The sequence below is a fragment of the Staphylococcus pragensis genome, assembly GCF_004785665.1.
In the GTDB taxonomy this organism is placed as follows: Bacteria; Bacillota; Bacilli; order Staphylococcales; family Staphylococcaceae; genus Staphylococcus; species Staphylococcus pragensis.
This window is the reverse complement of sequence record NZ_SRPJ01000001.1, coordinates 1,095,758-1,146,875: the sequence shown is the minus strand read 5'-3', so window position 1 is coordinate 1,146,875 and position 51,118 is coordinate 1,095,758. Positions and strand designations below refer to the sequence as shown.

General features: G+C 33.0%; 48 protein-coding genes, 34 tRNA genes, 1 rRNA gene and 2 riboswitches (1 of these 85 only partly in view). Of the genes, 71 read left to right on the top strand and 12 right to left on the bottom strand.

Translation table 11 applies throughout. The features are described from left to right. The first annotated feature begins 22 nt into the window (after positions 1-22). The 36 genes from rrf to fumC all read left to right on the top strand — a co-directional run bounded on the left by rrf (position 23) and on the right by fumC (position 11,157). A 5S ribosomal RNA gene (rrf, locus tag E2558_RS05770) occupies positions 23-137 on the top strand. Between the two features lie 10 nt (positions 138-147). After that, a tRNA-Val gene (locus tag E2558_RS05765) sits at positions 148-223 on the top strand. A gap of 13 nt (positions 224-236) precedes the next feature. Continuing rightward, positions 237-312 (top strand) — tRNA-Thr (locus E2558_RS05760). A 5-nt stretch (positions 313-317) separates the two neighbouring features. Further along, positions 318-390 (top strand) — tRNA-Lys (locus E2558_RS05755). A gap of 9 nt (positions 391-399) precedes the next feature. After that, positions 400-481 (top strand) — tRNA-Leu (locus E2558_RS05750). 3 nt (positions 482-484) lie between these two features. Continuing rightward, positions 485-559, top strand: a tRNA-Gly gene (locus tag E2558_RS05745). Positions 560-572: 13 nt separating this feature from the next. After that, positions 573-661, top strand: a tRNA-Leu gene (locus E2558_RS05740). Between the two features lie 10 nt (positions 662-671). After that, positions 672-745, top strand: a tRNA-Arg gene (locus tag E2558_RS05735). A gap of 8 nt (positions 746-753) precedes the next feature. Beyond that, positions 754-827: transfer RNA gene (locus tag E2558_RS05730), tRNA-Pro, on the top strand. A 21-nt stretch (positions 828-848) separates the two neighbouring features. Continuing rightward, positions 849-924, top strand: a tRNA-Ala gene (locus E2558_RS05725). Between the two features lie 26 nt (positions 925-950). Beyond that, positions 951-1,024 (top strand) — tRNA-Met (locus E2558_RS05720). Between the two features lie 28 nt (positions 1,025-1,052). After that, a tRNA-Ile gene (locus E2558_RS05715) sits at positions 1,053-1,126 on the top strand. A gap of 9 nt (positions 1,127-1,135) precedes the next feature. Then, positions 1,136-1,225, top strand: a tRNA-Ser gene (locus E2558_RS05710). A gap of 7 nt (positions 1,226-1,232) precedes the next feature. Next, a tRNA-Asp gene (locus E2558_RS05705) sits at positions 1,233-1,308 on the top strand. A 35-nt stretch (positions 1,309-1,343) separates the two neighbouring features. Beyond that, a tRNA-Ser gene (locus tag E2558_RS05700) sits at positions 1,344-1,436 on the top strand. 15 nt (positions 1,437-1,451) lie between these two features. Continuing rightward, positions 1,452-1,525: transfer RNA gene (locus E2558_RS05695), tRNA-Met, on the top strand. Between the two features lie 8 nt (positions 1,526-1,533). Further along, a tRNA-Asp gene (locus E2558_RS05690) sits at positions 1,534-1,609 on the top strand. Between the two features lie 11 nt (positions 1,610-1,620). Further along, a tRNA-Phe gene (locus E2558_RS05685) sits at positions 1,621-1,693 on the top strand. 9 nt (positions 1,694-1,702) lie between these two features. Then, a tRNA-Thr gene (locus E2558_RS05680) sits at positions 1,703-1,778 on the top strand. A gap of 6 nt (positions 1,779-1,784) precedes the next feature. Further along, positions 1,785-1,868: transfer RNA gene (locus E2558_RS05675), tRNA-Tyr, on the top strand. A 9-nt stretch (positions 1,869-1,877) separates the two neighbouring features. Beyond that, positions 1,878-1,951, top strand: a tRNA-Trp gene (locus E2558_RS05670). Positions 1,952-1,953: 2 nt separating this feature from the next. Continuing rightward, positions 1,954-2,026 (top strand) — tRNA-His (locus tag E2558_RS05665). A gap of 13 nt (positions 2,027-2,039) precedes the next feature. Beyond that, a tRNA-Gln gene (locus tag E2558_RS05660) sits at positions 2,040-2,111 on the top strand. 10 nt (positions 2,112-2,121) lie between these two features. Then, positions 2,122-2,195, top strand: a tRNA-Cys gene (locus E2558_RS05655). A 9-nt stretch (positions 2,196-2,204) separates the two neighbouring features. Further along, positions 2,205-2,279 (top strand) — tRNA-Gly (locus E2558_RS05650). Positions 2,280-2,293: 14 nt separating this feature from the next. Beyond that, positions 2,294-2,368, top strand: a tRNA-Gly gene (locus E2558_RS12330). A 42-nt stretch (positions 2,369-2,410) separates the two neighbouring features. Continuing rightward, a tRNA-Leu gene (locus E2558_RS05645) sits at positions 2,411-2,494 on the top strand. A gap of 490 nt (positions 2,495-2,984) precedes the next feature. Next, a complete protein-coding gene (locus tag E2558_RS05640) occupies positions 2,985-4,043 on the top strand; it encodes a PTS sugar transporter subunit IIC (protein ID WP_126566245.1) in 1,059 nt (352 codons plus the stop codon). A gap of 119 nt (positions 4,044-4,162) precedes the next feature. Further along, positions 4,163-5,617 (top strand): ABC transporter substrate-binding protein/permease, encoded by a 1,455-nt coding sequence (locus E2558_RS05635; protein WP_126566242.1) that lies wholly within the window; start codon positions 4,163-4,165, stop codon positions 5,615-5,617. Beyond that, positions 5,610-6,332 carry an amino acid ABC transporter ATP-binding protein gene (locus E2558_RS05630; RefSeq protein ID WP_126566240.1) on the top strand — a complete coding sequence of 241 codons (723 nt, stop codon included), beginning with the start codon at positions 5,610-5,612 and terminating at the stop codon, positions 6,330-6,332. The genes E2558_RS05635 and E2558_RS05630 overlap by 8 nt, the downstream gene beginning before the upstream one ends. 159 nt (positions 6,333-6,491) lie before the next feature. Further along, positions 6,492-7,619, top strand: a complete 1,128-nt coding sequence (gene queG / locus E2558_RS05625) for a tRNA epoxyqueuosine(34) reductase QueG (RefSeq protein WP_126566238.1) — start codon at positions 6,492-6,494, stop codon at positions 7,617-7,619. Further along, positions 7,620-8,090: a tRNA (uridine(34)/cytosine(34)/5-carboxymethylaminomethyluridine(34)-2'-O)-methyltransferase TrmL gene (gene trmL, locus E2558_RS05620; protein ID WP_126566235.1), complete on the top strand. Its 471-nt coding sequence runs from the start codon at positions 7,620-7,622 to the stop codon at positions 8,088-8,090. A gap of 173 nt (positions 8,091-8,263) precedes the next feature. Continuing rightward, complete coding sequence (locus E2558_RS12325; RefSeq protein ID WP_168210215.1) at positions 8,264-8,863, top strand: 6-phosphogluconolactonase; 600 nt, start codon at positions 8,264-8,266, stop codon at positions 8,861-8,863. A 19-nt stretch (positions 8,864-8,882) separates the two neighbouring features. Then, positions 8,883-9,059: an SAS053 family DNA gyrase inhibitor gene (locus E2558_RS05610; protein WP_371869263.1), complete on the top strand. Its 177-nt coding sequence runs from the start codon at positions 8,883-8,885 to the stop codon at positions 9,057-9,059. Between the two features lie 184 nt (positions 9,060-9,243). Continuing rightward, positions 9,244-9,636, top strand: a complete 393-nt coding sequence (locus tag E2558_RS05605; RefSeq protein ID WP_126566231.1) for a hypothetical protein — start codon at positions 9,244-9,246, stop codon at positions 9,634-9,636. A gap of 135 nt (positions 9,637-9,771) precedes the next feature. Next, a complete protein-coding gene (fumC, locus tag E2558_RS05600) occupies positions 9,772-11,157 on the top strand; it encodes a class II fumarate hydratase (protein WP_126566228.1) in 1,386 nt (461 codons plus the stop codon). Positions 11,158-11,408: 251 nt separating this feature from the next. Here the strand turns inward: fumC and E2558_RS05595 are convergent, their stop codons facing one another. Further along, the gene (locus E2558_RS05595) at positions 11,409-12,233 is read right to left on the bottom strand and encodes an RluA family pseudouridine synthase (protein ID WP_126566226.1); all 825 of its coding nucleotides are present in this window, start codon (positions 12,231-12,233) and stop codon (positions 11,409-11,411) included. Positions 12,234-12,443: 210 nt separating this feature from the next. Between E2558_RS05595 and E2558_RS05590 the strand changes: the two genes are divergently transcribed. The 8 genes from E2558_RS05590 to yhaM all read left to right on the top strand — a co-directional run bounded on the left by E2558_RS05590 (position 12,444) and on the right by yhaM (position 22,007). Then, complete coding sequence (locus tag E2558_RS05590; protein WP_126566223.1) at positions 12,444-13,559, top strand: GAF domain-containing sensor histidine kinase; 1,116 nt, start codon at positions 12,444-12,446, stop codon at positions 13,557-13,559. Between the two features lie 17 nt (positions 13,560-13,576). Then, positions 13,577-14,200: a response regulator gene (locus E2558_RS05585; RefSeq protein WP_126566221.1), complete on the top strand. Its 624-nt coding sequence runs from the start codon at positions 13,577-13,579 to the stop codon at positions 14,198-14,200. 275 nt (positions 14,201-14,475) lie between these two features. After that, a complete protein-coding gene (xdrA, locus tag E2558_RS05580) occupies positions 14,476-14,940 on the top strand; it encodes an XRE family transcriptional regulator XdrA (protein WP_103298845.1) in 465 nt (154 codons plus the stop codon). A gap of 251 nt (positions 14,941-15,191) precedes the next feature. Beyond that, positions 15,192-16,322: a DUF445 domain-containing protein gene (locus E2558_RS05575; RefSeq protein ID WP_126566218.1), complete on the top strand. Its 1,131-nt coding sequence runs from the start codon at positions 15,192-15,194 to the stop codon at positions 16,320-16,322. Positions 16,323-16,391: 69 nt separating this feature from the next. Further along, positions 16,392-16,736: a YlbF/YmcA family competence regulator gene (locus tag E2558_RS05570; RefSeq protein WP_126566216.1), complete on the top strand. Its 345-nt coding sequence runs from the start codon at positions 16,392-16,394 to the stop codon at positions 16,734-16,736. A gap of 210 nt (positions 16,737-16,946) precedes the next feature. Next, the gene (locus E2558_RS05565) at positions 16,947-18,143 is read left to right on the top strand and encodes a metallophosphoesterase family protein (protein WP_126566213.1); all 1,197 of its coding nucleotides are present in this window, start codon (positions 16,947-16,949) and stop codon (positions 18,141-18,143) included. Then, on the top strand, positions 18,133-21,069 hold the full coding sequence (locus tag E2558_RS05560; protein ID WP_126566212.1) for an ATP-binding protein: 2,937 nt from the start codon (positions 18,133-18,135) through the stop codon (positions 21,067-21,069). Before E2558_RS05565 ends, E2558_RS05560 begins: the two co-directional genes overlap by 11 nt. After that, positions 21,066-22,007, top strand: a complete 942-nt coding sequence (yhaM, locus tag E2558_RS05555) for a 3'-5' exoribonuclease YhaM (RefSeq protein ID WP_126566209.1) — start codon at positions 21,066-21,068, stop codon at positions 22,005-22,007. Before E2558_RS05560 ends, yhaM begins: the two co-directional genes overlap by 4 nt. A 91-nt stretch (positions 22,008-22,098) precedes the next feature. Here the strand turns inward: yhaM and prsA are convergent, their stop codons facing one another. The 4 genes from prsA to E2558_RS05535 all read right to left on the bottom strand — a co-directional run bounded on the left by prsA (position 22,099) and on the right by E2558_RS05535 (position 25,084). Further along, the gene (prsA, locus tag E2558_RS05550) at positions 22,099-23,067 is read right to left on the bottom strand and encodes a peptidylprolyl isomerase PrsA (protein ID WP_126566207.1); all 969 of its coding nucleotides are present in this window, start codon (positions 23,065-23,067) and stop codon (positions 22,099-22,101) included. Between the two features lie 314 nt (positions 23,068-23,381). Continuing rightward, entirely contained in the window at positions 23,382-23,939 is a 558-nt protein-coding gene (locus E2558_RS05545) for a DUF3267 domain-containing protein (protein WP_126566205.1), read from the bottom strand. A gap of 206 nt (positions 23,940-24,145) precedes the next feature. After that, the gene (locus E2558_RS05540; protein ID WP_126566203.1) at positions 24,146-24,523 is read right to left on the bottom strand and encodes a YtxH domain-containing protein; all 378 of its coding nucleotides are present in this window, start codon (positions 24,521-24,523) and stop codon (positions 24,146-24,148) included. A gap of 135 nt (positions 24,524-24,658) precedes the next feature. Continuing rightward, positions 24,659-25,084, bottom strand: a complete 426-nt coding sequence (locus E2558_RS05535; protein WP_126566202.1) for an HIT family protein — start codon at positions 25,082-25,084, stop codon at positions 24,659-24,661. A 132-nt stretch (positions 25,085-25,216) separates the two neighbouring features. Between E2558_RS05535 and ecsA the strand changes: the two genes are divergently transcribed. Together ecsA and ecsB are read left to right on the top strand one after the other, a co-directional pair. Then, positions 25,217-25,954, top strand: coding sequence for an ABC transporter ATP-binding protein EcsA (gene ecsA, locus E2558_RS05530; protein WP_126566200.1), 738 nt, complete (start codon positions 25,217-25,219; stop codon positions 25,952-25,954). Continuing rightward, a complete protein-coding gene (ecsB, locus tag E2558_RS05525) occupies positions 25,951-27,174 on the top strand; it encodes an ABC transporter permease EcsB (RefSeq protein WP_126566197.1) in 1,224 nt (407 codons plus the stop codon). The genes ecsA and ecsB overlap by 4 nt, the downstream gene beginning before the upstream one ends. 72 nt (positions 27,175-27,246) lie before the next feature. Here ecsB and E2558_RS05520 read toward each other — a convergent pair whose 3' ends face one another. Next, positions 27,247-27,747 (bottom strand): signal transduction protein TRAP, encoded by a 501-nt coding sequence (locus E2558_RS05520; protein ID WP_126566195.1) that lies wholly within the window; start codon positions 27,745-27,747, stop codon positions 27,247-27,249. A gap of 282 nt (positions 27,748-28,029) precedes the next feature. On the opposite strand from E2558_RS05520, the gene hemE reads away from it, so the two are divergent. From hemE to menC, 14 genes are all read left to right on the top strand, one after another. After that, entirely contained in the window at positions 28,030-29,067 is a 1,038-nt protein-coding gene (gene hemE / locus E2558_RS05515; RefSeq protein ID WP_126566192.1) for a uroporphyrinogen decarboxylase, read from the top strand. A 46-nt stretch (positions 29,068-29,113) separates the two neighbouring features. Then, positions 29,114-30,037 (top strand): ferrochelatase, encoded by a 924-nt coding sequence (gene hemH / locus E2558_RS05510; protein WP_126566189.1) that lies wholly within the window; start codon positions 29,114-29,116, stop codon positions 30,035-30,037. A gap of 18 nt (positions 30,038-30,055) precedes the next feature. Beyond that, a complete protein-coding gene (hemY, locus tag E2558_RS05505; RefSeq protein WP_126566187.1) occupies positions 30,056-31,450 on the top strand; it encodes a protoporphyrinogen oxidase in 1,395 nt (464 codons plus the stop codon). Positions 31,451-31,569: 119 nt separating this feature from the next. Continuing rightward, positions 31,570-32,130: an RBBP9/YdeN family alpha/beta hydrolase gene (locus E2558_RS05500; protein WP_126566185.1), complete on the top strand. Its 561-nt coding sequence runs from the start codon at positions 31,570-31,572 to the stop codon at positions 32,128-32,130. Positions 32,131-32,532: 402 nt separating this feature from the next. Beyond that, positions 32,533-32,606: transfer RNA gene (locus tag E2558_RS05495), tRNA-Met, on the top strand. 14 nt (positions 32,607-32,620) lie between these two features. Then, a tRNA-Asp gene (locus tag E2558_RS05490) sits at positions 32,621-32,696 on the top strand. A 15-nt stretch (positions 32,697-32,711) separates the two neighbouring features. Then, positions 32,712-32,784, top strand: a tRNA-Phe gene (locus E2558_RS05485). A gap of 11 nt (positions 32,785-32,795) precedes the next feature. After that, positions 32,796-32,871 (top strand) — tRNA-His (locus tag E2558_RS05480). A gap of 14 nt (positions 32,872-32,885) precedes the next feature. Further along, positions 32,886-32,959 (top strand) — tRNA-Gly (locus E2558_RS05475). A gap of 13 nt (positions 32,960-32,972) precedes the next feature. Then, positions 32,973-33,047: transfer RNA gene (locus E2558_RS05470), tRNA-Asn, on the top strand. Between the two features lies 1 nt (position 33,048). Then, positions 33,049-33,120: transfer RNA gene (locus tag E2558_RS05465), tRNA-Glu, on the top strand. A gap of 56 nt (positions 33,121-33,176) precedes the next feature. After that, a tRNA-Ser gene (locus E2558_RS05460) sits at positions 33,177-33,266 on the top strand. Between the two features lie 199 nt (positions 33,267-33,465). Continuing rightward, positions 33,466-34,872: an o-succinylbenzoate--CoA ligase gene (menE, locus tag E2558_RS05455; protein WP_126566183.1), complete on the top strand. Its 1,407-nt coding sequence runs from the start codon at positions 33,466-33,468 to the stop codon at positions 34,870-34,872. Then, a complete protein-coding gene (gene menC, locus E2558_RS05450; RefSeq protein WP_126566180.1) occupies positions 34,862-35,869 on the top strand; it encodes an o-succinylbenzoate synthase in 1,008 nt (335 codons plus the stop codon). The genes menE and menC overlap by 11 nt, the downstream gene beginning before the upstream one ends. Here menC and yidD read toward each other — a convergent pair. After that, positions 35,860-36,105: a membrane protein insertion efficiency factor YidD gene (yidD, locus tag E2558_RS05445; RefSeq protein ID WP_126566177.1), complete on the bottom strand. Its 246-nt coding sequence runs from the start codon at positions 36,103-36,105 to the stop codon at positions 35,860-35,862. The genes menC and yidD overlap by 10 nt on opposite strands. A 64-nt stretch (positions 36,106-36,169) precedes the next feature. On the opposite strand from yidD, the gene ytkD reads away from it, so the two are divergent. Both ytkD and E2558_RS05435 read left to right on the top strand, forming a co-directional pair. Beyond that, entirely contained in the window at positions 36,170-36,643 is a 474-nt protein-coding gene (gene ytkD / locus E2558_RS05440; RefSeq protein WP_126566176.1) for an RNA deprotection pyrophosphohydrolase, read from the top strand. 4 nt (positions 36,644-36,647) lie between these two features. After that, positions 36,648-37,415 (top strand): alpha/beta hydrolase family protein, encoded by a 768-nt coding sequence (locus E2558_RS05435; RefSeq protein WP_371869268.1) that lies wholly within the window; start codon positions 36,648-36,650, stop codon positions 37,413-37,415. Between the two features lie 46 nt (positions 37,416-37,461). Here E2558_RS05435 and pckA read toward each other — a convergent pair whose 3' ends face one another. Then, positions 37,462-39,054 (bottom strand): phosphoenolpyruvate carboxykinase (ATP), encoded by a 1,593-nt coding sequence (gene pckA, locus E2558_RS05430; RefSeq protein ID WP_126566171.1) that lies wholly within the window; start codon positions 39,052-39,054, stop codon positions 37,462-37,464. Positions 39,055-39,218: 164 nt separating this feature from the next. Further along, a riboswitch (SAM riboswitch) is annotated at positions 39,219-39,330 on the top strand. Positions 39,331-39,446: 116 nt separating this feature from the next. On the opposite strand from pckA, the gene metK reads away from it, so the two are divergent. The 3 genes from metK (at position 39,447) to E2558_RS05415 (ending at position 42,794) form a co-directional block, all read left to right on the top strand. After that, entirely contained in the window at positions 39,447-40,643 is a 1,197-nt protein-coding gene (gene metK, locus E2558_RS05425) for a methionine adenosyltransferase (protein WP_126566168.1), read from the top strand. 157 nt (positions 40,644-40,800) lie between these two features. Then, positions 40,801-41,709, top strand: a complete 909-nt coding sequence (locus tag E2558_RS05420; protein ID WP_126566166.1) for an NERD domain-containing protein — start codon at positions 40,801-40,803, stop codon at positions 41,707-41,709. Between the two features lie 248 nt (positions 41,710-41,957). Continuing rightward, a complete protein-coding gene (locus tag E2558_RS05415) occupies positions 41,958-42,794 on the top strand; it encodes an aldo/keto reductase (RefSeq protein ID WP_126566163.1) in 837 nt (278 codons plus the stop codon). A gap of 73 nt (positions 42,795-42,867) precedes the next feature. Here E2558_RS05415 and crcB (E2558_RS05410) read toward each other — a convergent pair whose 3' ends face one another. From crcB (E2558_RS05410) to E2558_RS05400, 3 genes are read right to left on the bottom strand one after another with little or no spacing between them, the layout of a single operon-like run. Next, positions 42,868-43,221, bottom strand: a complete 354-nt coding sequence (gene crcB, locus E2558_RS05410) for a fluoride efflux transporter CrcB (protein WP_126566161.1) — start codon at positions 43,219-43,221, stop codon at positions 42,868-42,870. Continuing rightward, positions 43,218-43,583: a fluoride efflux transporter CrcB gene (gene crcB, locus E2558_RS05405; protein ID WP_126566158.1), complete on the bottom strand. Its 366-nt coding sequence runs from the start codon at positions 43,581-43,583 to the stop codon at positions 43,218-43,220. Before crcB (E2558_RS05405) ends, crcB (E2558_RS05410) begins: the two co-directional genes overlap by 4 nt. Before the next feature lie 59 nt (positions 43,584-43,642). Continuing rightward, the gene (locus E2558_RS05400; protein WP_126566156.1) at positions 43,643-43,948 is read right to left on the bottom strand and encodes a hypothetical protein; all 306 of its coding nucleotides are present in this window, start codon (positions 43,946-43,948) and stop codon (positions 43,643-43,645) included. Between the two features lie 268 nt (positions 43,949-44,216). Between E2558_RS05400 and E2558_RS05395 the strand changes: the two genes are divergently transcribed. Together E2558_RS05395 and E2558_RS05390 are read left to right on the top strand one after the other, a co-directional pair. Next, on the top strand, positions 44,217-44,930 hold the full coding sequence (locus E2558_RS05395; RefSeq protein WP_126566153.1) for a transaldolase: 714 nt from the start codon (positions 44,217-44,219) through the stop codon (positions 44,928-44,930). Positions 44,931-45,083: 153 nt separating this feature from the next. After that, the gene (locus E2558_RS05390) at positions 45,084-45,533 is read left to right on the top strand and encodes a hypothetical protein (RefSeq protein ID WP_126566151.1); all 450 of its coding nucleotides are present in this window, start codon (positions 45,084-45,086) and stop codon (positions 45,531-45,533) included. A 433-nt stretch (positions 45,534-45,966) separates the two neighbouring features. On the opposite strand, the gene E2558_RS05380 is transcribed toward E2558_RS05390, so the two are convergent. Next, a complete protein-coding gene (locus E2558_RS05380; RefSeq protein WP_126566148.1) occupies positions 45,967-46,446 on the bottom strand; it encodes a sigma-70 family RNA polymerase sigma factor in 480 nt (159 codons plus the stop codon). A gap of 209 nt (positions 46,447-46,655) precedes the next feature. Here E2558_RS05380 and E2558_RS05375 point away from each other — a divergent pair, with 209 nt between their 5' ends. The 4 genes from E2558_RS05375 to ribD form a co-directional block, all read left to right on the top strand. Next, positions 46,656-46,880: a hypothetical protein gene (locus tag E2558_RS05375; RefSeq protein WP_103298659.1), complete on the top strand. Its 225-nt coding sequence runs from the start codon at positions 46,656-46,658 to the stop codon at positions 46,878-46,880. Positions 46,881-47,110: 230 nt separating this feature from the next. Further along, positions 47,111-47,962, top strand: a complete 852-nt coding sequence (sagB, locus tag E2558_RS05370; RefSeq protein ID WP_126566146.1) for a peptidoglycan release complex glucosaminidase SagB — start codon at positions 47,111-47,113, stop codon at positions 47,960-47,962. A 295-nt stretch (positions 47,963-48,257) separates the two neighbouring features. Continuing rightward, the gene (locus E2558_RS05365; protein WP_126566143.1) at positions 48,258-49,748 is read left to right on the top strand and encodes an FAD/NAD(P)-binding protein; all 1,491 of its coding nucleotides are present in this window, start codon (positions 48,258-48,260) and stop codon (positions 49,746-49,748) included. 149 nt (positions 49,749-49,897) lie between these two features. Then, a riboswitch (FMN riboswitch) is annotated at positions 49,898-50,036 on the top strand. A 138-nt stretch (positions 50,037-50,174) separates the two neighbouring features. Next, positions 50,175-51,118: the 5' portion of a bifunctional diaminohydroxyphosphoribosylaminopyrimidine deaminase/5-amino-6-(5-phosphoribosylamino)uracil reductase RibD gene (gene ribD / locus E2558_RS05360; RefSeq protein WP_126566140.1), read on the top strand. It continues 100 nt past the right edge of the window; only the first 944 of its 1,044 coding nucleotides appear in the window; it begins with the start codon at positions 50,175-50,177; its stop codon lies beyond the right edge, outside the window.

Below are 51,118 nucleotides of genomic sequence, written 5' to 3'. Positions count from 1 at the left end.
TGAATGTATAATCATTCACTTGTCTGGTGACAATGGCAAGGAGGTCACACCTGTTCCCATGCCGAACACAGAAGTTAAGCTCCTTAGCGCCGATGGTAGTTGGATTTACGTTCCGCTAGAGTAGGACGTTGCCAGGCTTATAAGAATGGAGAATTAGCTCAGCTGGGAGAGCATCTGCCTTACAAGCAGAGGGTCGGCGGTTCGAACCCGTCATTCTCCACCATTCAAATTAAATAGCCGGCCTAGCTCAATTGGTAGAGCAACTGACTTGTAATCAGTAGGTTGGGGGTTCAAGTCCTCTGGCCGGCACCATCTAAGAGCCATTAGCTCAGTTGGTAGAGCATCTGACTTTTAATCAGAGGGTCAGAGGTTCGAATCCTCTATGGCTCACATGTATACGCGGGTGTGGCGGAATTGGCAGACGCACTAGACTTAGGATCTAGCGCCTTACGGCGTGGGGGTTCGACTCCCTTCACCCGCATATGCGGAAGTAGTTCAGTGGTAGAACACCACCTTGCCAAGGTGGGGGTCGCGGGTTCGAATCCCGTCTTCCGCTCCATTAATTTTATAGTGCCGGGGTGGCGGAACTGGCAGACGCACAGGACTTAAAATCCTGCGGTGAGAGATCACCGTACCGGTTCGATTCCGGTCCTCGGCACCATTATTATTTTGCGCCCGTAGCTCAATTGGATAGAGCGTTTGACTACGGATCAAAAGGTTATGGGTTCGACTCCTATCGGGCGCGTTCTCTTACGGGAAGTAGCTCAGCTTGGTAGAGCACTTGGTTTGGGACCAAGGGGTCGCAGGTTCGAATCCTGTCTTCCCGATAGGAACTATTTATAAAATATGGGGGCTTAGCTCAGCTGGGAGAGCGCCTGCTTTGCACGCAGGAGGTCAGCGGTTCGATCCCGCTAGTCTCCACCATATTTCAAATTTATAAACTAGATAACGGCGGTGTAGCTCAGCTGGCTAGAGCGTACGGTTCATACCCGTGAGGTCGGGGGTTCGATCCCCTCCACCGCCACTAATTAATAGTTGTAGAATTATAATTTGGACCTTTAGCTCAGTTGGTTAGAGCTAACGGCTCATAACCGTTCGGTCGCAGGTTCGAGTCCTGCAAGGTCCATATAATTTTGGAGGAATACCCAAGTCCGGCTGAAGGGATCGGTCTTGAAAACCGACAGGGGCTTAACGGCTCGCGGGGGTTCGAATCCCTCTTCCTCCGTATTCTTGGTCTCGTAGTGTAGCGGTTAACACGCCTGCCTGTCACGCAGGAGATCGCGGGTTCGATTCCCGTCGAGACCGCCATCTAATAATTTAATAGCAAATTACCTATAAAACGTGGAGGAATACCCAAGTCCGGCTGAAGGGATCGGTCTTGAAAACCGACAGGGCCTTAACGGGCCGCGGGGGTTCGAATCCCTCTTCCTCCGCCATTTATTTTTCATTATCGCGGGATGGAGCAGTTCGGTAGCTCGTCGGGCTCATAACCCGAAGGTCGGTGGTTCAAATCCGCCTCCCGCAATTTAGTTTGGTCTCGTAGTGTAGCGGTTAACACGCCTGCCTGTCACGCAGGAGATCGCGGGTTCGATTCCCGTCGAGACCGCCATTACTTATTATGGTTCAGTAGCTCAGTTGGTAGAGCAATGGATTGAAGCTCCATGTGTCGGCAGTTCGACTCTGTCCTGAACCATTTTAGATTGCCGGCCTAGCTCAATTGGTAGAGCAACTGACTTGTAATCAGTAGGTTGGGGGTTCAAGTCCTCTGGCCGGCACCATCTCATGGAGGGGTAGCGAAGTGGCTAAACGCGGCGGACTGTAAATCCGCTCCTTCGGGTTCGGCAGTTCGAATCTGCCCCCCTCCACCATTATTTAATAGGGACATAGTTCAACGGTAGAATAGAGGTCTCCAAAACCTTTGATGTGGGTTCGATTCCTACTGTCCCTGCCATGGCGGTTGTGGCGAAGTGGTTAACGCATCGGATTGTGGTTCCGACACTCGAGGGTTCGATTCCCTTCAACCGCCCTTATAATATTAATGGGCTATAGCCAAGCGGTAAGGCAACGGACTTTGACTCCGTCACGCGCTGGTTCGAATCCAGCTAGCCCAGTTTTTTTATTGGCGGCATAGCCAAGTGGTAAGGCAGAGGTCTGCAAAACCTTTATCACCGGTTCAAATCCGGTTGCCGCCTCCAACTTACTATGCGGGAGTAGTTCAACTTTTAGAACACATTCCTTCCCGGAATGAGATATAGGTGCAAGTCCTATCTTCCGCTCCATAATTTAATATAGCGCGGGAGTATTTCAATTTTTAGAATACGTTCCTTCCCGGAACGAGATATAGGTGCAAGTCCTATCTTCCGCTCCATATATTGCTTCCACATGGAAGTTTTTTATTTATCTAAATTGTGCCGGCGTGGCGGAATTGGCAGACGCGCGGGACTCAAAATCCCGTTCCTTCATTGGAGTGTCGGTTCGACCCCGACCGCCGGTATTTATTTAAATTCTTTTAGGAATTTTTAGAGTGAAAATGTTGTTAAATCAACGTTTTCACTCTTTTTTTATGCTTTTAGACACGTTTAGAAACTATTTTTTGGCCACTGACTGGTCACTGAAAGATTTTGAGATGACAATTATAGTCACTGGAGGTTATATAATTTCAATTATATGTACTGCTTTCTTATTATCTTTTACATAAGTTTCTTTTAGTAAATGGTCATAATTTTTTAGAGTTATATCACTAAAACACTTTTACACACTAGAAACCTTGATTTATAGGGGGTTCTTTTTTATTAGACACCATATAAAACTAATAAAAAAGGCCCCGAATGGACCCCGAAACAATTATTTGTAAAAATGGGGTCCAAAAATCGTAATTAAAACCTCAACATTTCAATAATGAATCAATAAAAGTCTTTAATTTATATTGTTTATAAATGGATAATGTACTAATATAAAGCTAATGTTTGGAAACGGAGGCTACTATGAATAAACAACGTTTGACTATGAAATATTTTTTTAGCAATATTTTGAATGCGGTTGGGGCAGGGGTAGTTATAGCATTATTACCTAATGCTCTATTAGGGGAACTTTTAAAGTTTTTTAAAGAGGGTCATCCCACATTAGAAGTAATATTTCAAATTGTGACTGTGATTCAGTCATTTATGGCATTTATTATTGGTATATTAGCTGCGCATCAATTTCGTTTCAGTGGGGCTGGTGCAAGTATGGTTGGTGTATCAGCAATGTTAGGTTCTGGCGCGATACAGTTTAGTGCGAATGGCATTGCATTGAAAGGTATAGGCGATATTATTAACACAATTATAGTTGTGATTATTGCATGTGCTTTTTATTTACTTTTACAAGGTAAATTAGGTTCATTTGAAATGATTATATTACCTGTATTAATTCCAGTAGTAAGTGGACTGATTGGATTATTAACACTCCCTTATGTACAGACTATTACTAAAGCACTTGGTCATATCATTAATTCATTTACTGAACTAAATCCATTGTTAATGACTATATTGATAAGTGTTACATATGCTTTATTAATGGTTACACCAATATCTTTAGTTGCTATCGCTACTGCAATTGGACTTTCAGGATTAGGTAGTGGGGCAGCTAATATGGGTATTGTAGCGGCTTGTGTGACCTTCTTCTTTGGATCACTACGCGTCAATTCAATTGGTGTAAATATTGTACTATTTATTGGTGCTGCTAAAATGATGATTCCTGTTTATTTCAAGCATCTCATCATAGCTATACCTTTAGCTTTAAACGGTATTATAGGAGGTATTCTTGCATACGCAATTGGTATCAAGGGTACGCCGTTATCAGCAGGATTTGGCTACACTGGACTAGTAGGCCCTATCAACGCGTTAAACCGTATGCCTGGTAATATTACAATGAATATCATCCTATTAACTTTTGGATATCTAATTATTCCTTTCGTAAGTGCGTTCATTATACATGAAATATGCAAAAAATTAATACCATCATATACAGATAGTATTTATCGTTTTGAAATACCTAAACAATAATAATAATAATAAAGCGCTTATCTTAACTTTACGAGATAAGTGCTTTATTTTTTTAAAATTAATATTGCATAATAATTCGTTAATATGTATAATAATTTAAAACCAAAAGGAGGTTGCCTATGAAATATATATCTAAGTTAATCATCATAGCAATCTTAATTAGTATGACTTTAATATACATAGAACCAATAGCTCACGCTGATGAAGATGCTAAGTGGGAAAAAATTAAGCAAAGTGGAGAATTGAAAGTGGGTCTATCAGCTGATTATGCACCACTTGAATTCGAAAAAACAGTCAATGGCAAAAGTGTTTATGCAGGTGTTGATATAGAGTTAGCCAAAAAAATAGCTTACGATAATCAGCTAAAACTAAAAATTGTGAATATGCAATTTGATAGTTTATTAGGTGCTTTAAAAACTGGAAAAATAGATATTATTATTTCTGGTATGACATCAACACCAGAAAGAAAAAAAGAAGTAGACTTCTCTGATTCTTATATGGAGTCAAGTAATGTGGTATTAATTAGAAAAAGTGATAAAGATACATACCGTTCATTAAAAGATTTTGCTAATAAAAAAGTTGCAGCGCAAAAAGGTACTGAACAAGAAAAGATAGCGCAACAAGAAATTGAGAATGTTGATTTAAGTTTGTTAAACCGCTTGCCGGATGCTATTTTAGCTTTAAAAAGTAAAAAAGTAGAAGGCTTGGTTGTTGAAAAACCAGTAGCTGAAGCTTATGCAAAACAAAATGAGGATTTAGTAATTGATAATGCTGATTTTAATGAGGCTAAAAAAGACACAGTGATTGCAGTTCCTAAAAATTCACCACTTTTATTAGAACATATCAATAAAACAATTAAAGAAGTTAAAGATAAAAAGATGATTGATCAATATATGAATAAAGCAGCAAAAGAAATGCAAGATGATGGGAATTTCTTTAGTAAATATGGTGCTTTCTTTATTAAAGGAATAAAAAATACAATTTTAATTTCTTTTATTGGAGTGATCTTTGGAGCGATAATTGGTGCCTTAATAGCTTTAGCGAAATTAAGTAAATTTAAATTATTATCATGGATAGCTTCTGTATATGTTGAATTCCTTAGAGGTACTCCAATACTTGTTCAAGTATTTTTAGTGTTCTTTGGTACTACAGCTGTATTAGGATTAGATGTTTCAGCATTAATATGTGGAACAATAGCGTTAGTTATTAACTCCTCAGCCTATATTGCTGAAATTGTCAGAGCTGGTATTAATGCTGTAGATAAAGGACAAACAGAGGCAGCACAATGCTTAGGATTGAACTATTCTAAAACGATGCTCCACATTATTTTACCTCAAGCAGTAAAGAATGTTTTACCAGCGCTTGGTAATGAATTCGTAACATTAATTAAAGAATCATCAATTGTTTCAACAATTGGTGTAAGTGAAATAATGTTTAACGCTCAAGTTGTTCAAGGTATTTCATTCGATCCATTTACACCATTAATTATTGCAGCAGTATTATATTTTGTATTAACTTTCTCTTTATCAAGAATAATGAGTTTAATTGAAGGGAGAATGAAAGCCAGTGATTAAAGTTCAGAATTTAAATAAATCTTTCGGGAAAAATGAAGTGTTAAAAGACATCAATTTAGAAGTACATAAAGGTGAAGTAATCGCTATTATAGGGCCTTCAGGAAGTGGTAAAAGTACATTATTAAGATGTATGAATTTACTTGAAACACCTTCGAATGGAAAGGTCATTTTTGAAGGTAATGAATTAACGCAAAAAAGTACGAATTTGGATACGTTACGCCAGAAAATGGGTATGGTTTTTCAAAATTTCAATTTATTTCCACACAAAACAGTACTAGAAAATGTGATACTTGCGCCTAAATTACTAAAAAAAGATAACTTAGGAAATTTGAAAAAAGAAGGGAAAGCACTACTCAAAAAAGTCGGTTTAGAAGAAAAAGCAGAGGTGTATCCTGCTCAATTGTCAGGTGGTCAAAAACAAAGGGTAGCAATTGCAAGAGCATTAGCTATGCATCCTGACGTCATTTTATTTGATGAACCAACTTCAGCACTTGATCCAGAAGTTGTTTACGAGGTGCTTAAAGTAATGAAAGAACTTGCTAAAGAAGGTATGACGATGGTAGTTGTGACGCATGAGATGGGATTTGCTAAAGATGTAAGTGATAGAGTAGTATTTATGGCTGATGGCTATGTTGTCGAAAGTGGCACCCCTCAACATATCTTTAATAGCCCTAAACATGAAAGAACTCAGAACTTCCTCGCTAGAGTGTTATAAGTAGTCACTACCTTTAAATAAGATTTTAAGAATGGAGTCGGAATTATGAAATCTTAATGATTTCTGTTCCGCTCTTTTTTATTGAGATAAATCTTGCATCTTTAAATATCCCTTTGTGTTACAATGTCCTATGGATATTTTTTATAGGAGGAAGATTTAGTGGATTATAAGCAGCTAAAAAAAGAAATAATTGACTATGCTTATACTATTGGAATTGATAGCATCGGTTTTACAACTGCAGATCCATTTGATGAACTAAAACAAAAGTTAGAGGATTATCATGCGAAAGGCTATGCTTCAGGGTTTGAAGAATCTGATATCGCTTTACGTACGGAACCTAAATTAAGTCTGCCAACTGCGCGCTCTATCATTGCTATTGCAGTCGGTTACCCTAATAAATTAAAAGGTGCTCCTAAAAGTGTAAGAGGAGACAGAAGAGGAATGTTTGCGCGTGCCTCATGGGGTCAAGATTATCATACAATTATGAAGAAGCGATTAGATAAATTAGCTGAGTTTATAATATCTAAAGTACCAGATGTAGAAATTAAAAGTATGGTGGACACAGGCGTGCTTTCTGATAGAGCAGTGGCGGAACGAGCTGGGTTAGGCTTTGCTGGTCGTAACGGATTTATTATCAACCCTGATTTAGGTACGTGGACATATTTGGGAGAAATGTTAGTTAGTATTCCATTTGAACCTGATGACCCAGTATTAGATAGTTGCGGTGATTGCACGATTTGTGTGGACCGTTGTCCGACTGGTGCATTAGTTGGTAATGGTCAATTAAATGCACAAAAATGTATTAGTTTTCTTACGCAAACTAAAGGTTATTTACAAGATGAATATCGTTATAAAATTGGTAACCGTTTATATGGTTGTGATACTTGCCAACAAGTTTGTCCTAAAAATAGAGGTATTAATACTACTCATGATGATATCGTTTTAGAACCAGAAATACTAAAACCACGTTTAGTGCCATTATTACAAATGAGTAATAAAGAATTTAAAAATACTTATGGGCACCTAGCAGGCGCTTGGAGAGGAAAAAAGCCCATCCAAAGAAATGCTATAATAGCTTTGGCTCACTTTAATGAAGAAACTGCTATACCAGAATTAAAAGAAGTTGCTATGAATGATCCAAGACCTATGATTAGGGGAACAGCTTATTGGGCAATTGGACAAATTCTTGGTGAAGCGGCTCGTGAATTTATACAAGAACATTACGATGACGAACTAGAAGAAGTTCAAGTTGAAATGTTAAAAGGACTAGAAATGAGGAAACAATAAATGACAAATCATATCGTATTATTTCAACCTGAAATACCTGCAAATACAGGAAATATAGCACGTACTTGTGCGGGGACAAATACAAATCTACATTTAATCAAACCTTTAGGCTTTAGTACAGATGATAAAATGTTAAAACGTGCTGGATTAGACTACTGGGAGCATGTGAATATAACGTATCATGAAAGTATTGAAGAATTTTTTGAAGTGACTGAGGGAGAATATTATCTTTTAACAAAATTTGGTAAGCAAACTTACAGCGATTTTAATTTTAATAAACCAAATACTGATTTATTTTTTATTTTCGGAAGAGAAACAACAGGCTTACCTGACTGGGTTAAAGAAAAATACGCAGATACAGCATTAAGAATTCCAATGAGTGAAAATATTCGTTCATTAAACTTATCTAATACTGCAGCTTTATTGATTTATGAAGCGCTTCGCCAGCAAAATTTCCCAGGCTTATTATAAGTAAAACGATAAACTCATTCATATTTAAATGCATTTATACAATAAAAAATGTTATATTTATTAGTGAATTATTATAACATTTTAAATTAGTTTGATTCACTTGTCATAAGGGTATTTTATTATATAATACCGTTTTTTTAAGACAAATGAGATTCAAGAGGAGTGTAATAACAATGGCAATGAACTTTAAAGTATTTAATGATGTTGACCAAGTAGCACAATTCACAGCGGACATCATTAGAAAGCAATTTAACAACAATCCTACAACTATTGCAGGGCTACATTTAGATAGAGAAACTGCCCCAGTATTAGATGAATTAAAAAAAGATGTAGATCGTAATCCTGTAGATTTCAGTCAAATCAACATTTTAGATTATGATGAAAACCGTTCTTATTATGAAGCATTAGGTGTACCATCAAGTCAAATTTATCCTATTAACTTAGACGATGATGCAGCATCTCTTATTGATGACAAAATTAAAACTAAAGAAAACAAAGGTAAGCTTATTTTACAAGTGACTTCTATTGATGAAAAAGGTAGCTTAAATGTAAATATTAGACAAGGCTTAATGAAAGCACGTGAAGTAGTATTAGTTATCACTGGCGGAAATAAACGCGAGTTTGTTAAAAAGTTATATGAGGAAAATGGTAAATCAAGCTTCGAACCAGCAGATTTAAAAGTACATCGTATGGTAACAGTAGTATTAGATAGAGCTGCTGCTGAAGGTTTACCTGAAGACGTTAAAGAATACTTTACTGCTCATTTTGCATAAATCTATAAGTGAGGTTTAAATGATGTCTGATAAAAAAGAAACAGAATTGAATTATCATGAAGAAGAGAATGCAATGGTTCAAGACTTAGATGATCTAAAAGAATTAGGTAAAGAAATGGAGCAAATTTCTGAGGAAAATGATGAAGAGAAATTTAGTCAATCACATGATTCAGATGTTCGCTCTGATTTAGATTAATCTTGAGTTAAAAAAGAGGCATATCTCTATATAATATTATAAACAAAGTAAAGTAAGTTGAAGCGGGTCAAAGAATTCATTTTAGTTACTAAGTGACTTCTGGCTCGCTTTTTTAATTTACACAAAAGCAACACATTTTATATGGTAAAATATGTATTAATAAAAGAGATGAGGAGCAATATCGATGTTGCATAAATATTGGCTACACATTACAATTGCAACGATTATCGTGAGTCTATTATCAATAAAAGGATTTCCTATTGCATTAGGAACGTTATACTTGCCTATTTTATTCAAAATCGTACAATTACAATTAAACTTATCTGAAGGATTAATTGATGATGTTACGGCAAAACCTTTTATTAAAAGTAATCAGACAGGCGTAATCATAAGTGTAATATGTTGTATACTTGTCACTGCAATTCTAATGTATACATTAAATGATTTTTATCAAGGGTTATCAGGCTTTTTAGGTGTATTAATTACATTAAGTCCGGTTACTTTAGTATTAAGTGTTATCTTATATATTTTAAGCGCTATAGCGGTCGTACAAGCTGTAAAAATCAAATATGAATAACTGAATAAAGTTCTCACCACTTGAAACTGATTCAAGTGGTTTTTTCATTATGAAACCGTTTTAGTTGTTCATTGCTCATTGAATTTAATTAATGCTATACTTAAGTTAAATAAGCATATAAGGGGAGATCATCAAATGTCAGTAAGAATTGAACATGATACTTTTGGAGAAATTGAAGTACCAGCAGATAAATATTGGGGCGCTCAAACTGAGAGAAGTAAACGCAATTTCCCAGTAGGTAAAGAGCGTATGCCAATTGAAGTTGTATACGGTTTTGCTCAATTGAAAAGGGGCGCAGCGCTAGCTAACCATGAGCTTGGTAAATTAAGCGACATTAAAAAAGATGCTATCGTTCACGCATGTGATTTAATTTTAAAAGGTGAATTAGATGAACATTTCCCATTAGTCGTATGGCAAACAGGAAGTGGCACACAAAGTAACATGAATGTCAACGAATTAGTAAGTTATGTGGCTAATGAATATTTAAAAGCACATGGTAGTGATGAATCTATTCATCCTAATGACGATGTGAATAAATCACAAAGTTCTAATGATACATTCCCAACAGCAATGCACGTTGCGTTATATCATGAAGTAGAAACTAAATTAGAACCTGCTTTAAAACATTTACGCGATACTTTTAAAGAAAAAGAAGATAAATTCCAATCTATTATCAAGATTGGACGTACACATTTACAAGATGCGACACCAATTAGATTAGGCCAAGAAATTAGTGGTTGGCGCTATATGTTAGATAAATGTGAAGAATTATTATCTGAATCTAAAAAACATATTCTAAACTTAGCAATCGGTGGTACAGCGGTAGGTACAGGAATTAATGCGCATCCTGAATTTGGTGATAAAGTAGCAAAATTTATCTCTGAGAATACTGGATATGACTTTGTGTCATCTGAGAATAAATTCCATGCTTTAACATCTCATGATGAAGTAGTGCAATTACATGGTACATTAAAAGCATTAGCTGCTGATTTAATGAAGATTGCTAACGATGTGAGATGGTTAGCTTCAGGACCTAGAGCTGGACTTGCTGAAATCTCTATCCCTGAAAATGAACCAGGTTCATCAATCATGCCTGGTAAAGTAAACCCAACACAATGTGAAATGTTAACAATGGTAGCAGTACAAGTAATGGGTAACGATAGTGTAGTTGGCTTTGCTAGCTCACAAGGTAACTTTGAATTAAATGTATTCAAACCAGTTATTCTGCATAATACATTACAATCAATTTACTTATTAGCTGATGGTATGCAAACATTTAATGATAATTGTGCAGTAGGTATCGAACCAATTGAAGAAAATATTGATAATTACTTAAATCAATCATTAATGCTTGTTACTGCTTTAAACCCACATATCGGTTATGAAAAAGCAGCTCAAATTGCTAAAAAAGCACACAAAGAAGGATTAACATTAAAAGAATCTGCAATTGATTCTGGTTATGTTACTGAAGAACAATTTGAAGAATGGATTAAACCTGAAGATATGGTTGATCCTCATTAATTGAATAAAAATTAAGGAGGCTGAGACAAATGAAAATGTCTCAGCCTTTGCTAATATATATTGGCAGTAGCTGACTGGTTTGAAAATGCGCTTAAATCAAGCTTTTTTCAAATCTAGTCATCCTTGCCGGGGAGCGGGGCCCCAGCACAGAGAATTTCATTAAGAAATTTCACTAATAAAGCAAGCTGGGGTTGGACGACGAAATTTACTTAATTTCTGTACCACTCCCCTTTTTTATATCTATACTTAGTTTAAATATCATCTAAACTAACTGAAATGAGTTCTTGAGTAAGTGGGTGTTTAAACTCTATTTGATAACTTTTAAGTTCCAATTGTCTTAGTGTGGAATCTCCATAAAGTGGATCTCCAATTACAGGGTGACCAATCTCAGCTAAGTGCACGCGAATTTGATGAGTACGACCAGTATCAAGTTTAATATCTAATTGACATACGCCTTCTTTAACCATCTCAGAAGATAAAATATGCGTGATAGCGCGTTGACCTGTATTTGAAATACGACGTTTATTCGGATGGAATTTATCTTTACCAATTGGCATATCAATTGTTTGAGGTTTTAGCGGTAATAGCGCTTTTACATTCGCTTTATAAATTCGCGTAATTTCATTATCTTCCAACATACGATCTAAAATCTTCTTCATTAATGGATTTTTAGCCACAATTAGTAAACCAACTGTCTCTTGGTCTAATCGATGAATAGGCTCGACATAGTCACTATCAACCGTATAAATCACGTGGTTCATTAATGTATTGCTCTCTTTTAAATCATTAGGATGCGTTTTAACCCCTTTAGGTTTCATTACAATCGCTAAATCATCATCCTCATAGCTAACTTGCGCATATCGATAACTTGGTAAATAATTACTTTTCTCTTCAGGCGTAGGAATGTAAACATTGTCTCCAGTAGATACTTTAGATGTCAGTTTAGCGGGCGCATCATTAACTGTAATTTCTTTAGACATATTAAGTTGATGTAAGTCTTTTTTTGGTAATTTCAACGTTTGAAAGATTTCTCTTAAAGTGAAATCATTATAAGTCTCAGGTATTTTAAATTTCATAGAATCCTCCTATTAAGTACGCATTTATCATATCATATCTTCGTTGTATTAGGCGTTGCGAATGATAGCTCTCTGAATGAAATTGATATTAATTATTCATTTTTTGAAAATGCTACCCCAACACGTAGCGTCCATTTTAAAAATTTAAAAAAATAAAAACACACGGTATAATGATATAATGCTAATAAGAATTTAATTGGAGCGAATAAGATGGAAAAACCAACTCGTTTAGCGCTATTAAAAGAAATAGCGGAATATCTTAATGAAGAAACAGAGCTCTATAGTATGATGAACGGTGCATTGAAATGTTTAATACAAGGCAGTAATTTCACTACAGGATGGATCTTCTTTATTAATGATGAAGGAAAACATGAGTTAGTAGCAGACGTTTATCTTCCTGGTGCTTTACAAGCTAATAACTGTCAATACATGTCAGAAGGTTCATGCTGGTGTGTAAAAGCATATCATAACCAAAGATTGACGAAAGCATCAAATATTATCAACTGTTCAAGAATTAATAAAGCAGCTCAAGCATATCAAGAAGCAACAGATGAAATTACACATCACGCAACAGTACCACTCCGTTCAGGTGATGAACAATATGGCTTATTAAATGTGGCGACCCCTCATACTTCTGAATATAGTGAAGAAGATTTGGAACTGCTTGAATCAGTCGCATTACAAATAGGATCAGCAATCAAGCGAATTTACTTAACTGATCAGGAGAAAGAAGCGGCGCGTATTAATGAACGTAACCGCTTAGCTCGAGATTTACACGATTCTGTGAATCAAATGCTCTTTTCATTGAAATTAACTGCCCATGCTGCACACGATATTACGTCAGATGACATAGCAAAGCGGGCATTTAAAACTATTGAAGAAACGAGTCAAAATGCCGTGAATGAAATGCGTTCATTAATATGGCAATTGAAACCTGTAGGACTTGAACATGGTTTAGTGCATGCCCTAAGAAATTATGCAAAAGTATTAGGTATAAATTTGAATATTGAAATTGACGGACTAATTGATTTGTCTAATACAATAGAAGAGCATGTTTATAGAATGATACAAGAAGCAATGAATAATGCGAAAAAACATGCCCATACAAATACTATCTATGTAACTATAAAACAACAACATGATACGTTATATGTTGAAATTAAAGATAAAGGTATTGGATTTGATACTAAAGCACATAGTAGTCATCAATCACAAGGTTTGAAGAACTTAAATCAAAGAATTCATTTGTTAAAAGGACACTTACATATTCATTCAGAGATTAATGAAGGTACAAATATCCAATTTGATATTCCATTAACAAAGTAGGGGAAGGAGTTTAACATTTGGCAAAGGTAATTTTAATCGATGATCATCATATTGTAAGACAAGGATTAGAATTTTTACTGTCTACAGTAGAGGACTTAGAAGTTCAAGCTAGTTTTGCAGATGGTCAAAGTTTCATAGATGATTTAAAAGAGAATGCTTTACCAGATATTATTTTATTAGATTTAGTCATGCCTGGAATGAATGGCATTGAAGTGACAGAATACGTTAAAAAACATTATCCAGAAATAAAAGTACTCGTATTAACAAGCTACGTAGATGATGAGCATGTAATGTCAGCACTTAGTAAGGGTGCAGATGGTTATGAAATGAAAGACGTTGAACCACAGAAATTAATTAATACTATTTTACAAGTGTTGAATGATGAAAAGGTGATTCATCCTGAAGCAAAAAACGTCATGGCTTCTATGTCTCAGAAACCGCATTTTAATAACAAGTTATCAAAGAGAGAAATTGAAGTATTGCGTGAAATGGTTAAAGGTAAAACGAATAAAGAAATTGCCTCTACATTATTTGTTTCAGAAAAAACAATTAAAACGCATGTAAGTCATATTTTCAATAAATTAGAAGTAACAGATCGTACCCAAGCAGCAATTTATGCAATTGAAAATAAACTCATTTAACTAGGGAATATAAAAAATTTATTCAAAATAAGATCTTTAAGGTATTAAAAATTAATATTGCAAAACAATTTCTTTTAAAAATAAATGATTTATTAAACTTGTTTAATTATTTTGACAATTTTGCCTTTAATAAAATTGTATGTAAAAACAAAAATTCCTCTTTTCATTTTATTGAAAATATATTAAGATGTAATTTGTGTTTCAAGAAATGTGTATTATTGCAATTTCTTGCGTCCGGAGAATATAACCCCTATTAGAAAGGTAGAGAACAAAATATGGATAGACAGAGTTTTACAGATTTAATTCAAACAAAATTTAAAATGGTAAGAATTGAAGCGGGCTATACGCAAGATACTATGGCTCAAACAATTGGCCTTTCAAAGAAAACATTAGTTCAAATCGAGAAAGAACGCGTGTTACCTAACTGGACAACTTGCGTATCAATTTGTGCATTATTTAGAGATTCTGACGTATTAAATAATACGTTCGGTTGTGACCCACTTGAAATTGTACAAACAATCTCACGTAATCACTGTGCATACCCTAACCATTCTACAACTAGTGATATTTATTGGAATACAATCGAGACTCGTAATGGTTTCATCTTACAAAGCAATAAAGTAAGCAATATCTATAGAGTACTTAACTCTGAGAAACAACCCATCTTTGGTACAGCGAAATTAAGAGAAGCTGAAACTTACTTTAACAGAAATGCTAAAGAAGAATTAATGCACGTCTAGTAAAGTGTAAACAGATTAATAAAGTGATAGAAGAATCTATTAATGATTTAATCACTATTTTAAATAATAAATTAGTTAGAATGTTGAGACGGATTTGTTGTGAATGTGCAATAAATTCGTCTTTTTAGATACATTGAAGAAATAGTTATAAGCAAATTACAATTAACTTATTTTAGCTATTCAGTCATGAGATTTTAGACAGTGCATGATATAATTTGCTTAATGTTATAACACAATAAGGAGAATAACCAATGCAAGCTTTTTTAGTAATACTTTTTATGATTGTAGTGGGGGCGGTCATTGGTGGCGTGACCAATGTAATTGCGATTCGCATGTTATTTCACCCCTATAAGCCTCATTACATCTTTAAAATGCGTATTCCATTTACGCCAGGGCTTATTCCTAAACGTAGAGATGAAATTGCGACTAAGATTGGGCAAGTCATCGAAGAACATCTCATTACCGAGTCCGTTATTCATAATAAATTAAATGAACCTAATACAAGAGCAACGATTAATGAATTTGTTGTTGAACAAATTTCTAAACTTAGACGTGATGATGCGACGATTCGAAACTTTGCACATAATTTTGATATTGATATCGATTATCTAATTAATGATAAATTAGATGACACAATTTCTAATAAACTAAATCAATATTATCAAGAGCATCGCCATGTACCTATCGTAGAGATTTTACCTCAAGAAGCTATTTCAATGATTGATGATAAGATGGAGAACGTCGGTGATTTATTATGTGAAAGAGCACGTATCTATTTATCTTCAGACAAAGGCGCTCGCGATATTTACGATATGTTAGATACATTTTTTGCTGAAAAAGGAAAAATTGTTGGTCTGTTACAAATGTTTATGACTAAAGAGAGCATTGCCGACAGAATACAACATGAATTAATACGTTTAACAAGTCATCCTAAGGCGAAAGGCATTATTGATCAAGTCATTCATAATGAGTATGAAACACTAAAAAATCAATCTTTAGGACAAGTAGTTAAAGAAGAGCAATTTTCAAAAATATCTGAGTCTACAACTCAATGGCTAACATCTTATTTAAATTTAAATGATAAAGTAAATACGCCATTTAGCGATTTGGCACCTCAATTTATTAATTATTTAGAAGTAGAAATTGCTAATAAAATTACAAATTTAGTTGTTGAACAAGCGTCAAAACATGTTTCAACAATTATGGAAAAAATTAATTTACGTAAATTAGTAGAAGACCAAATTAATACATTTGATTTGGATTATATTGAACGTTTAATTATTGAGATTGCGAATAAAGAACTTAAATTAATTATGTCATTAGGCTTTATTTTAGGAGGAATTATTGGTTTCTTCCAAGGTCTAGTCGCAATCTTTGTCTAACGAACCATAATATGTTATGGTAATAAAGAGTTGTTAAAACATCATTACACGAAGGAGTGCAATATAGACATGGCAGTAAATTTATATGATTACGCAAACAATTTAGAACAAGCTTTAAGAGATAGCGATGAATACAAAGCAATTAAAGATGCTTTCTCTAAAGTTAAAGACAATGAAGAATCTAAAAAATTATTTGATGAGTTCCGCGAAACTCAATTAAACTTCCAACAAAAACAAATGCAAGGTGAAGAAATTCCTGAGGAAGATTTAGCTAAAGCTCAAGAACAAGCTCAAGCAATTGAAAAAGATGAAAATATTTCTGAATTAATGCAAGCTGAACAAAAAATGAGCCAAGTATTCCAAGAAATTAATCAAATTATCGTAAAACCTTTAGATGAAATCTACGCTGACTAATTAATAGCTTAGGTTTTAGATAATGAAATGTTTATATAAAGACTGATAGAGTAATTGTCAGTCTAAAGCTACAAAACTTTCTACTTATAGAAAGTCTTGTAGCTTTTTTTTTAATGTTTAATGTTCATCGACCCAAATAAAATAAGATATGGTAAAATATATAAATACATAATAGAGACATCTAATCCTAATACTAAGGAGCCTAAACTGATGATTAAATTTATTCACTGTGCGGATTTGCACCTTGATAGTCCTTTCAAATCTAAAAGCCATTTAGCGCCAAAGATTTTTGAAGATGTGCAAAATAGTGCTTATGAAAGTTTTAAAAATATCGTAGACATTGCTCTTAAAGAAGAAGTAGATTTCTTACTTATTGTAGGAGACTTATTTGATCAAGAGAATCGTACTTTACGTGCTGAAGTATTCTTAAAAGAACAATTTAAACGTTTAGAAAAAGAACAAATCTTTGTATACATAGTCCATGGGAATCATGACCCATTAACTGAAAGAATTACAGATGATTGGCCTAATAATGTATCTGTCTTTTCAAATAGAGTTGAAACATATCAAGCGATAACTAAAGATGGCGAAACAATTAATATACATGGTTTTAGTTATCAAAATAATGCAAGTTATGAAAATAAAATTGATGAATATCCATCTAGCCAAGGTGCTAACGGCATTCATATTGGTATGCTTCATGGCACATATAGTAAATCAAGTGCTGAAAATCGCTACACAGAATTTATTTTAGAAGATTTAAAAAGTAAACTTTATCATTATTGGGCACTGGGCCATATTCATGAACGTCAGGAATTAAGCGATATGCCGCCAATTCATTATTCAGGTAATATTCAAGGTAGACATTTTGGAGAGCAAGGAGAAAAAGGTTGTTTGCTTGTTGAAGGGGATAGTCTAAAACTTACAACGAAATTTATTCCTACACAATCTATTCGTTTCGATACAGCTACAATTGAGACGGATAAAACGAATAAACAAGGCATCTATGAAGTAGTACAACAATTCAAAGATAGTGTGCGTTCTCAAGGTAAAGCATTCTATAGACTGACTTTAGATATAGATAGCGAAAAAGCGATATCACCTCAAGATATTAGCCAAATCAAAGCTATGATTGATGAGTATGAAGAAAATGAGAATCACTTTATAGTCATTGAAGATTTAATATTTAATTATATTCAAAACGAAGACACGCCACTTGTTCGAGAATTCTCAAAAGAATTAATTGATGACACTAAGTTATTCGAAGAAGCGATGACTGAACTATATTTAAATCCTAGAGCTTCCAAATATTTAGATGATTACACTAATTTCGACAAAGTTGAGTTGGTTGATCGAGCTGAGAAATTATTGAAAGAAGACATGCGAGGTGATAACTATGATCATTAAATCACTTGAAATCTATGGATATGGTAAATTTGTTGAACGAAAGATTACTTTTAACGATTCATTTACTGAAATTTATGGTGAAAATGAGGCAGGTAAATCTACTATTCAAGCATTTATCCATTCAATATTATTTGGATTTCCAACGAAAAAAGAGAAAGAACCACGTCTAGAACCTCGTATGGGTAATCAATATGGTGGGAAACTTACACTCCTCTTTGATGATAAATCCGAAGTAGTTGTTGAACGTATTAAAGGAAGTGCGCAAGGGGACGTTAAAGTTTATCTTGAAAATGGACTTATTCGTGATGAAGCATGGTTGAAGAAGAAACTTAATCATATCTCTAAAAAAACATATCAAGGTATATTTTCTTTTAATGTTTTAGGTTTACAAGATATACATCGCAATATGGATGAAAAGCAATTACAAAATTATCTATTAGAAGCAGGTGCGCTTGGTTCATCTGAATTCACTTCAATGGGAAATATGATTGCCCAAAAGAAAGCTACACTTTATAAAAAAGCAGGGAAGAATCCGATTTTAAATCAACAAATTGAAGATTTAAAACAGATAGAATTACAAATTAGAAATGAAGAAGCGAAGTTAAACGAGTATCATCGTTTAATAGATGATAGAGATAAATCTCAACGTCATTTAACGCATCTTAAAGATAATTTAACTCAATTATCTAAAATGCATGAAAATAAACAAAAAGAACTCGCTATTCATCCGCAAGCACAAGAGTGGAAAAGTTTAGAACAAAAGTTAAATATCGAGCCACTTAAATTCCCTGAAAAAGGGATTGAACGATACGAAACGGCTGCCCGTTATAAGCAATCATTAGAAAAAGACATCAGTATACAAGAAGAGAGATTAAAGAAAGTTGAAAGAGACTTTAATGAAATTGAACTTCCAACAGAAGAAGCAGTTAACAATTTCTATCGTTTATCTCAAGAAGAAAGTGATATTCAACAAAATGAATTAAAAGTTGCATCACTGAATAAAGAAATCGATGACTCTCAAAGAGAACAACAAACACTAAAAACAAATTTAGGCTGGCAAGATGTCCATCATGAAACAGATACGTCTGAAGCAATGAAGAACTATGTGAGCCAAAAAATTAAAGAACGTAACGAGCAAGAAAGTCAGAAACAACAAATTGAAAGAATCATTGACGAAATTAAAATCGAACAACAAGCGAATGCTAAAGAGATTACAACGCTAGAAAAAGAATTAGTTTCCGAAACGTCACTTGAAAAGAAAAAAGAATATAATCAACAAAAATTAGAACTTCATGAAAAAGAAAATTTATACAACAAATTAAAAGAAACATTTGAAAATGAAAAAGAAAGAAAGAATAAACGTAATTGGTGGTTAAGAGTTAGTTTTATTGTTTTAAGCTTAATTGGTTTAGGATTAACTATCTTTTCATTTATTACAGCCAATATGATATTTGGAATCATCTTTACTATTCTTACAATATTATTTGTCGTTGGCATATTCATGACGAAATCAAAAGACGTGGATTATAGTGAAACGTTTAGTGATGAAATTAGTAACTTAGAACAACAAATAAAAGAATTAGAAGCAAATTATGATTTAAACTTTGATTTAGATCAACAATATCATCTTCGTGAACGTTGGAATAACGCTACTAAAAGTAAAAATGTCTTAATTAATAAATCAGCACATCAGCAAAAGTTATTAGATAAAACAAATAAGGACTTGAATGAGATATCTAGCAATTTACAAGAAGTTAAGACTGATATTAAATTACCTGAAAAAATGACTGATGAGTTATTAATTGGTAGTTTCACTACAATGAATCAATTAAAGACAAACGATAATCATCTGAAAGATTTAATTAAACAAAGAGATGAATTAAATCAAAAATTAGTTTCATTTTATGAAAAAGCGCAAAACCAAATTGCTCATGAGTTAACTCACTTTAATAAAATATCTTTATTTAATGACATGAAAAAGTGGCTTTCTACCTACGAAGCAAATAAAGAAAAGAAAAATCAATTGCAAAATCAACTTCAATTATTAGGAAATGAAATAAAACAGTTAAAACTTAGATTAACTGAAAATGACGAAACAATTCAATCATTGTTTAACTTCATTAATGTAGATAATGAAACAGATTATTATCAACATTATGAGCAATATCAACAGTATCAACAAAATTTAGCGCGTTTTAATGATTTAACTACTTATTTAGAAAATCACCACTTTTCTTATGAGGATAGCTCTATTTTAAGTAGTAAAACAACGGTTCAAGTGGAAGATGAAGATCAGTTGTTAGCGCAACAAGTAGATGATTATAATGATCAGTATTTAGGGAAACAAATGGAAGTAAGCGAATTAACTGCACAAATTAATCAAATGGAAACAGATAAGACGTTATCAGAACTACGTCATAACTATCATAGTTTAAAAAATAAAATGAACTCCATCGCTAAAGACTGGGCTAGTTTAAGTTATTTAGAAGCGCTAGTAAATGAGCACATTAAGCAAATTAAAGATAAACGTTTACCACAAGTAATAAATGAAGCCATTACTATCTTTAAATCTTTAACAAATGATAATTATAATTTGATTACTTACGAAAATGATTCAATCATGGTCAAACATCATAATGGACAGATGTACCATCCATTAGAATTAAGTCAATCAACAAAAGAATTATTATATATAGCGTTAAGAATTAGTTTAATCAAAGTATTACGACCATATTATCCATTCCCAATCATAATAGATGATGCGTTCGTACATTTTGATAAACAAAGAAAATCAATGATGTTAAACTATTTAAGAGAGTTAGCATATGATTATCAAGTGCTTTACTTCACATGCACAAAAGATACTACGATTCCTTCTAAAGAAATGCTGATATTAAATAAAATAGAGGAAGGCGGTAAACGATGAGAAACGTAGAGAAATTAAAACCAGGAGATTCAGTTGAAAATTTCTTCATGATTCATAGAGCAACACAAGGCGTTACTGCTCAGGGAAAAGATTATATGACGCTTTTCTTACAAGATAAAAGTGGCGATATAGAATCAAAACTGTGGACAGTTACAAAAGAAGAAATGCAAATTTTGAAACCTGAAGAAATTGTTTGGGTTAAAGGTGATGTTATTAATTACAGAGGACGCAAACAAATGAAAATCAATCAAATTAGATTGGCTAAACCTGAAGAAGGATTTAAAGCGCAAGATTTTATTGATGGTGCACCTTTAACACCAGCTGAATTACAAGAAGAAATTTCACATTATATATTAGATATTGAAAATGCGACTTTACAACGTATTACACGTCACTTATTAAAAAAATATCAAGACAGATTTTTCACTTATCCTGCAGCAAGTTCACATCATCATAATTTTGCGAGTGGCTTAAGCTATCATGTTTTAACAATGTTGCGAATCGCTAAATCACTATGTGATATTTATCCATTATTAAATCGTAGTTTACTTTATAGTTCTATCATCTTACATGATTTAGGAAAAGTGAGAGAACTAAGCGGTCCTGTAGCGACGACATATACCGTTGAAGGTAATTTACTTGGTCATATTTCAATCGCAAGTGATGAAGTAGCCGAAGCTGCTAAAGAACTTGGCATAGAAGGCGAAGAAGTCATGTTGTTACGTCACATGATTTTAGCGCATCACGGTAAAATGGAATTCGGTTCTCCTAAATTACCACATTTAAAAGAAGCGGAAATTTTATTCTTCATCGATAATATTGATGCAAAAATGAACATGTTTGAAAAAGCTTTCAAGAAAACAGAAAAAGGGCAATTTACAGAACGTATTTTTGGTATGGAAAATCGTCAATTCTACAACCCAGAGAAACTAGATTAAGAATAAAATATCTTGATAATACAAAAAAACGATAGTTGCAACTTCAATCAGTTGCAACTATCGTTTTTAATAACTTTTTAACTTTTGAAAATTATGAAGATAGGCCAGCAGATGAGCTATCTTGTTGAGATTGTTGCTGTTTTAATTTGTCTGGATTTAAAATCGTATTTTCTACAGCTTTTTTAATGTCTCTATCTTTATAGTCTACATTGTATTCTTTAAGTAAGTCTTTATATGCATTAGTTAATAATTTAGGATCTTTTTGAACTTTTTGCTCAATGATCTTAGTTTTTAGACTAGATTTTTCTTTATCAAAGTCGTCTTCTTTATCGGCTTTAATAATATGGTAACCATAATCTGTTTTGACAACGTCTGATACTTGGCCTTCTTTAAGTTTGAATAAGGCTTTTTCAAAACTGCTTACCATTTGGCCTTTAACAACATAACCTAATGAACCGTCTTTTTTAGCACTAGATGTATCCATTGATTCTTTTTTAGCGATTTCTCCAAATTTGCTTGGATTTTTTTCAACTTCTTTTTGTATTTCTTCAGCTTTAGCTTTAGCTTTCTTATCACTTAAGCCTTCTTTATCGCTATCACTTGATTTAACTTTAATTAAAATGTGTGAAGCTTTTTTAGTATTATCTTTTATTTCTTTATCAGATACTTTGATTTTGTCTGCTAATAATTGTTTTTGATAAGCAGCTAGTTTTTTCTGTTCTTTATAATCATTTAAAGTCATACCTTGTTGTTTAAGCATGCTTTCAAATTGATCTTTACCACCATACTGTTTTTCTTCTTTTTTAATATTATTGTCAATATCTTTAGTATCGACTTTATCTTTGTATTTATCAGCTAAAATTTTATTTAAGGCAATGCTAAATGAAGTACTTGCAATTTGATCATCGCCAATTTTATTCATTACATCCTTAACTTTTACATCTCCAGCTTTTGAAGAAATAAGCGTGTTACTTTCCGAATCAGTGGAATGATTACCACAAGCACCTAAAAGCAGGGCACTTGCTGTTACCGGAACAATTAATTTATTCATAATTTTCATAGTTGATAGCTCCTTTTACATTAATAACAACGTAACTATAACATATTCTAAGCGCTTCACCAATTAGAAACCAACGCACTACTACCAAAGTAGTAGTGCCTATACGACTTAAGAACTAAAAAAAGCTGAGACAAAGTAGATTGTCTCAGCCTTCGCTAACATATAGGCAGATTTACATGTTGACCATAGCCTCTCGAAAAGAAAGCCCACTGGGGTTGGGGCCTCAACAAAAAGACTTTCAAAAAGAAAGTCCACAAGCAAAGCAAGTTAGGGTTGTAAAGAAATTATCTAAATTTCTGTCCCACTCCTAAATATTAATATGGTGAATGGTAGGGTACTTTATTTAGAATACTAATGCCTGTTTGATGTTCTTCAATAAACTGTCCTTCATTAGAAAAAATAATTATTTTCAAATATAAAAAATCCATAACTGAAATGCCAGAGTTTAATGCTAATAAAAACATAAAATAATGTCCATATTCTGGAAAACGCGTAGTTAAGAATATTAAAATACTTGTAATAGTTAAAAAAGGCATAACTAAATTAATACAAAAATAAATTTTGTGAACAGGTGTGCTGACATACGTATTAAAATATGGTAAATAACGCTTTTTATTTAATTTATGCGCTCTAAAAGATTTGAAATAAGGTAAAAAGAATAACAAATGAATAAATTTGTGAATAGGATACATCATAAATAAAAAAAATAATAAAATTAAAAAGTATCTATCTGATAACGGTGTATCAACAAAGTAATACATAATTTCATAGCTTACTAAAAACGCAATCACCGTAGTTACAAAGCTAAGGAATGCTATTCTTGGTATCCCAAAACGAGCGTGAATATCGATTTGCTGTTTACATAGAAACATAATTCCACCTCTTAATAGGTCATATATACGCTAAGTATTATCTAACTTACTATAGATAAAATCAAGATAATATTTACACCTACCGGCAAAGTGAAGAAGCTATTTTTTATTTCATTCAGTTAAAAATGAAATTAATAAACAAAAAAGAGTAAAACAGAAATCTTTAAATAGATTCCTATTTTACTCCTCATTAACTATCAACAATATTATTTTTTATCCTTTGAAAATGTATTGCTGATTTCTTCACCGCGATTTTGCAGATTTTCAATATGTGATTTTAACTTCTCAATATTAGGATTGATATCTGATTTAAAATCACCAATTAATGATTTAAATTCATCGCCAATCTCGCTACCATATTGTACACCATCATTTTTAACTTGTTTACTATAATCAATGATGTTGTGGAAACTGCGTTTAACTGACTCGATTTCGCGTTCTAATTCAGAACGAGCACCAGTTGGCACTTTAACGCCATTAGTATCGCCTTCAATTACGCCACGATCATCACGGTTCATCCATGAAACAGCGACACCAGCTGCTACGCCAACACCAATACCAAATAATACGCGTGTTACTTTCATATTATATTCTCCTCACTTAATATATCGTCATTTTAATAAGTTTAAATTAAATTATTAGTTTAATATCGTAAATTTAATTTTTTTAAAACTCAATTTAATTTTATATTACCCTTTAAAGACATACAATATGCAGAATTATTCAAATTGAGCTTTAATCTGCTCTGCAATTTCTTTTTTCTTATTATCGTCAATTTCATCTTCATGCGTATTCCATTTATAACCAAAGCCATCAATATCATTTTCATAACGTGGTAAGAAATGGAAATGAAGATGGAATACAGATTGATCAGCAAATTCGCCATTATTTTGAATAATGTTTAAACCATCAGGATTGAATGCTTTTTTAATAGCATTTGCCACTTTCGGTATTGCAGCACCAATATGTTTCATTGTTTCTTCATCTGTTTCAAAAATATTTGCAGAAGCTTTTTTAGGAATTAATAAAGTATGACCTTTAGTCACTTGAGAAATATCTAAAAAAGCGTATACGTACTCATTTTCATATACTTTATAACTTGGGATTTCACCAGTTAAAATCTTACCAAATACTGTTTCTGCCATTTGAATACACTCCTTATGCCTTATTTTATTCAATATTATATCATTACTGTATTAAAATTTCGTTAGTAAGCTATAGCTAACTTTAGTAGTTAGAGAATGATTTTGGTACAATGTATGTCATGGAGGTGCCTTATGACAGTAAAAGTTGAACATCTTACAGGAGGTTACGGCAAACGTCCTGTAATTGAAGATATAAATTTTGAATTAAAAGAGGGAGAAATCATAGGCTTAATAGGGCTTAATGGGGCAGGTAAAAGTACAACAATTAAGCATATGTTAGGATTACTAACGCCTATGGAAGGTACGCTCTCTATTTCAGATACAAATATCACCGATGATATTGAAGTTTATCGCAGAAAGTTATCCTATATACCTGAATCACCAGTAATTTATGAAGAATTAACATTAGAAGAGCATATCGCTATGACGGCAATGGCGTATCAAATTAGTGAAGAAGAAGCTATGAAACGTGCTCGTCCGTTACTAAAGACATTTAGATTAGAAAATGAACTTAAAGTATTCCCGAGTCACTTTTCAAAAGGGATGAAACAAAAAGTTATGATTATTTGTGCCTTTATTGTTAATCCTGAACTATATATTATCGATGAACCATTCTTAGGTCTCGATCCTTTAGGTATTCAGTCTATGCTTGATTTAATGGTAGAGAAGAAGAATGAAGGACGAACAGTATTGATGAGTACGCATATTCTAGCAACAGCAGAACGTTATTGTGACCGCTTCATTATTCTAGATAAAGGTAGAGTTGTAGGCTTTGGCAATTTAGACCAACTCCGTGAGCAAACAGGCTTACATCACCATACACTTGATGACATTTATATTCATGTTACACAAGGTGGGCAACATACATGAATAAATCAGCTATAGCATTATTTCAACAGCGTCATAAAGCGATTCGTAAGGAAAAAAGCTATTATAATAAATTTATATTTAATGGGCATTTCTCAGTATTCTTATTAATACTACTTGGCGCGTTCATTCTTAGTTATGGCCAATGGTTAAAACATATGCCAACACACATCGATTATGCCTTGTTTGCGAGTCTTGTTTTAGCAATCACATCTATATTTCCAATTAGAACTTTTTTAAAAGATGCTGACCGTATATTCCTTTTACCGTTTGAGGAGCACATGAAAGAATATATGAATTTAAGCTTAAGATATAGCTATTTCAATCGAATCATTATCCAAATCGTTTTATTAATCGTGCTATTTCCATTATTTTACAAACTTAATCATGGACTAAGTTTAGGTTATATTTTCTTTATCGTTTTAGTCCTTATTCATCCGTTTCTTGGTTTATTACTAAGATGGAAGTGGTACCAATCACATTTACAAAGTTGGTCTCTTAATATCATTTTATTTGTACTTAATGGATTAGCATATTATTTAGTGCTAGGTCATCAAATGTACTGGGGAATTATTTTTACAGTTATATTAGTGCTAGCGATTTTCCTACTTCCGAAAATGAAGCATAGCTACTTATTCCCATGGGAACGCATGATATTAATTGAAGAACGTCATCATACAAATTACTATAAATTCGTTAATATGTTTACTGATGTTAAACATTTAAAAGAAAGTGCAGTAAGACGACAATATTTGGACTTCTTGTTACCAACGCCTAAAGGACAACGTTTTAACTCTAAAAATATGTATTTATATTTATTTACGCGTAGCTTCGTGAGGGGAAGAGATGCATTTACAATCATCTTAAGATTACTTGTGATTGCACTTATTTTGATGATTTGGTTATCATTCCCAATTGTTACAGTGATTATTGGAAGCCTATTTATGTACATTATTTTATTACAAATGTCTCAATTCTATACTCAACAAGCATATGGATTATGGCCTCAAGTTTGGCCGGTATCAGATGCAGAAGTGATTAAAGGCTATGAAAAGTTCTTATATCGTTTAATGATAATCATTGGGGTTATTTTCTCCATAACGTTTGTCATCATTTATCCGCAATACTTTATCTTCGCGATTGTCTTCTTTATAGTAGGATGGCTTACTATTCGCAGTACAATCAAAAAATTACAATCTCAAGAATCTTTACTAAAAGATTAAATAAAAAAGGTTGTCTCAAGTTAGTGAGAAATACATCTCAATTAACTAAGACAACCTTTATTTTTTATAATACTAATCTTTAATTGGGTATAAATATCTTTCAAAATAGCTAGAATGTTGTGCACTTGAACCAAAGTAGCGTCTTAACGCTTCTTTTGAAAAGTAATCTTTAAATATATCTGATTCTTTAAAGTCTTGGTATGTTTGACGATTAGCAAAGCCAAAGTATACTTTATAAGTTGTGCCTTCCTCAGGTTTTAGGAAGCGGTAACTTTTAAAACCAGCGAAGTTTTCTAATTTTAAATCTAAATTTTCAAGTTTCTTTTCTAATTGATATGAATGATCATCTGAAGTTGGGATGAATAATGCTGAATAAAAATGATCATTACTTAATTCGTTGATTTCAACGACTGTATCATAAACAGTAGGATGCTTTAATATTGATTTATCTTCTGTTTCCTCAATAATGACAGAAGAATCATCCGTAGAAAATAAAAATAAATTTCTTTCTGGGTTATTTAAGCGGATTTGATTTAAGTAACCATAAGTTCCGTAAGTTGTATATATTTTCATGAATCATACCTCCCTTATTGCTTTTATTATACGATTAAACAGGGATTGTTGCTATATCAATTATTTATATAATTTAATTATTTTAAAGTTAAAATAGACCTTATGAATGATAGGTTTGTTTATATTAAATAGTTTATAATTACTGTTAAAAGTAATTTTATATTCATTAAATATATATACTAAAGTGCTATGTCATTTTTATGACATTTAATGTAGTATAAACGATAAAATAAACGTGATATGATATTATAGATAAGAATGATTTTAATTTAGGAGGATATTATGGTGCATAATAAAAATAATACGATTTTACAAACAATAAAAGGTGAACAGACATCCCATACACCTGTATGGTTTATGCGCCAAGCTGGAAGATCACAACCAGAATATCGCAAATTGAAAGAGAAGTACTCACTGTTTGAAATAACACACCAACCAGAATTATGTGCTTATGTAACACATTTACCAGTAGACAATTATAATACGGATGCTGCTATTCTTTATAAAGATATTATGACACCCCTTAAACCAATAGGGGTAGATGTGGAAATTAAATCAGGCATTGGTCCAGTTATTCATAATCCAATTAAATCTGTTAAAGATGTAGAAAAACTTACTCAGATAGATCCTAAAAGAGATGTACCTTATGTATTAGAAACGATTAAAATTCTTACTCAAGAAAAACTAAATGTTCCATTAATCGGTTTTACTGGTGCACCATTTACATTGGCTTCATATATGATTGAAGGTGGACCTTCTAAGAATTACAACTTTACGAAAGCAATGATGTATGGAGATGAAGAAACGTGGTTTGCGTTAATGAATCACCTTGTAGAGATCTCTATTGATTATGTGGCAGCTCAAGTTGAAGCCGGTGCTGAATTGATTCAAATTTTTGATTCATGGGTAGGTGCACTTAATGTTGAAGACTATCGCTACTATATTAAAACTTCTATGACACAATTAATTAATGGTATTAAATCACGTTATGATGTTCCGGTTATTCTATTCGGTGTTGGAGCGAGTCACTTAATTAATGAATGGAATGATTTACCAATTGATGTTCTAGGTTTAGATTGGCGTACATCCATTACACAAGCGAATCATTTAGGCGTTAATAAAACACTTCAAGGTAATTTAGATCCATCTTTATTACTTGCGCCTTGGGAAGTTCTTGAGAAAAGAATTAAATCTATTCTTGATGAAGGATTAGAAAGAGGTCAACATATCTTTAATTTAGGACACGGTGTTTTTCCAGAAGTTCAACCAGATACACTTAAACGCGTGACACAATTTGTGCATGATTACACACAAAAATAATCATTGTTAATATAGCAATTTATAATAAAAGGGAAGGTTTTATATAATGACTAAGACAGTAGGTTTATTAGTTATGGCGTATGGCACACCATACAAAGAAAGCGATATTGAACCATATTACACAGATATTAGACATGGTAAAAAACCATCTGAAGAAGAACTTCAAGATTTAAAAGAGCGCTATGAATTTATTGGAGGACTTTCTCCATTAGCAGGTACAACTGACCGTCAAGCTGAAGCATTGAAAGAGGCTTTAAACGATGAATATGAAGACGTGGAATTCAAATTGTATTTAGGATTAAAACACATTTCTCCTTTTATTGAAGAAGCGGTTGAAAAAATGAATAAAGATGGTATTGAAGAAGCGGTAACTGTAGTGCTAGCGCCTCATTATTCAAGCTTCTCAGTTGGTTCTTATAATAAACGTGCGAAAGAAGAAGCGGATAAATACGGTATTAAACTTTATCATGTTGAACACTACTATCAACAACCTAAATTTATTGAATATTGGACTAATAAAATTAATGAAACGTTAGAACAAATTCCTAGTGAAGAACATGATGAAACAGTTTTAGTTGTATCTGCACATAGTTTACCTAAAGGTCTTATTGAAAAAAATAACGACCCTTATCCAAATGAACTACAAGATACAATGAAACGCTTAGCATCTTCATCTAATATTTTACATGTGGCGCAAGGCTGGCAATCTGAAGGGAATACAGGCACGCCATGGTTAGGGCCTGACGTTCAAGATTTAACACGTGACCTTTACAACGAACATCATTATAAAAACTTTATTTATACTCCTGTTGGTTTCGTATGTGAACATTTAGAAGTTTTGTATGATAACGATTATGAATGTAAAGTTGTATGTGAGGAAGTAGGCGCAAATTATTACCGCCCAGCTATGCCAGATACACATCCATTATTTATTGGTGCAATCGTTGATGAAATAAAAACAGTTTTTTAATAAAGGAAGGGACTCATAGTGAGTAAAAAAGTTGCAATTATAGGTGCTGGAATTACTGGATTAGCTAGCGCATATTATTTTAAACATTATAAACCAGAGATTGATGTAACTATTTTTGAAGCAACTCAAAGACCTGGTGGTAAAATTCAAACTTATCGTAAAGATGGCTATACGATTGAACTTGGGCCAGAATCTTACTTAGGGCGCAAGACGATTATGACGGATATTGCTAAAGATATCGGCTTAGAAGATGATTTAATCACTAATCAAACAGGTCAGTCTTACATTTTTGCGAAGAATAAACTTTATCCTATTCCTGGTGGCTCAATCATGGGTATTCCAACAGATATTAAACCATTTCTTAAAACGCGATTAATTTCGCCACTTGGAAAGTTAAGAGCAGGTCTAGATTTATTTAAATCTCCAATCCAAATGAAGGATGATATATCAGTAGGGGAGTTCTTTAGACGACGCTTAGGAAATGAAATTCTTGAAAATCTAATTGAGCCACTTATGGGTGGTATATATGGTACAGACATAGACAATTTAAGTCTTATGAGTACATTTCCTAATTTTAAAGAAAAAGAAGAAGAATTTGGTAGTTTAATTAAAGGAATGCAACATGAAAAGGCAGAGCGCATTAAGCAGCGCCAATTATATCCAGGCGCGCCTAAAGGCCAATTTAAACAATTTAGACATGGGCTAAGTTCTTTTATTGAAGCATTAGAAGAAGATGTGACATCTAAAGGCGTAACAATTCGCTACAATACCCCTGTCGATGATATAAAAATCAATGAAGATAATTATGAAATAGTTACCAATAGTGGAAGCGAACCATTTGATGGTGTCTTAGTCACAACACCTCATCACACTTTCATGAAATGGTTTAATCACGATCAGGCGTTTAATTACTTTAATTCAATGGATTCAACTACGGTAGCGACGGTTGTATTCGCATTTGATGAAAAGAACATCGAGAATACGTATGATGGTACAGGGTTTGTTATCGCAAGAACAAGTCATACGAATATAACTGCTTGTACATGGACTACGAAAAAATGGCCATTTACAACCCCTGAAGGCAAAGTTTTAATACGTGCTTATGTAGGTAAACCTGGTGATAATGTAGTAGATGATCATACAGATGAAGAAATAGCAGCGATTGCTCGTCGTGATTTGAATAAAATGATGACCTTCAAAGGTGATCCAGATTTTACTATAGTCAATCGTTTGCCAAAAAGTATGCCACAATACCATATCGGCCATATTAAACAAATACGTGAAATCCAGAATCATGTGAAAGCAACGTATAAAGGTTTGCGAATTACTGGTGCACCCTTTGAAGCAGTAGGACTACCTGACTGTATTCAACAAGGGAAAAATGCAGTAGAAGAACTTATAGATGAATTATAAATGGATAATATTAGAACACTTTTTAGAGAATTAAACCGTCTCTTTAAAGTGTTTTATTTTAAGTTATGTTTAAATAAAGTTAAGTTAAACCAATCAATTATTCAATAGGAGGATTAACTATGACAAATGTCATTATTGTTCACTCAAGTATAGGAGATTCACATAATCATTGGTATGAATGGTTGCAACATAATTTGAAATTGGAAGGCTATAATGTTCAATTATTTCATTTAGATAATGATAATAACCATAATATTCATCAATGGGTCAAAGAAATGAATAAGCAAATTGAAATTCCTAGCTCAGATACATATTTTGTTACACATGGATTTGGATCAATAGCAGCATTGAAATATATTGAAGATTTGAATATTGAAGAATCATTAGCAGGATTTTTCAGTATAGCTGGTTTTAAAGAAGATGCTGAAGATTTAGACAAAAATGTCAATATCGATCCAATAAATATTGATTATTCTACGATTAAAAGTAAAGTTAAACGTTTTTATGGATTAGCTTCTAAAACAGATCAACATGTTTCATATAAAGAAACAGAAAAACTTCTCGAAACATTGGGTGGTCATATGAGAATCGTAGAAGAGGGCGGCCATTTTCTTGAAGAAGAAGGATTTGTTTCTTTTACCGAACTTCAAGAAAGAATGCAAATCTATATGACAAGATAATTTAGAGTGATTATTAATTAAATAGGGGATATACATCATCGTTTGGCCTAATCTATAATCATTATAAGAAAGGTTAAACGGTGATTTTTTATGAGCAAAAGTAGCATTTTATCGGGCATTACTAAGGTAATTAATATCCAATTCGTATATTTAATTAAAATTTTCTAAGTGTAGCGTTTTTTTACACAAAATACTTTGTAATTGTTATTGACTATAAAGTGCATAGTATATATACTAATAAAGTATTCAAAAGAGCGGTGCTTAAAAAGTAATTATCGCATAAATATATAAAGCTTAAATTAATTAAATGTAAAATTTAATTAAAAAAAGTATTGACACTACTAAGACTTAAATGATATACTAATAAAGTACTTGATTTTAAGAAATAAATAATAATATTAGCGCGGGATGGAGCAGTTCGGTAGCTCGTCGGGCTCATAACCCGAAGGTCGGTGGTTCAAATCCGCCTCCCGCAATACATAATTTAGTAGGTCTCGTAGTGTAGCGGTTAACACGCCTGCCTGTCACGCAGGAGATCGCGGGTTCGATTCCCGTCGAGACCGCCATTACTTACTTATTATGGTTCAGTAGCTCAGTTGGTAGAGCAATGGATTGAAGCTCCATGTGTCGGCAGTTCGACTCTGTCCTGAACCATTTACACTTTGGCGGTTGTGGCGAAGTGGTTAACGCATCGGATTGTGGTTCCGAGACTCGAGGGTTCGATTCCCTTCAACCGCCCCATAATCGTTTACTATGCGGGTGTAGTTTAATGGCAAAACCTCAGCCTTCCAAGCTGATGTTGTGGGTTCGATTCCCATCACCCGCTCCATTATTAACATTATTCCACAGTAGCTCAGTGGTAGAGCTATCGGCTGTTAACCGATCGGTCGTAGGTTCGAATCCTACCTGTGGAGCCATGGCTCCTTGGTCAAGCGGTTAAGACACCGCCCTTTCACGGCGGTAACACGGGTTCGAGTCCCGTAGGAGTCATCCAAACAGAAGTGAAATATCGCTTCTGTTTTTTTATTTACACAATTTTATAATGGGGGAAGTTGTCCGAGTCTGGCCGAAGGAGCACGCCTGGAAAGTGTGTAAACGCCACAAGCGTTTCAAGGGTTCGAATCCCTTACTTCCCGTTTTATAGCTCAGAATGATTAATATTTGTTATGAGCTAATGAATTAAGAAAGAAGGCAATTCAAATTGTCTTCTTTTTTATTTTTAACACTTTTGTAATGAATCTAGGAGATAATTATTTAATTCTTTTAATCACATCCACTGCTAACTCTAAAGAAAATCGTTATAATAAATATGTATATTATATGGAGGAATGTATTTTGGATTTTTGGTTAAAAGAACAGAGTATAAAGAATAAAAATAAAATTGCAGTTACTGATGGTAAATTTGCTATGACGTTTGAAGATTTATATCATCGTGCTTTCGAATTATCTCAACAGTTAATATCATTAAATGAAAATAGAGTAGGGCTATATATTCATAATGACATTGACTCAGTAATATTGGTGAACGCATGCTGGTTAGCTAATATTGAAGTTGCTATGATTAATACACGTCTGACGCAACAAGAAATGATTAATCAAATGTGCTCTGTAGATATTTCTACAATTATTTCTACTACGAATTTTGATTTACCTTCTTTTAAAATTGTTTATTTCAATGAATTAAATACACTTGAACCAACTTCAAACACTCAATCGTTCGATATTACACGTATTGCTTCAATTATGTTTACTTCTGGTACTACAGGTCCTCAAAAGGCAGTTCCACAAACCTTTGAAAATCATTATGCGAGTGCCATAGGATGTAAACAGAGTTTAGGCTTTGATCAAGATACAATATGGCTATCTGTACTGCCTATCTATCATATCTCAGGTTTAAGTGTGATTTTACGTTCAATTATTGAAGGCTTCACAGTTCGCATTTTAAAGAAATATGATACTCAAACAATGCTTAATATTATAGAAGAAGAGCAACCTACTCATGTGTCACTTGTACCACAGACATTAAAATGGCTCATGGATGCGGGGTTAAATCAACCATTTTCAATTGAAAAAATATTACTAGGTGGCGCGAAGTTATCATCAACGTTAATTGATCAAGCACTTAGTAATCACTTACCAATTTATAATTCGTTTGGGATGACGGAGACATGTTCTCAATTCTTAACTGCAACGCCAGAGATGCTTGCGCAACGTTATGATACTGTTGGCAAACCAAGTGAAAATGTGAAAGTTAAAATTAAAAATCCAAATGAAGAAGGGCATGGAGAGCTTCTTATCAAAGGAAATAATGTCATGAATGGCTATTTATATCCTAAGCAACTGGATGACACGTTTGAAGATGGCTATTTCAAAACGGGCGATATTGCTGAAATTGATGACGAAGGTTATGTTATGGTCTATGATCGTCGTAAAGACTTGATTATCAGTGGCGGCGAAAACATTTATCCATATGAAATTGAAACGATTGCTAAGAAATTTGAAAGTATAGAAGATGCGGTATGTGTTCCACAAAGGGACGAAACCTGGGGCCAAATTCCAGTGCTTTTTTATGTTTCTGAAAATGAACTTTCAAGGGATGAACTTATCCAATTTCTGCAAAATAATTTAGCTAAGTACAAAATTCCTAAACATTATTATCGCATGGAATCATTACCTTATACTTCTACTGGAAAATTACAACGCAATAAAGTGATTTCACAGGTTAATCAATATGAAAATTAAAGAAGTCAATTTTTATTACTTTAATGCACCATTTCATTCTCCAATTATCACTCCAAAAGTTCAAATGACACACCGAAAAGCGCTTATAGTGGAATTCATCACTGATAAAAATCAATCTTATTTTGGAGAATGCAATGCGTTTGAAACAAATTGGTATGATAAAGAAACCATTTATTCTGTAAAAAGCATTTTAGAAGATTTGGCGAGAAACATTAAAGGAGTTATATTTAATAGTTTTGCGGATTGGGAGCCATATTTGAATCAGCTTGAGTCTTTTCCAGCAGCACGTTGTACAGCAGTGATGGCAATTTATCAAATGTATCATCAGCTACCTAGTTTCACCGTAGAGTATGGTGCGACTGCTAGTGGTTTAACGAAGTCACAGTTACAAACACTTCAAACGACGCAACCGCCTCGTATTAAGCTTAAGTGGTCTAATCATTTAAATGAGGATATTCGTAAGTTAGATACACATCTCAAGCACAATTACTATTTAGCTTTAGATGCTAATGAATCATTAACTATTAGTGATTTGGAAAAGGTAGAACAAGTGACGTCGCAAAATATTATATACATCGAAGAACCTTTTAAATCGTTATCTCTACTTAATGAAGTAGATTTAAATAATTATCCACCTATTGCTGTAGACGAAAAAGCACTTAATGAAGAAGCGATTATTTCAATCATTGAACATTATCCAATCGAAGTGGTGGTTATTAAACCATTTAGAGTAGGTGGGATTGATAAAGCACAACAATTAATTCAAACTGTACATCAACACCAAGTTAAAGTGGTAGTTGGCGGAATGTACGAATATGGTTTGAGCCGTTACTTTACAGCGTTGTTAGCAAAAGAGGGGGATTATCCAGGAGATATTACGCCGGATGGGTATTATTTTAAAGAAGATTTTACGCAAGGCATAGGTAAATTAAAAGAGGGATTAATTCATTTTAATCCCCCAATGATTAATAAAACGCAATTAATACCTTATGAGTGATGATGATCGTGGTTATCTTTTTTCAAAGGCACAGGGTCGAAACCACCTTTATGAAGTGGATGACATTTTAAAATACGACGCACGCCCATATATCCACCTTTAAAGGCACCATAGACTTCAATTGCTTCTCTAGTATATTCTGAACAAGTAGGATAGAAGCGACAAGTCGGTGGTGTCATAGGTGAAATATAACGTTGATATATATGAATAATGCCTAAAAAGAATTTTTTAAACATAGATACCCTCCAACATGGATTAATTATTAAATAGTTTAACACATTCAAAGGAGTAGTGAGGAACGTGGAGTTTGTAGATAAAGATAATAGACGTGTCACAATGCAGTTTAAAACCAATAATGATGAACCGAATGGTAATCACGTTTTAGCTATTCCCATTTTCAGAAAACAGCTATTATTTACGCAACATAAACAAAGAGATATTGAATTTCCTGGTGGTAAAGTTGAACAAGGAGAATCTAGTCAACAAGCGATTGAGAGGGAGTTGTTCGAAGAAACAGGTGCAATTGCTGATGATATAAATTATATTGCTCAATATCAAGTGCATACTAATGATGGCTCTAAGTTTGCTAAAGATGTTTATGTCATTGATGTCAAAGAGATTCAAAATAAAAATGACTACTTAGAAACTAAGGGTCCAGAGCTATTTAAGCGTATTGATGATATTTCTGAAGCGTATCAAAGTTATTTAATTCAAGATGACGCTATTCTCAAATGTTTGGAGAGGGTGATTGAGCTTGGGTATTATAGCTACTAAAAAAATGCCGATTGAATCACACACGCACCGTTTTGAAGAGATAACGTATGAGGTTAATCATCTTAAAGTCAAAGCCTTACAAATGACGCCTTACAATGAGCATGTAGAACGTATAGTGATATATCTACGTGGAGGCAAGGGGCAAGTTGGACGTGTACGTGCTGCGAGATTGATGCAGTTTGCGAATTTAAATACATTAGTTGTAGGACCATATTATAGAGGAAGTAATGGTAGTGAAGGTCGAGATGAATTTTGTCGTGCAGATTTAAACGACGTGACAGAACTCGTGCACATTTTAAAAAAGAAATATCCAAAGGCTTATGTACATATGATTGGATTCTCAAGAGGGGGACTTCAAGGGTTGCTAACTTTCCAAGATTATCCAGTTGATAGTTATATTGCATGGGGTGGCGTCTCTGATGTGCGATTAATGTATGAAGAACGAGTAGATTTGCGTGGCATGTTGAGACGGATGGTTGGTCATCCGAAGAAAGATAAAGACGAGTATGAGAAACGTGATGCACTCAAATCAATTGATAGTACGAGCCCACCAATATTGATTGTACATGGAGGCAAAGATTGGCAGGTTGGCATTCATCAAGGTTATTACTTGGAAGAACAGTTGCAGAAAAAGGAGGCTCTGTACGATACATTCTATCAATTAGAAGAAGGTCATGTGCCACGCCCTAAAGCAATGAAAGAAGCGTTGAATTATATTCATGATTGGATGAAAAAAATTGAAGAACAAAAAGAAAATGCCCAGTCTCACTGATACATCATCAAGATGTCAGTGGAGTGGGCATTTTCCTATTTAATAATTATTTATTGAATCCACCAGTTTCAGCAATTTCTTTAACTTCCGGACCGAATTTTTTGAAGTTTTCTTCAAAGCGTTTAATTAAATCATCAGCTTGAGCACGATATTTATCTGAATCACTCCATGCGTTGATTGGATTTAAGATTGTTTTAGGTACGTCTTCTATTTCAGTAGGAATGCTTAAGCCGAATTTTTCATCTTTAATGAATTCAGCATTTTTTAATTTACCAGTAATAGCTTGGTCAACCATGTAGCGTGTATAGTGTAAGCTAATACGACGGCCTACACCGTATTTACCGCCAGTCCATCCTGTGTTTACTAAATAAACATCTACATCATGCTCATCGATTAATTTACCTAATAAATTAGCATATTTAGTAGGGTTTAATGGTAAGAATGGTGCACCGAAGCATGTTGAGAATGATGGTTCAGGTTCTGTTACACCGCGTTCTGTACCAGCTAGTTTAGAAGTGAAACCACTTAAGAAATGATACATTGCTTGTGATTTAGATAATTTAGCAATTGGAGGAAGTACTCCGAATGCATCTGCAGTTAAGAAGATAATCGTATTAGGATGTGCTGCTTTTGAAGGTAACACAATATTATCGATATGGTGAATAGGGTAAGCTGCACGTGTATTTTCAGTATTAGTGTTATCGTCGAAATCTACACGACCGCGTTCATCAACTACAGTATTTTCTAGAATTGTACCATATTCAATAGCATTGAAGATTTGAGGTTCTTTTTCTTTTGAAAGGTTAATTGCTTTAGCATAGCATCCACCTTCAATATTGAAGACACCATTTTTATTCCAACCATGTTCATCATCACCGATTAATTTACGGTCAGGTGCAGCAGATAACGTTGTTTTACCAGTTCCTGATAAACCGAAGAATAAAGCTACATCGCCTTTGTCACCTACGTTTGCAGAGCAGTGCATACTCATAATGTCTTGCATTGGTAATAAGTAGTTCATTACTGAGAAGATTCCTTTTTTCATTTCCCCAGCGTATTCAGTACCACCGATTAAAATTGTTTTATGTTTGAATGAAATAATAACAAATGTTTCTGACTTAGTGCCATCTACTTCTGGATCTGCTTTGAAATGAGGTGCTGAAACAATTGTGAAGTTTGGCTTAATATTTTTAGCTTCTTCAACTGAGTCAGGTCTAATAAACATGTTTTGTGCAAATAGGTTATGCCATGCTAATTCATTGATAACCGTTAGTTTAAGTTGAGTATCTTTGTCGCTTCCAGCATAGCCGTTGAAGACGTAAAGTTCATCTTTTTTTTCAAGATAGTCTAAAACTTTATTATAGAGATTTAAGAAGGTTTCTTCATCAATAGGTTGGTTAATATCTCCCCAGTGGATATTATCTTTATAAGAAGGTTCAGTTACGATGAATTTATCTTTAGGAGAACGTCCAGTATATTTACCTGTACTTGCATTGATTGCTCCTAGTTCAGTTAATTCGCCCTCGTTATTATCTAAAATCTTGTTGTAAAGTTGTGTAGTAGAAAGTTGAAACAGTGAGCTTTCTTTCTCTAACAAATGTTTAATTTTAGGTGTTTCGCTGTATGTATCTACTGACATACCCAATCCCTCCAGCATCAATTTATTGAAATATTTCGTGTAAGCCTTTACATTAAATTAGTATAACATATTGCCTTATTTATTCCACCTGGAAAAGACAAAAACTTTTAAAAATCGAAATTGACATTGATGAGGGGATTCGGTAGTATAGTTAGTAACGGATTCTCTTATCCTGAGTGGTGGAGGGACATGGACCCAATGAAACCCAGCAACCTCTTTTTAACAAAAGAAAGGTGCCAAACCGTTTGCAGACATATATGGTCTGAACGATAAGAGCGAATGGACGTTTAAGAGCCTTCTCTCTATCTTTTATAGTGAAGAGGGCTCTTTTATTTTGAGCTCACAATTTGAAAGAGAATTTTCGTAAATTTAAATAATAAAAGGAGCAAAACATGACTTATAATAAACGTTTATTTACTTCAGAATCAGTGACTGAAGGCCACCCTGATAAGATCGCTGACCAAGTTTCTGATGCCATTTTAGACGAAATCTTAAAAGATGATCCAAATGCACGTGTCGCTTGTGAAACGACAGTGACAACAGGTATGGCTTTAATTGCAGGAGAAATTTCAACTTCTACATATGTAGATATCCCTAAAGTTGTACGCGAAACAATTAAAAATATTGGTTATACACGCGCAAAATATGGTTATGATTATCAAACAATGGCAGTATTAACTGCAATTGATGAACAATCTCCAGACATTGCACAAGGTGTAGATAAAGCATTAGAGTACCGTGAAGATATTTCAGAAGAAGAAATTGAAGCAACTGGTGCAGGAGACCAAGGTTTAATGTTTGGTTACGCTACAAATGAAACTGAAACATATATGCCTTTACCAATCTTCTTATCTCATCAACTTGCTAAACGTCTATCAGATGTACGTAAGGATGGTATTTTAGATTACTTACGTCCTGACGGTAAAGTTCAAGTAACTGTAGAATATGATGAAGATGACAAACCTAAACGTATCGACACAATCGTTGTATCATCTCAACATGCTGATGATATTGAATTAGAACAAATTCAAAGTGATATTAAAGAACATGTCATTTATCCTACGGTACCAGAAGGCTTAATTGATGACGAAACTAAATTCTTTATTAATCCAACAGGTCGTTTCGTAATCGGTGGACCTCAAGGGGACGCTGGTTTAACAGGACGTAAAATTATCGTAGATACGTACGGTGGTTATGCGCGTCATGGTGGCGGTTGCTTTAGTGGTAAGGACCCAACTAAAGTAGACCGTTCAGCAGCATATGCAGCAAGATATGTAGCTAAAAATATTGTCGCAGCTGAGTTAGCTGATCAATGTGAAGTTCAATTAGCTTACGCAATTGGTGTAGCTGAACCAGTTTCGATTTCTATTGATACATTTAATACTGGTAAAGTATCAGAAGCACAATTAGTTGAAGCGGTTAGAGCACACTTTGACTTAAGACCAGCGGGCATTATTAAAATGTTAGACTTAAAACAACCAATTTATAAACAAACAGCAGCTTATGGTCACTTTGGACGTACTGATGTCCTATTACCATGGGAGAAATTAGACAAAGTTAATGTCTTAAAAGATGCTGTACAAGCATAATTACCTCTATACAAAATTTGATGTTTTATATCGAAATTATTAATCATTTCTATTATAATTAGGACTATTGATAGTAAAGAAGTAAGCTTGTCGATAAAGTAATTTTAAGTATAATGACTGAAAGAAATTGTCTACAGTCTGAAGGAGCGTTGTTTTAATGAATTCATTTGGACCAATAGAAATTGGTTTAATTGCAGCAATTGTTGTAGCAATCATTTGTTTAATATTATTCTTAGTTACCTTGAAAAGTAAAAATAATATCAAACAGAATACGAAAGAAGAATACAGTCTTAAAGAAAAGCAAATGCTAGAGTCGCATGAAGAGGCTTTAGAAAAAGAGCGTATCGAAAACAAGAAACAAGTTACTCGACAAAAAGAAGATTTCGATGCCACAATTAGCGGAAAAAATCGTGAAATTGATGCTTTAAAACTTTTCTCTAAAAATACAAGTGAATATGTAACGGACATGCGATTAATTGGTATTCGTGACCGATTAGTGAATGAGAAGCGTATTCGACGTGATGATATGCATATTATGGCGAATATCTTTTTACCAAGTAATGAGTTTAATGATATTCAACGCATTAGTCATTTAGTATTAACACGTACTGGTCTTTATATTATTGACTCTCAATTGTTAAAAGGGCATGTTTACAATGGTATTAGTGGTAATCAATTCCAAGAGTTACCTATGATGGAACAAGTGTTTAACACACTTGATTTAGATCCTAAATCACCTCAAACATTGGTGTTAGATCAGAATGATGACAAATCTTCTTTATCATTTGTAAATTACTCAGACCAGCTTGAAGCAATTGAAAAATTAGCGACTGATTTACAAACACAATTAGGTACGAAATATACGCCAACTTCTATTATGTATTTCAATCCTAAACATGATGGAGATGTAACGATTTCAAATTATGCACAAAGTTCAAGTGTTAAAGTTTTAGTAGGACCTGAACAATTAGATGAGTTCTTTAATAAGTTTGTGTTCCACGGACGAATTCAATTTAATGTTGAAGAGTTACAATCTATTATGGATAAAATTGAAACATTTAATTAATACTTAAACGCTAGGAAGATTATTCTTTCTAGCGTTTTTTCATGCCTGTACTTCTGTAAAGAAATTCTTACGTAAGTGTGTTGATATTCATTTTAACAATATTTTAAATACTCTTGTTTGAGTCACATTATTATTAATGTCATGTTTGTGTATTAATGTGAGAGATTTTAGGGAATAAAATAATATCATCATATACATCATACATGTTATAAATAAATCATATGATAAATAGTGGGAGGGTCTATAAAATGGAAACAATTGAGTTTTATAATGGACATCACATGCCTAAATTAGGTCTAGGTACATTTAGAGTTGAAAATGATGAAACATGTAAAGAAGCAGTGAAACATGCAATTGAATCAGGCTATCGTAGTATTGATACAGCTAAAGTGTATGGGAACGAAGAACAAGTAGGTATAGGTATTAAAGAAGGACTTGAAGCGGCTAGTTTAAGTCGTGAAGATATCTTTGTCACATCTAAATTATATTTTGAAGATTTTGGTCGCGAAAATGTAGCTCAAGCTTATGATACAAGTATTAAAAAATTAGGTCTTGATTATTTAGACTTATATTTAGTGCACTGGCCAGGTACGAATGAAGCAGTGATGATTGATACGTGGAAAGGTATGGAAGATTTATATAAAGATAGCAAAGTAAAAAATATAGGTGTAAGTAACTTTCAACCAGAACATCTTGAAGCTTTACTAGCTCAAGTATCAATTAAGCCTGTAATCAATCAAGTTGAATTTCATCCTTATTTTACGCAAAATGAATTGAGAAAATATTTAGATGCACAAAAAATTTATATGGAATCATGGTCACCATTAATGAATGCTCAAATTCTAAATGATGAAACTTTAATTGAGATTGGTAAAGAAGTAGGTAAATCACCAGCACAAGTTATTATTCGTTGGAACATTCAACATGGAGTGATTGTGATTCCTAAATCAATTACACCTAGTCGAATTGAAGAAAATATTAATGTGTTTGATTTTGAATTGTCTGAAGATCAAATGAATCGCATTGATCAATTAAATAAAGATAAAAGGGTAGGACCAGATCCTAATACATTTGAAGGACATTAATACAAAAATAGCTATTCATTGACCGCTTCTTCATGGTCAATGAATAGCATTTATTTTTAAAAAGATTATAGGACTAAAGAATATAACCTAGGTAACAAGCTAAAAATCCTATAATAAATTGTAAAATTGTGTAACTAATAATATGTAATGGTTTAAACTTAGGTGTTATAAAATTGACCAGCTCATAGGATAATGTTGAAAAAGTCGTTAAGCCGCCTAAAAAACCAGTTGAGAAGAATAAGCTGAACGATGGATGATTAAGTGTCACACCTAACGTTAATCCTATTAAAAAACTTCCAATAATATTCACTATTAGTGTCGCTATGGGTAATGGTGAAGGCCATTTACTTTTCGTAAAGTCTGTTAACCAAGCTCTTACTACTGCGCCTAAACCACCACCCAGCATAATTAATAAGCCATTAATCATTGGGTACGACCTCCTAATTTTACGCCTATCCCACACAATAAAATTCCTGCTATATAACTAACTAAAGCGTAAGTTAATAATAATATAAAGGAATGATGGTGAAACATTTTTACAAGTTCTAATTGGAACGTTGAAAAAGTCGTTAAGGCACCTAAAAATCCAGTTGTTAGTCCTTTCTTGAACTTAGGATGGTCTTTAAAATATTGAATGGCTATAGTAGAAAGGTATCCCATGAGAAATGCACCAACTAAATTGGCTACTAAAGTACCTATAGGAAATGCCATGCCATTATTTATATAAGATATAAAATATCTAAGTAATGCACCAACCATTCCACCGATAAAGACAAAAATATATTGCATGAACTTTCACCTATAATTTTAAAATTGATTTATTGAACATTCAAAGTTACCATTAAAATTTAAGAAAATACACCAAAAGTGGTAATTGAAGCGAAGATATGGAACAGAATAACTACCAAAATAATAAAAGGTAACAATTTAGTGGCAGTTCTTAGCTTATCTTTTTTGGAATTAAGATGTTTAATGGCTTTATCTGAAAATATAATAGACGCTATTAGAATAATCACATTGAGAAGACTACAAGCAATTAATAAATGTTTTATTGATGTAATTTGTCTACTAAGTAATGGGTTAAATGTATTAAAGTAAAAACTTATTACTAATAAAACAACTGAAATAATAAAGTACTTTTTAGATTTCGACATATTGAACCTCCTGTGCGACATCATTACATTATATTACCACATTTATAGAATTGGATACTAGCACGTTATAGTGAGGAAGCATTTTCAAAAATAAGCAAAACACTCGCTAACAAACACCAAGAATGATATAAATAGTTTATAACCATTTATCTATACGGAATAGAAAATAATATATAAAGTTCATCACAAAATATACATATTTGAAATTTAAATTCATACAATTAATATATTTCTATGTTCGTAAAACTTAATTTGGAGGAATAGTAAGATGACTAAACTTAACGTAGAAGTATTTGCGGATGGCGCAGATATCGAACAAATGAAAGCTGCATATAAAAATAAAGAAGTGGATGGTTTCACAACTAACCCTAGTTTAATGGCTAAAGCTGGCGTTACAGATTATAAAGCATTTGCTGAAGAAGCGGTTCGTGAAATTCCAGATGCATCGATTTCATTCGAAGTGTTCTCAGATGATTTAGAAACAATGGAAAAAGAAGCTGAAATCTTAAAACAATATGGTGACAACGTGTTTGTTAAGATTCCAGTTGTAAATTCTAAAGGTGAATCAACTATCTCATTAATTAAAAAATTATCAGCAGATAATGTTCGCTTAAACGTGACTGCAGTTTATACAATTGAACAAGTTAAAGAAATCACTGAAGCGGTAACAGCTGGTGTACCTACTTATATTTCAGTGTTTGCTGGACGTATTGCAGATACAGGCGTAGATCCACTTCCATTAGTCAAAGAATCTGTTGAAGTAGCACACAGCAAAGAAGGCGTTAAATTATTATGGGCAAGTTGCCGTGAAACATTCAATGTTATTCAAGCTGATCAACTAGGTGTTGATATTATTACATGTCCAGCTGATGTTGTTAAAAAAGTAAACACAAATTTAGGTCGTGACATTAATGAATTATCAGTAGACACTGTAAAAGGTTTCGCTAAAGATATTCAAAGTTCAGGATTATCAATTTTATAATCATTAAATAAAGAAGAGCGAATCAGAAATCGTTTTAGTTAAATTCGATTTCTGGTTCGCTTCTTTTATTTTTAGAGAATAACATCTTGCTACTCTTTATAAACTCCGCTAAGATTTATGAGTAAGAGAGGAAAAGGAGAGATACAACTAAGTATGAAACAAGCAGCCTTCGAACAAAAAGTAAAAAAACAGTTATGGTTTCTAAATAAAAAAGAGAAAAAATTACTTGATGAGCAACTTGCAACGCATAGTGAACAAGCAGATGCGTATAAATTTAATAAACCTGTGACGTACGCCAATACATTTTTAAAGCAATATATTTTTAAAGAGAAAAATACTTCAAGTATAACTTTATTCGCTATGTTAATTGGTATGGTTATTGTTTATGCATTATTATTAGGTTTATTTTTAACCGGATTTATCACGAGTTTAACGGCAGTAAATTTTTTCGTTAATCCTCAAGTTTCTATGCCAGTTATTAACGTTATTTTAATTTTAATAGGGGCTATTTTATTAGCTTTAGTCAGTTTGTTATTAATTAAATCAGTGACAGCGCTATTTACTAAGAAGTTGCTAGAGTACAAATTTAATAAGACGGCGTAGATTTTTGCACTAAATGAAATAATAGTAAGCTTTCTTGCCATTTCTTATAAACCAACGTATAGGGTTCATTAATTTTAAACTGGATTAAATTATCGAACGTTACTATAGTTCCGGTACTTGTTGATGTTAATCCTATAATTGCTTGAGCATTCAAATAAATTTGTAAGGGTGCACGCTGTTGCTTCACTGGAAAAAGAATCACTTTATTAGAGATATATATAATGGTACTAATTTATTAATCGTCAACAAACGTTTCGCTAATTTTACCTGTTGCGAATATGAACGTTGATGTTGCTCCAAATAATAAATCAGTACCTTTTTTATTGGAAAAGGCAGTACCATGTCATAAGTTGTAAAGCAACACTTCGTTTTAAGCGAACTACCTGACATGGCTTGAATATATAATAAATGGTATGAATTATGGGGTAACACGTTATACACCTTCATGATAATAAGTTTGTAATTTATTAAAAGTTAGGGATTTATACTTTTTAATAGTAGTAGTAGAAACACCCATTAACTTAGCGATTTCATATTGTTTATAACCTTGCATATAAAATTTGAGCCAAGTGTATTCGTGAGGACGAAGAAGAGACTGAACATCTTGTAGATAATTAAGAGGATATTGTTTATAAAAAGAGTTCATAGAAGAATTTATTTCTGCAGTTTCTAAATCAATAGTTTCAATTTTTACCTTTTCATGTCTAAAAAGGTCGATAAGATAAAATTTTAATCGAGTATATAGAAATGAGATAAGAGTGATAGAGGAAATTGAATCATATATAAGAGATAACTGCCATAATTTAATTAAAAGTAATTGGTAAAATTCATCATAATTATACTTTATATGGTATTGTTTTAACAAATAATGAATTATTTTATAGTGGTTAGCGTAAATTTTTTCAAAATTCAATGTGTACGATTTAAACTCCTTGATTATGTATATACATAAATTAATTTTCCGGATAAATAGAGAATAATATAGTCACAATGAATTATCATTTGCGTAATTTAAAAAATAGGTGTTAAATAGTAAACATAGAATGACAAAATATAATAAAATGTTGAATTAAATCGTTCATTAGAATACAATGCGACATTTAAAAAGTGGGAGGTATGAAGTTGGATTACGCACATTTAAATCTTGAACATTTCTTTGCGAGAAATGATGATTTAGATATTATTAGAGATCGTTCTGAATTTGTGATGATTAATAATTTCACAAATGAAATGATGTACCGTGATGGTGAAGTTGAGGGCACAATTGATTTAAACCAATATTACTATAAGAATAGATCACAAGCTGCGAGTTTCATCATGATGGATTACCGCAATGAGAATAAATAACTTTATATAGATTGATCTAGATAACTAACGAATTATATATAGATGTACCAAGTAATGAAATTCCACTTATTTCATTACTTTTTATTTTGTTAAGTTTCATTTTGATTACTGTTATTTTATGAATTTGTAACATTGTAACTATAAAATTGTTTAAAGGTAGTAATAATGTTAAACTTTTTATCATGAAATAGTTTAATTAAGATTAAAAGAATGACCTAAGAGGTGTGAATATGACGAAGCACAAGAAGGGCTCTATAATAGGACTTGTAGGGTTGCTCATTGTTTTAGTAGTAGCTGGTTTCGTCTTCTTTTCAATGATTTCTGATCAGATTTTTTTCAAAAATGTTGATGAAGAAGAAAGTGTTGAGCATTTAAATGTAACGTTAGATAAAGCTGCTGAGAAGCAAATTGATAACTATACAAGCCAACAAGTATCTAATAAAAGCAACAATGCTTGGAGAGATGCTTCAGCGAGTGAAATAAAAGCTGCAATGGATAGTAGTAAATTCATTGATGATGACAAACAAAGATATCAATTTTTAGATTTATCAAAATATCAAGGTATTGATGAAAATCGTATCAAACGTATGTTATTTGATAGACCTACTTTATTAGAACATACTGATGCTTTCGTTAGTGCCGCTAAAGAAAAGCATGTAAATGAAGTTTATTTAATTTCACATGCGTTATTAGAAACAGGTTCAGTTAAAAGTGATTTAGCTAAAGGCGTCGAAATTGACGGTAAGAAGTATTATAACTTTTACGGCGTAGGGGCTCTAGATGAAGATCCTATTAAAACAGGTTCAGAATACGCTAAAAAGCATGGTTGGGATACACCTGAGAAAGCTATCAAAGGTGGCGCAGATTTCATCCACCAACACTATTTATCACATAGCGATCAAAATACACTTTATAGTATGAGATGGAATCCTAAAAACCCTGGTGAACACCAATATGCTACAGATATTAAATGGGCTGAAAATAACGCCGAAATTATTGCGGATTTCTATAAAGAAATGAAAACAGAAGGTAAATATTTCAAACTTTATGTATATAAAGATGATACTAAACATCAAAAATAATTAAAATTAAACCAGCATACACAATTTGTTAAACTATTGTGTGCGCTGGTTTTTTATCATATTAAAAAATTATTCAGCTTTATTTTTTCGATTCAACCAAGAAAAAGCAATCACAAATACAAGGGCAACTTTAAGTAAAAATTTCATAATCATTTCACCTCAAATAGATTCTACCATATCTTATAATGGTTAGAAGTATTTAGAAATGGCTATACTTGAATAAGACTATTAATTTAAGACATTGATATAATACAATTATATTTTGAATGAGAGATAGATAGAAGGATGATGTTAAATGCGTGTAGCAATAATTGGAATGGGAACAGCTGGCGTCAGTGTTTTACGACAGTTAGTTAAAAATGAAGACTTCAAGAAGTTAAAAGTAGATGTCTATGATAATGAAGATAATATGGGACAAGGCGTGCCTTTTCAAAATGATAGTAGCCAACTCCTAATTAATTTACCTACTAAAAATATGAGTTTAAATTTAGATGATGATGAAGAATTCTGGAAATGGTATCAAAATCAGAATGAATTTAAATTCGATAATCCTAAATATTTACCAAGATTTGTCTTTGGTCATTATATGAAATCATATTTATCAGATTATGCAACTATGTTTGATAATTTAAATGTTATTAATAAACCAGTGCATGAAATATTTACTAACTCTGATGTTGATGAAACGACGTTAAAATATTATGTCTGTACGTCTGAAGATATGTCCCAATGGAAAGAATATGATTATATTTTTCTAACGATTGGAACTTTTGCATATCACGATCCATATTATTTAAAAGGAAAAAAAGGATACATACAAACACCATATCCGACATACCATACCTTAGATGAAGTGAAAGAAACAGATAGTATTGCGATAGTTGGCACTGGATTAGCGAGTTTAGATGTAGTACGTTATGTCGCTTCGCATCATCCTAAGTTACCAATAACTATGACAAGTAGATCGGCCAATTTACCTAGTGTACGAGGAAATATGGTGGAGATCGATTTTAAATATTTAACTAAAGAAAAGTTCAATGAAATTAAAATGGAACATTATGGCAACGTGCCATTAGAAAAAGCATTTGAATTATTCAAATTAGAATGTGATTTATATAATGTTAAATTAGATAGAATGGTTCATCGTAGAACAGGTGATACGATTAAAGATTTACAATTTGACTTAGATCGTCCCGATGAATTAGGTGTCTTTCAAAGTATCATTGAAAATGTTAAAGAAAATTTAAATTGGATTTGGAATAGTTTCAGTCGTAGTGATCAAAAAGAATTTGATAAACGTTTTACTAAAATTATTCAATTAAATTCTAACCCGATGCCTCCTCGTACTGCCCGTTTAGTTATTGATTTAATAAATGATGGCTCTTTAATCATTAAAAAAGGATTAGAGGATATTAAATATGAGGACAATCAGTTTTATTTAAAATTTAAAGATGAAACGGAAGTCCATCAATATAATGTGGTAATTAATTCTACTGGTTCTAAAACCCATCTATCAGATTTAGATGAAGATGATCAACTAGTGTTAAATCTTGAAAATCGTCAAATAGTTCAAGCTCATCCTATGGGTGGTATTCAAATTATTCCGGAAACCAATCAAGTGATTAGTCCGCGATATGGTACATTGCATAATATGATTGCGATTGGTCAAGTTACAAATGGCGTTAATAAATTGAGAAACGGTGTTAAAATGATTGTGACTCAAGCGGTGAGCTCTGTGAATTATCTATACGAAGTTCAAAGCGAATTTGATCATGAATCATCATAGACTTACACCTAATGCTGAAAAAAGCTACATTTTGTGACTAAATCGTCTACAAGACTGTATTTCTTTGTTTGTAATTTTCTAAAAATAAGCGTATGATTAAGTGTGTAGTAATTAACTACATTAACTCTTAAGTTATCACAATTTCATAGTAATTCTTTCGGGGCAGGGTGTGATTCCCAACCGGCAGTAATTTAAGCCTGCGACCTGCTTATAACTAAGAAGTTATAAGTGGCTGATCTAGTGAGATTCTAGAGCCGACAGTAATAGTCTGGATGGGAGAAAGAATGAAGACGCGCTATTGATATAATAGACGTTTATTTAAATATGGATAGTTTACTGTTAGTAGTAAGCTTATTTAACTATACATGTATCTCCCTATGCCTAACTGAAGATTCTAGGCATAGGGTTTTTTATTGAGGTGATAATTTGAGTAATTTCATGCAATATGCAATACAACTTGCACAAATGGTGGACGGACAAACTGGTGTTAATCCTCCAGTAGGTTCAGTGGTTGTAAATGAAGGTCGTATAGTAGGCCTTGGTGCTCATCTAAAGCAAGGTGATAAACATGCCGAAGTTCAAGCTTTAGATATGGCACAAGAGAAGGCTAAAGGCGGCACCATTTATATTTCCCTAGAACCCTGTACACATTACGGTTCAACGCCACCTTGTGTTAATAAAATAATTGAATTTGGACTAAGTAAAGTCGTTTATGCAGTAAAGGATACAACATTACCTTCTGAAGGAGACAAGATTTTACAAGATGCTGGTATTGAAGTTGAATATCAACCTTCAGATGAAGCTGCGATGCTTTATAAAGACTTTTTCAAAGCGAAAGAACATCAACTTCCTGAAATCACTTTAAAAGTTTCGACGTCCTTGGATGGCAAACAAGCAACTGATAATGGACAAAGCCAATGGATAACAAATAAATACGTGAAACAAGATGTTTATCAATTGAGACATTCACATGATGCTGTGTTAACAGGTAATGGAACAGTTGAAGCAGATAACCCACAATATACAACGCGAATTCAAGATGGGAAACATCCAATTCGAATTGTATTATCGAAAAGTGGTGATATCGATTTCACAAAACAAATGTTCCAAGACAACTTTAGTGAAATTTGGATTTATACGGAAAATCAATCGCTTAGCAGTCCATCTGAACATATCAAAATTATAAATTTAACTGAATGTAACTTAGCAAATATCTTATCTGATATTTACGATAAAGGTGTTGGTAAGCTACTTGTTGAGGCAGGCCCTCATGTTACTTCAGAATTTCTCCAAACTAATTATGTTAATCAACTTATTATTTATTATGCCCCGATAATAATAGGTGGTTCCGGTCAATATCAATTTTATCA

Bases quoted from the DNA above. Each gene is read 5' to 3' on its own strand.
- yidD (WP_126566177.1), bottom strand. From the start codon at position 36,105: ATGTTTAAAAAATTCTTTTTAGGCATTATTCATATATATCAACGTTAT.
- hemE (WP_126566192.1), top strand. From the start codon at position 28,030: ATGGTGCATAATAAAAATAATACGATTTTACAAACAATAAAAGGTGAA.
- E2558_RS05640 (WP_126566245.1), top strand. From the start codon at position 2,985: ATGAATAAACAACGTTTGACTATGAAATATTTTTTTAGCAATATTTTG.
- E2558_RS05540 (WP_126566203.1), bottom strand. From the start codon at position 24,523: ATGAAAGTAACACGCGTATTATTTGGTATTGGTGTTGGCGTAGCAGCT.
- E2558_RS05610 (WP_371869263.1), top strand. From the start codon at position 8,883: ATGATGTCTGATAAAAAAGAAACAGAATTGAATTATCATGAAGAAGAG.
- E2558_RS05365 (WP_126566143.1), top strand. From the start codon at position 48,258: ATGCGTGTAGCAATAATTGGAATGGGAACAGCTGGCGTCAGTGTTTTA.
- E2558_RS05395 (WP_126566153.1), top strand. From the start codon at position 44,217: ATGACTAAACTTAACGTAGAAGTATTTGCGGATGGCGCAGATATCGAA.
- ecsA (WP_126566200.1), top strand. From the start codon at position 25,217: ATGACAGTAAAAGTTGAACATCTTACAGGAGGTTACGGCAAACGTCCT.
- E2558_RS05545 (WP_126566205.1), bottom strand. From the start codon at position 23,939: ATGTTTCTATGTAAACAGCAAATCGATATTCACGCTCGTTTTGGGATA.
- E2558_RS05520 (WP_126566195.1), bottom strand. From the start codon at position 27,747: ATGAAAATATATACAACTTACGGAACTTATGGTTACTTAAATCAAATC.
- E2558_RS05390 (WP_126566151.1), top strand. From the start codon at position 45,084: ATGAAACAAGCAGCCTTCGAACAAAAAGTAAAAAAACAGTTATGGTTT.
- E2558_RS05560 (WP_126566212.1), top strand. From the start codon at position 18,133: ATGATCATTAAATCACTTGAAATCTATGGATATGGTAAATTTGTTGAA.
- pckA (WP_126566171.1), bottom strand. From the start codon at position 39,054: ATGTCAGTAGATACATACAGCGAAACACCTAAAATTAAACATTTGTTA.
- E2558_RS05605 (WP_126566231.1), top strand. From the start codon at position 9,244: ATGTTGCATAAATATTGGCTACACATTACAATTGCAACGATTATCGTG.
- ecsB (WP_126566197.1), top strand. From the start codon at position 25,951: ATGAATAAATCAGCTATAGCATTATTTCAACAGCGTCATAAAGCGATT.
- E2558_RS05415 (WP_126566163.1), top strand. From the start codon at position 41,958: ATGGAAACAATTGAGTTTTATAATGGACATCACATGCCTAAATTAGGT.
- E2558_RS12325 (WP_168210215.1), top strand. From the start codon at position 8,264: ATGGCAATGAACTTTAAAGTATTTAATGATGTTGACCAAGTAGCACAA.
- xdrA (WP_103298845.1), top strand. From the start codon at position 14,476: ATGGATAGACAGAGTTTTACAGATTTAATTCAAACAAAATTTAAAATG.
- menC (WP_126566180.1), top strand. From the start codon at position 34,862: ATGAAAATTAAAGAAGTCAATTTTTATTACTTTAATGCACCATTTCAT.
- E2558_RS05595 (WP_126566226.1), bottom strand. From the start codon at position 12,233: ATGAAATTTAAAATACCTGAGACTTATAATGATTTCACTTTAAGAGAA.
- E2558_RS05535 (WP_126566202.1), bottom strand. From the start codon at position 25,084: ATGGCAGAAACAGTATTTGGTAAGATTTTAACTGGTGAAATCCCAAGT.
- fumC (WP_126566228.1), top strand. From the start codon at position 9,772: ATGTCAGTAAGAATTGAACATGATACTTTTGGAGAAATTGAAGTACCA.
- sagB (WP_126566146.1), top strand. From the start codon at position 47,111: ATGACGAAGCACAAGAAGGGCTCTATAATAGGACTTGTAGGGTTGCTC.
- E2558_RS05420 (WP_126566166.1), top strand. From the start codon at position 40,801: ATGAATTCATTTGGACCAATAGAAATTGGTTTAATTGCAGCAATTGTT.
- E2558_RS05400 (WP_126566156.1), bottom strand. From the start codon at position 43,948: ATGTCGAAATCTAAAAAGTACTTTATTATTTCAGTTGTTTTATTAGTA.
- E2558_RS05565 (WP_126566213.1), top strand. From the start codon at position 16,947: ATGATTAAATTTATTCACTGTGCGGATTTGCACCTTGATAGTCCTTTC.
- E2558_RS05575 (WP_126566218.1), top strand. From the start codon at position 15,192: ATGCAAGCTTTTTTAGTAATACTTTTTATGATTGTAGTGGGGGCGGTC.
- prsA (WP_126566207.1), bottom strand. From the start codon at position 23,067: ATGAAAATTATGAATAAATTAATTGTTCCGGTAACAGCAAGTGCCCTG.
- crcB (WP_126566158.1), bottom strand. From the start codon at position 43,583: ATGCAATATATTTTTGTCTTTATCGGTGGAATGGTTGGTGCATTACTT.
- E2558_RS05435 (WP_371869268.1), top strand. From the start codon at position 36,648: ATGCCGATTGAATCACACACGCACCGTTTTGAAGAGATAACGTATGAG.
- E2558_RS05570 (WP_126566216.1), top strand. From the start codon at position 16,392: ATGGCAGTAAATTTATATGATTACGCAAACAATTTAGAACAAGCTTTA.
- yhaM (WP_126566209.1), top strand. From the start codon at position 21,066: ATGAGAAACGTAGAGAAATTAAAACCAGGAGATTCAGTTGAAAATTTC.
- hemH (WP_126566189.1), top strand. From the start codon at position 29,114: ATGACTAAGACAGTAGGTTTATTAGTTATGGCGTATGGCACACCATAC.
- crcB (WP_126566161.1), bottom strand. From the start codon at position 43,221: ATGATTAATGGCTTATTAATTATGCTGGGTGGTGGTTTAGGCGCAGTA.
- E2558_RS05500 (WP_126566185.1), top strand. From the start codon at position 31,570: ATGACAAATGTCATTATTGTTCACTCAAGTATAGGAGATTCACATAAT.
- E2558_RS05590 (WP_126566223.1), top strand. From the start codon at position 12,444: ATGGAAAAACCAACTCGTTTAGCGCTATTAAAAGAAATAGCGGAATAT.
- E2558_RS05635 (WP_126566242.1), top strand. From the start codon at position 4,163: ATGAAATATATATCTAAGTTAATCATCATAGCAATCTTAATTAGTATG.
- metK (WP_126566168.1), top strand. From the start codon at position 39,447: ATGACTTATAATAAACGTTTATTTACTTCAGAATCAGTGACTGAAGGC.
- trmL (WP_126566235.1), top strand. From the start codon at position 7,620: ATGACAAATCATATCGTATTATTTCAACCTGAAATACCTGCAAATACA.